Consider the following 57,671-nt stretch of genomic DNA (forward strand, 5'->3'; position numbering starts at 1 on the left):
ATGATGGCGGCCAGCTGSYCGCSRTCATGCGGCGCGACAYGGCGGCCGACGATCCCGTCGCCGTGCAGGGCGACATCAGCCTCGCCCTGTCCGATCTTGCGGACGCGGCCCTGGAAACGGCCCTGTCCATCGCCTACCGCACGGTACCCGGCGCCGAGGCGGTACGCTTCGCCGTGATCGCCATGGGCAAGCTCGGCGACCGCGAACTCAACTACGTTTCGGACGTGGACCTCATCTATGTGGCCGAGCCGGCCGACGGGGACGAGGGCGAGCTCGTGACGCGCACGGGCACCAAAATCGCCACCACCATGCAGCGGGCGTGCCAGAGCGCCGTCATGGGCGTGGCCGAACCGGTCCTGTGGCAGATCGACGGGGCGCTGCGCCCCGAAGGCAAGGACGGCGTGCTCGTGCGCCGGCTCGAATCGCACCGCGCCTACTACGAACAGTGGGCGGAAAACTGGGAGTTCCAGGCCCAGCTCAAGGCGCGCGCCGCCGCCGGGGACGAAGCGCTTGGCGCCGAATACATCGCCATGACGCGTCCGCTGGTATGGCAAAGCGCCAAACGTCCCAATTTCGTCCACGACTGCCAGGCGATGCGCGAACGTGTCGAACGCCTGATCGCCCCGGCTTTGCAGGACCGGGAAATCAAACTCGGCAAGGGCGGTTTGCGCGACATCGAGTTCACCGTCCAAATGCTCCAGCTCGTCCACGGACGCACCGACCCCACGCTGCGCGTCGCCTCCACGCGCGACGCGCTCAAAGCGCTCAGCGACGGCGGCTACATTTCCCGCGCCGACGCGGCCACGCTTGTGGCCGACTACGGGTTCGAACGCGTGCTCGAACACCGTCAGCAAATGTGGGAGCTCAAACGCACGCACCTGTTCGCGGACCTCGGGGCCGCCAACACGGGAGGATTGTCCAAGCCGCGCGACCTTACGGGAGTCCGCCTCGACGACAACGAGGAGCTGGGCCGGCTCGCCAGGACGTTCCGCCAGTATCCGGAAGCGCTCGTGGAACGCTACGACACGACGCGCCAGCGCGTACGCAGGCTGCACAACGAAATCTACTACCGGCCGATGCTGCCGATCAGCGCCGCCGACGACGCGCCCGGACTGTCCCCCCAGGCGTTGGAGGACCGCTACGAGTCGATCGGCTTCTCCGACGCGCAAGCCGCCATCCGCCACGTGCAGGCGTTGACGGCGGGCGTGACACGCGCCGCGAAAATCAACCGCATCCTCCTGCCCGCCGTGCTGCGCTGGCTCGGGGAGGGCCAGAACCCCGACATGGGACTGTTGTACTGGCGCAAGCTCGCCGACCATTTCGGCAGAATGCACGAATACCTGGGCTTTTTGCGCGATTCGCCGTCCGCCGCCAAACGCCTGTGCCACGTATTGTCCAACTCCAGGTCGCTGGGCGACGCGCTCGACAAGTCGCTCGAATCGGTCACGTGGCTCGGCCACGACGAGCTGCTGCGCCCGAGGGGGCCACAGAGCCTTGGCACGCAGACGGCGGCGATCATCCACCGCTACGAGGATTCGGCGCGCGAATGCGCCCAGGCGTTGCGCGCGCTGAAACGCCACGAGACCGAACGCATCGGCCTGGGGTGGATGAACGGCGTGGTTTCCGACACGGGGCTCATGCGCGGCCTTACCGACATGTTCGACGCGGTCATCGACGCGGCGTTGCGCTGGTCGGTACGCGCCCAGTGCGCCCAGGACGGCCTGGACGTCTCGGCGGCCCCGGCCGGCGTGTGCGTGATCGCGATGGGCCGCTACGGGGGACGGGAAGTGAACTTCTGCTCCGACGCGGACGTGATGCTCATCTACGCCGCCACGGGCGGGGACGAGGAGCGTGCGGCCGCGTTCGCGCGCGCCGTGGCCGACCGGCTGCGCCAACTGCTGCAAGGCCCGCTGACGATGGAACCGAAACTCGACCTCGACATGGATTTGCGCCCCGAAGGCAAACACGGTCCGGTCGTCCGCTCCCTCGAATCGTGCGCGCAATATTACGCGCACTGGGCGGCGACCTGGGAATACCAGGCGCTGCTTCGCGCCCGGTATGCGGCGGGCGACGAGACGCTGGCCCGCGACTTTTTGGAACATGTGGCCGACCCGCTGCGCTACCCGGCGTCCGGATTGGACGGCGCGCAAGCCATGGAGATCCGCCGGCTCAAGGCGCGCATGGAATCCGAACGCCTGCCGCGCGGCGTGGCCCGCGACCGGCATGTCAAACTGGGCCACGGGGGACTGTCGGACGTGGAGTGGACCGTCCAGCTCCTGCAATTGCGCCACGCCGCGCGGATCGACACGCTGCGCGTGTGCGGGACGCTGGAAGCCTTGGACGCGCTCGAATCCGCCGGCTTCGTCGACGGCCACGACGCGGGCGTGCTGCGCGACGCGTGGCGCATGGCCACGCGCACGAGGAACGGCAACTTCCTGTGGACGGGGCGCGCCAACCAGGCGGACGTGCTGCCGCGCGACTGGTTCGCGTTGAGCGGCATCGGCATGTACGCGGGCTACGGGGCGAACCACGGCCAACAGTTTGAAAACGACCTGCTCGCGCTCATGCGCCGGTGCAGGGACGTGACCGAACGCCTGTTTTACCGCGACTAGCATTTCCACTATGTGGGGCGGGCGGCGAGCGCCCGCGGGATTGCGCATATAGTGGGACGCAGCCGCGTTTCGCGGGAACCGTGCTGATGGTCCACGAAAGGTGAACTGTTGACTATGCGAAGTTCCGGGACAAGTCCGCTTGCCGGGTCGAATGTGATCACGCTGGACACGTTGTCCGTATCCGATATTGAATGGCTGCTCGACCGCGCGCGCTACATGGGGGAGCACCGGGCGGCCGTGTACGGCGCGTGCCGGGGGGCGCGTGCTGGCCACCCTGTTTTACGAGCCGAGCACGCGCACGAGGCTGAGTTTCGAGACGGGCATGATCCGCTTGGGCGGCAACGCCGTCGGGTTCGCGGGCACCGGCCAGTCGTCCGTGTCGAAGGGCGAGTCGATCGCCGACACGGTGCGCACGGTGGCGGCCTACGCGGACGTGATCGCCATCAGGCACCCCAAGGAGGGGGCGGCGCTTGTGGCGGCGCGCGCCGCCGAACGTGCCGGCGTGCCCGTGATCAACGCGGGCGACGGCGGCCACATGCATCCCACGCAGACGCTCGCCGACCTGGCCACGATCCGCCAACGCTGCGGCAGGCTCACGGATTTGACGGTCGGACTGTGCGGGGACCTGATGTTCGGGCGCACCGTCCATTCGCTGATCGAAACGCTGTGCCGGTGGGGCAACATCCATTTCGTGCTCGTCAGCCCTCCCGAACTGCGCGTCCCCCAATACGTGCTCGACCGCATCGACAAGGCTTCAGGCTGCTCGTACGAGCAGGTGCGCGACCTCGCCGGCGTGATCGGCTCCCTCGACGTGCTGTACATGACGCGCGTGCAAAAGGAACGTTTCTTCAGCGAGGACGAGTACGTGAGGCTCAGGGACACGTACGTGCTCGACCGGGCCCGCCTGGCGGCCGCCCGCCCCGACATGGCGGTCCTGCACCCGCTGCCGCGCGTCAACGAGATCGCCACCGACGTGGACGCGGACCCGCGCGCCGCCTATTTCGACCAGGTCGCCAACGGCATGCTCGTGCGCATGGCGCTCATGGCCGCCGTGCTCGACGACCCGCTGCCCGGCTACGGGGACGAAAAACGCCAAACGCCGGCGGGGGAACAGTAGAAAGAGTGGAAAGCCCGGGAGGGGATTCATGGAAGTCAGCAGCATCCGCAACGGCGTGATCATCGACCACGTGCCCGCGGGCACGGCGCTTGAAGTGCTCGCCTACCTCGACATCGACCCCGCGTCCACACGGCTCGCGCTCGTCATGAACGCGCCCAGCACGCGCTACGGGACCAAAGACATCATCAAAATGGAAGGCGACGTGCCCGTCGACCTGGAGGCGCTGGCCATCGTGGCTCCGCGCGCCACCGTCGCGATCGTGGAAAACGGGGTGATCACGGGCAAGCACGCGCCCACGCTGCCCGACCGTGTCGTCAACGTGATCCGGTGCGTGAACCCGCGGTGCGTGACAGGCTCCGAACGGGGACTCGACCACGTGTTCTACCGCGTGCCCGGACGCCACGCGTTCCGCTGCGAATACTGCGACGAGGAGGCGCTGCGGTGAGCGTGGTCACACTCAAAGGCCTGCGCGCGTGGGACAGCGGGCACACCGTCAACCTGGAAGCCGAATACGAGGGGGAGGCGCGCGACATCGACTGCACGGGCATGACGCTCGCCCCCGGATTCCAGGACCCCCACGTCCACTGGCGCGACCCGGGGGACCCGGACGCGGAAACCATGCTCACGGGAGCGCGTGCCGCGGCCGCCGGCGGCTACACGAACACGCTCGTCATGCCCAACACCACGCCCGCCATGGACGGCGCCACCATAATGGAAGACGGCAGGGGAGCCGTCGAATACGCGCGCGACTGGGAACGCGACCACCACACGTCGCTTCCCGTGCACTACCAGTTGTGCGCGGCCGCCACCATCGGACGGGCCGGAACGCGCCTGGCCGACATCCTCGCGTGGAAAGGCGACCGGACGCGCCACCCCGACCATCCCGTGACGGCCATCAGCGACGACGGCGCCACCATCCCCGGGCCGCTCCTGTACGAGGCGGCCGCCTTGGCCAAAGAGGCGGGGCTCGTCGTCATCGACCACGCCGAACACCACGAGCAGGGCGTCATGAACGAAGGGCAGACCAGCCGAAGCCTGAACCTTCCGGGCATCCCCGGCGACACGGAAAGCCGCATCGTCGAACGAGACATCCTCGCCGCACGCGACACGGGCGCCCACATCCACCTGCAACACGTCAGCTGCGCCACCTCCATAAGCCTCGTACGCCAAGCCAAACGCGACGGGATACCCGTCACCTGCGAAACGGCGCCCCACTACATCGCGCTCACCGACCGGGACGTGGCCCGCTACGGGACGCGCGCAAAAATGAACCCGCCGCTGCGCGCGCCGGGAGACCGGGACGCGATATGGGAGGCGCTCGCCGACGGCACCATCGACATGGTCGCCACCGACCACGCGCCGCACACGCTCGCCGCCAAAACGCAAGGCATGCTCACGGCCCCCAACGGCGTGACCGGACTGGAAAGCGCGTACGCGGTATGCCACACCACACTCGTCGACCGGGGAATCATCGGCGAACGGCGCCTCATCGGCCTCATGGCCATAGCCCCGGGAATCCTCCTGGGACGCCCCGCCACCGACATCGGGGCGTTGGCCGGCACGTCGGGCACCATACGGGCCCGGGCCGCACGCGGCGCCGACCTCGTAATCCTCGACACACAAGAGGCTTGGACGATACGGGCGGACCGTTTCGCGTCCAAAGCGCGCAACACGCCGTTCGACGGGTGGAAAGTGACGGGCCGGGCGCTCGCCACCGTGCTCGCGGGGCGCCTGACGCGCATCCCCGAGATGGCGGCGCGCTAGACGCGACATTCGGCAAGGCAGGGGCGCGCCAACGCGCGACACGGAAGGAAGGACCAGCATGGACAGGCTTATCGACGCGATCAGCGAGACACACAACCCGAGCGTGGTGGGCATCGACCCCACCCCGCAGCTTATCCCGCAGGCGGTCACCGCCAGCATGGTCGAAGACGCGTACGGGTCGATGCGCCAAAGCGGCGACTACACCGACCTCGTGCCCCAGGCGATGGCGATGAGCTACTTCCTGTTCGGCCAGGCCATCATCGACGCGGTCGCCGGCATCGTGCCCGCCGTCAAACCCCAGATCGCCATGTACGAGGCGCTCGGCGCCATAGGCGTATCCGCCTACAACCAGACCTGCCGGTACGCGCAGGAACAAGGCCTGTACGTGATCGGCGACATCAAACGCGCCGACATCGGCACCAGCGCCGCCCACTACGCCCACCATTTAAGCGGCATCAGCGCCACACTGCCCATACCCGAGGCGCCCGCCCACACCGACCCGTGGCACGAGGACGCCGTCACCGTCAACCCGTACCTGGGGGCTGACGCCGTCAAACCGTTCCTCGACGCCGCCGAACCCCACGACAAAGACGTGTTCTGCCTCGTGCACACCTCCAACCCGTCCGCCACACAAATCCAGGACCTGCAACTGGTCAACGGGCAACACGTGTACGAACACGTCGGCATGCTCGTCGACCAGCAGAACCGCAACACGACCGGCCTGCACGGGTACGGCAGGCTCGGCGCCGTAGTAGGCGCCACCTACCCGGCGCAAGGACGAGCGTTGCGCGCCCGCATGCCCCACACGTTCTTCCTCATCCCCGGATACGGCGCGCAAGGCGGCACCGCCACCGACATCGCCGCCATGGCCGACGAGCACGGGTCCGGCATCATCGTCAACTCGTCGCGCGCCATCATCGGAGCATGGAAAAGACGCGACCACACCACCATGCGCAACCCCGACGAAGCGCTCGCCGTCGTCATGGCATGCGCACGCGACGCCGCCATCGACATGCGCGACAACCTGCGCGCAGCCCTGACCTGACCGGCCGCCACCCAAACACTGTCCAAACCCCGTCCAACCCAGCCACCCACGCAAGAAAGGCCACGCATGCCCCGCGAATGGACCACCGCAACCCGCAACCCACACGCCACACCCGCACGCCAACCCGGCAGAAGAACCGTCCCCGTCATCCGCGTCCAGGCGCTCGCCGACACGATCATCGAACTGACCCTGCAAGACGCGCACACCGCCCGCACCGCACGCCCCGGCCAATTCGTCATGCTCTACACGCACGACCAAAGCCGCCTCATGCCACGACCCTTCGGCGTAGCCGGCACCAACGGCGACACGTTCACCATCATCTTCGCCATCGTCGGCGAAGGCACCCGCCAATTCTCCACCCTCCGGGAAGGAGACACCATAGACATGCTCGGACCCTTGGGAGGCCAAGCGTTCAACCTCGACCAGCCCGGCGACTACCTGCTCGTCGGAGGAGGCCTTGGCATCCCGCCCCTCCTATACGCCGCCCAACGCCTAGCCGCCAAACCCGACACGCGCACCACCGCCATCCTCGGCTACCGCGACACCCGATACGCCGACACACGCATGCAAACCCACACGCCCCACACCCACAGCATCACCAACGCCCAAGGCGACGTGCTCACCCTCCTCAACACCCTTGAGCCCAACCCCAACCCAGACCAACCCCTCACCATCCTCACCTGCGGACCCAAACCCATGATGCAAGCCGTCCACCAATGGGCCCAAACCCACAACGCCAACTGCCAAACCTGCATGGAACAACGCATGGGATGCGGCTACGGCGCCTGCGTCGCCTGCACCATACCCACCATCCACGGCAACACCAAAACCTGCACCGAAGGCCCCGTATTCCCCAGCACCACCATCATCTGGTAACCACCACACCACACCAACCCAGCCAAGGACACCCATGACCACCTACACACACTCCACCATCGTCGCCGGCATCCCGTGGAAAAACCCCGTAGCCACCGCATCCGGCACCTTCCTCGCCGAAGCCAGCACCCAATACTACGACGTCAGCGAACTCGGAGCAGTCACCACCAAAGGCGTCAGCCCCATCCCATGGGAAGGCAACCCCAGCCCACGCACCGCCGAAAGCCCCTCCGGCACCGTCAACTCCGTAGGACTCCAAAACCCCGGCATCGACCACTACCTCGCCAACGACCTACCCCAACTCAAACAACTCGGCGCCACCGTCATCACCAACGTCGCAGGCCACACCCCAGACGACTACATCCAAGTCGTCAAAAAACTCGACAACTCCCCAGCAGACATGCTCGAAATCAACGTCAGCTGCCCCAACGTCAACGCAGGAGGCCTCAGCATCGGCACCGACCCCACAACCCTATACAACCTCATCACCGACCTCAGAAAAACCAACCAACAAACCAACTCATCGTCAAACTCACCCCCAACCGTCACCGACATCACCACCATCGCCAAAGCAGCCACCGACGCAGGAGCCGACGCACTCAGCCTCATCAACACCCTCATCGGCATGCGCATCAACACCACCACCGGCCAACCCATCCTCGCCAACACCACCGGAGGACTCAGCGGACCCGCCATCCTCCCCATAGGTCTCGCCAACGTATGGAAAGTACGCACCGCACTCCCACACACACCCATCATCGGCATCGGCGGCATCCACAACGCCCACACCGCACTCGAATACCTCTACGCAGGAGCCAACGCCATCGAAATCGGAGCCACCGCACTCCTCAACCCACAAGCACCACACACCATCGCACAAGAACTCGAAACCCTCCTCGACCAACGGCCGGCGCTCGCAGCCAAGCTCGCGGCGGGGGAGACGTGGCGATAGCACGATCCGTACACCGCGAAAAGCGAAGAAGAAAGAGAAAAGAAAGGGAATCATCATGAATGAGCCGTATGACGACCTCGAGGGACGCTTCACCAGGTTCCTGCTCGACGCGGGCGCCTTGAAATTCGGTGAATTCACGTTGAAGTCGGGCCGTGTGTCCCCGTATTACATCAACGCGGCGAGTTTCGACACGGGGCGGCTCGTGGGGGAGCTCGGCAAATTCTACGCGGCGAAAATCATGTGGGAGATTGAGGCCGGCCGGTTCTCGGACCGCATCGACACCGTGTTCGGCCCGGCGTACAAGGGCATTCCGCTCGCCGTGTCCACGGCCATGGCGTTGCATGAGTACGGCATTGAAGCCGGGTACACTTTCGACCGCAAGGAGCGCAAGGACCATGGAGACGGCGGCCTTATGGTGGGCATGCCGTTGGAAGACGGCATGAACGTGGTTATTGTGGACGACGTGATGACCGCCGGCACCGCCATTCAGGAAACCGTCCCGAAGCTCAAGCGGGAAGCGGGCGTACACATCACGGGCATGGTGGTGAGCGTGGACCGTATGGAAACCACCGCGCACAGCAACCGATCCGCCGTCATGGAGACGGAATCCATGTACGGATTCCCCGTAAGCTCCATTGTCAACGTGCTCGACCTGTTCGCGGAGGCGCGCAAGCTCACCAAACCCGACGGGTCGCCGTATGTCAGCGACGCCCTTGACGACTTGGCGGAACAATATTTGGAAAAATATGGAGCGTGACGTGATTACTGACGTGGTATTCGATTTTTGCGGCGTGCTGATCGACTGGCAGTGGGGGGAGGCCATGAAACGGCATGCTCCCGACTGGTTCCTGGAACATCTGGACGATCCTGACGATCCGTACGGATTCTTCCGTTACGAAGACCGTATGGATGCGGGAGAGCTGCTCGCGGACATCATGCCGGACATCGTGGCTGAACAGGGACAGGAGATCGCCGACCTGTTCGACTATTACATCGCCCATTACGACGACGCGCTGCCGAACCTGATTCCCGGCGTGGAATCGCTTCTTAGGGATTTGCGGGACGCCGGTGTGCGCATATGGGGTTTGACCAACTGGTCGAGCGAAACGTTCCACTATGCGTTCGAGCTGTACCCGCAGTTGGAAGAGCTGCTGTCCGGTACAGTGGTGTCCGGCATCGAGAAATTGCACAAGCCCGAGGGCGCCATTTACGAGCACGCGCAGCGGCGCTTCCACCTGGTTCCGGAGCAGACCATGTTCTTCGACGACACGGCGCGCAATGTGCAGGGAGCGCTGGATTGCGGCTGGAATGCATGCCAGTTTACGTCCGCCGACGGCGCGCGCAAGGCGTTGCGGGATCATGGCGTAACCGTGTAATTTTGCTGTAAGTGAAGTGTTTCCCGGGGAAAATAAAAACCAAATGCGACATATCTTAAAAATATGTCGCATTTTTTAGTTTTCGAGATTATCTCCCAGCAGTTCCTGCAGATACGCGATTTCCGCTTGGGCGTGTGCGGCCTGGATGGAGATGGCCGCCTTCTTGTAGGTGTCGCTGACAGCGCTGTTGTCAAGTGGGTCAGCGTCCGTGCAATAGAGTTGGTGCGTGTCGTTCTCAAGCATGTTGAGTCGGCGTTCCAGCACGGCCCTGCGGTCGCGGTCGTTGGGGAGTGTGGACAGGAAGGAGAGGATCACGGTCCACTGCGCCGTGTCCGAGATCATATAGCCGCGCGCGTTGCGCAGCGTGGAGACAAGCAGGTCATAGCCGCTTGGAGTCAGATGGAACGTACGCTTGTTGCGTCCGCTGACAATGCGGTTGCTCTCGCGCAGATACCCTTTGCCGAGCAGGCGCTGCGTCACCGCATGGACGGATCCTTCGCTAAATGCTCTCGTGTTGCCGAGCAGCTGGCGCATACGGTTGCATAGCTGGTATCCGCACATGGGTTCCTCATGTACGAATCCGAGAGTCATAAGTTCTATAACGTTCATGGGTCGCCTCACTAGTCGGGTGGTAGGGAAGGTCCTCATTCCAATTTCAGGACGGGTTATATTGTAGCTAAATACGTGAAATATTTCAATCTGAAAGTAAGTCCACAATAACACCGACGCGAACTTGTGCCAAAATTCTCGCGGAATAATTATTCGACGGACAAACAGTCACCCCACGTGGTTTATTAATTTGGAAAATAGGGCGGCAATAAAATCAAAGGTTTCGATATCGATCAAATTTTTAATATTGAAATATTTCAGTCTGAAGTAAGATAATCATCCAAACTCACGTTCCTCCATCCCTCGCGAAACGACCTAACTCATCCAATACATAACGTCACTACAACTAAAACGGCACTGACATCCTAAGAATTTGTGACAAAAGTCACATATTGATGGGAGAATATAAAAACGGGACGCAACCAGCACCGTCCCGTAATCTGAGGAAATATTGATGATTGTTAGCAGGGTTGCGACGAATCCGGCTTAGTCAGCCCGGACTCTTCACACACTTCATCCCAATTGATGTGGCGCCCCTTGAAATACACGTCGTAATCACGTTCGCCAATGGGACGCAACACGCGTGCCGGATTTCCGACCGCAACCACATTGGCCGGCAAATCCTTGGTCACTACCGCGCCGGCGCCCACTACCGTATTGTCGCCAATAGTGACTCCGGGGAGCACAATGACTCCCGCGCCCAACCAACAATTGTTGCCAATATGGATAGGGGCGTTGAATTGATATTCGCGCATACGCAATTCCGGAAGGATGGGGTGGCCAGCGGTAGCCAGCACCACATTCGGACCGAACATGACATTGTCGTCCACATAAATATGGGTGTCGTCGACCAGCGTGAGATTGGAATTGGCATACACATGGTTCCCGAAATGACAATGCGCGCCAGCCCAGTTCGAATGCAGTGGCGGCTCAATGTAGCATCCTTCGCCAAGATCAGCGAACATGTCGTGCAACATCGACTCCCGCAAGGCGCCCTGGGACGGACGCGTCGCATTGAAATCGTACAGTTTTTCCATGCACGCGGTCTGCTCGACCATAATCGACTCGTCTCCGGGCAAATACAATTCTTCGCTATGCAGTTTGTCGCGCTGCGCCTTCGCCATGTTCACTCCTTTGTGTACGAAACGTGCTACATGTCGAATCGTAACGCGGCTGGATCCGTACGCCAATGGGAACAGGGAGTCTCCAACAAATCTTCAATTATGAAGATCCTTGCCGCAATCTAGCCCGGACAAAACCCAAGTGATACAGTAAAGCGACAGTATTCCAGTAAGAAGGCCTGATGATGAATCCGCTTATTCGCTCGTGGCTCGACCACCGCCATTTGAACGCCGAAACATGGCATGATCTGGAACGGCCGAGCGCGCAACCTTTGCACCATATTGACGAATTGACGGACCTGCTGCACACCTTGCATACGCAACAGCAACGCGTGGTGATTCTTCCGGACTTCGACATGGACGGCATTACGGCGGGAACGCTCGGGTTCGCGGGACTGAGCCTCATGGGATTTACCGTCAGCCTGTATCGTCCCGATCCGAGCGCGGGCTACGGATTCACCGAGCATGACATCGACAAAATTTTCGACGAGTTCCCTGACACGCGCGCCGTTTTGACATGTGATGTCGGCATCACGGCGCACGAAGGCGTGCAACGTATCCATGAGCGTGGTGCGTTGGCCTTGATTACAGACCATCATGTGCAAGAAGAGGAATTGGCGGCTGATTGCATTGTCAATCCGAACCAGCTGGGGGAGACCTACGAGCATCCGAGCATTTGCGGAGCCCATGTATTGTGGCAGGTACTGGACCGTTATGCAGAGCGTTTTGTTCCCGACGCCCGCGACGCGATCCAGATATTGCGCGTATTCGCAGGATTCGGCACCATTTCCGACCAAATGACATTAAGCGGCGAGAACCGTTCCCTCGTGCGGGACGCCATCGTGCTCACCCAGCGCATTTTCATGGATCCCAAGCCATACACCACGGGCAATGCGAATTTCGATTCGGCGCTCTATGGATTGCACACCATACTGCGCGTGCTGCAGGAACATGGCAAATTCAGTGACATCAACGAACTCAATGAACAGTTCATGGGCTTCTATCTGGCGCCCACATTCAATAGCGCCAAGCGCATGAACGGTTCCATGGACGACGTGTTCGGCATATTTTTCAATGCGAACCGTTCATATGAGCTCGCACAAAAATTGTTTGTACTCAACGAACAGCGCAAACGGGCAGTGGGCCAGTATATGAAAGAACTGGAAACCAGCGACCAGCCCTATGCGCCATATGTGTATTTGACCAACGCACCCACGGGAATCCTCGGACTGCTGGCCACCAAACTCATTTCTTCCAGCCATATGCCCACCTTTGTGCTCAACAGGGAAACATTGCAGGGTTCGGGTCGTACGCCGGAATGGTATAAGGCGTTGGACGTCCTTACCCCATTGGGACACCATGTGGCGGGCCACCAGCATGCGTTCGGCGTACATAGCAGTACGGACGACCTGCCCAAGTTTGCCGCCGACATCGCGGCTACGGCGGAGACATTGCAATCCCAGGCGGATACCAAACCCCAAGAAGCGGATATTGTGCTGGCGTTGGGCCCGCAGGCGGCAAACGACGCGGGAACCATTACGCAATGGGACAACGCCACTGTGCTGGAATATTGCGAAAAGATCCGGTCGTACGCGCCATTCGGCGCGGGTTTCCCCGCGCCAACCATCCAACTCAATCTCATGCCTCAAGACATAGCGCAACTGCGATGCGTGGGAGCGCAGCAGCAGCATCTACTGGCCACCACCACCAACGGATTGTCGTTAACGCTGTTCAACCAGGCGGACTACGCCGCGCTTATGCAACACGAACCCGTTACCATCACGGGCACGCTGGAACGCAATGTATGGCGCGGGGAAGTTCGCGCGCAAATGCAAGGAACTATTGCAACGCCTCAAACACCGCGGGAATAGCCTCGACCACATCACCGGCCACAATGGGACGTCCCACGGTTTCCACCACGGGATACTCGTCATGCGCGTGGTACAGCATAGGGCGGTGCCATCCGCGCTGGTCGGATCCCGATGCCAAGGCCGCGGCGCGACCATGCATGTATGCGGCGGAAGCGGCAATCTCGGGCATGCAAGCGGCATCGGCATGCACCTGCTCGCTTTGCTGGGCGAGCAGTGCGCCTAGCAGTCCCGTGAGCACATCGCCCGCGCCGGCCGTGGCCAGGCTTGCCGGGGCACGTCCCGCGGCAAGTACGCGCAACGTACCGCCATCGTTGCCGGCGACCAACGTGACCGCTCCCTTGAGCAGCACCGTCGCACCAGTTTCCTGGGCGGCCAGACGGACACAATGCCACGGGCGCGCGAACACCTCCTCAGGGCTCATGGCATGTCCGAGGCGGGTAAGCAGGCGGGCGAGCTCACCGGCATGGGGCGTAAGCACGACCTGCGCTGTCACATGGTTGGGAAGCAGATCCAAGGCTCCGGCGTCCACCACGATGGGAGGCATGGCCTCGGCCCGGGCGTCCTGGTCCTCGTTGCCGGTGCGGGCATAATGCTGAAGCAATGCGGTAATTGTGCGTTGCTGAATGTCCTCATGCAATTCATTCATATCGGCGTCATCCTGCTCCACGGGAACGCCCGATCCGACGGCCCACGCTTGCACATGGCCTTTGCCCATAACCGCTTCCGGCAACTTGTGCAAAATCAGGTCCTGAGCGCGTTGCGGGCCGACATAGCGAACCATGCCGATATTGGAGCGCGCTGCCGCACAGGTGGAAAGCACCGCCGCGCCCGGATATTCCTGGGAACCCGTAACAAGGCCCAGCACGCCTCGGGAGTATTTGGCGTCCTCCACCCGGCACGGGCGAATCGCTTCGGATGCGAATCCTGCGGTCACCATTTCCACCGCGGGTTCCATTTCCATAAGGTCGAAATCAAAATCGACAATGCAGATCTTGCCGCACGCATAGCAAGCGGGAGGCAGCATGGCGCAAGGCTTCATCGCACCGAACATGATGGTAATGTCCGCAGGGATATACGGCCCAGGCAACGTACCGTCATTGACGCCGATGCCGGAAGGCATATCAACGGCGATAGTGATAGGGGTGTGTGGCACAATCTGGTCGTCGGGAATGGCCAACCCGGAATCGGGCATGCCGCTACGGCCCAATGCGGTCGCCATGGCTTGAGCTATGCCGTGCAAGGATCCTGTTACTCCAATTCCTGTCATGGCGTCCAATACCACTGTGGCGTGGCGTACATATTCAATGGCCGACTGCAAACGTTCGCCGGCCTCGCCCGCGCTGAACCCGCTCGAATATCCGGGAATTTGCGCATACGGATCCAGTACCAGCACCTTTCCGCCCGCCTCGCACAACGCGTCCAAAGCGCCATTATGAAGACGCTTGCCTACCGCGATGGCGGTCACATCGTATCCGCGCGCGGCCAGAAACGCTCCCGCGTACAAGCCGTCGCCACCATTGTCTCCAGCTCCCGCGAGCACCACAATGCGCGTGGACCGCTCATTGTCCCAACCGTTCTCCTGCAAAGTGTGCAGCACAACATTGGCCGTGGCGCTGGCGGCCATGCGCATAAGCGGTACGTCACGTTCCAGCAGCGGCTGCTCCATGGCGCGGACACTGTTGGTTGAATAGGCGCTATACAAAAGCGCCTGAATATGTTCCGAAGCATGTTCCAAAGCCATGAGAAATCCCCTTCATTTCCATACAGATGTTGTATTTACTCTAATCGATTTGCGCCAAAAATACATCAAGGCATCTATGTCAGATGTACCGCGCGCATTTGCAAATTCGTTAGGAGAGAAATACTGCCAATACTCAGGATTCATTCAGAAAAGCCTTTTTATAATCGCCCTGTTGCTGGGATGACGAAGTGACCAAGTCCTGGTAGAAACGATTCATTCTTATGAGGAGGCAAACATGTGCACTAGCGTGCGATTCACCGATGGTGAAGGGGATATGTATTTCGGCCGTAACCTAGACTGGAGCTGCGGATATGGCCAGACCATTCTGGCAACCCCGAAGGGATACAAGCTCGATTTTGAATTCAACGTGGAAGATGGCCAGCGTCCGATTTTCGGCGCGGGCATCATCTCGGACAACAAGCCGCTGTACTTCGACTGCGCCAACGAGTCCGGTCTGGCCGTCGCCGGCCTGAACTTCCCGGGCTACGCCAAGTACGAGGATGACGCCGTGGAAGGCAAGACCAACGTCGCCGCCTACGAGTTCCCGTACTTCATCGTGCGCAACTTCGATACGGTGGACGAGGTGGAGAAGGCTCTCGAATCCGTCGCCATCATCAACAAGCCCGTGAACGACCAATTCCCGGTTTCCATGCTGCACTGGATCATCGGCGACAAGACGCGTTCCATTGTCGTTGAATACATGGCCGACGGCATGCACATCTACCATGATGGTGTCGACGCGCTGACCAACCAGCCGACCTTCGCCTACCACGAGGAAAACCTGCGCAACTACATGGTCAACGTTCCGGAATACCCGGCCGCTGTCAAGTGGGGTCAGGATGAACTGACGCCATGGGGTTCCGGCGTGAGCATGCACGGCATTCCGGGCGACTTCAGCTCCCCGTCGCGTTTCATCCGCGCCGCGTACATCAACACGCACTACCCGCAGCAGAAGGACGAGCAGCACAGCGTCATCCGTCTGTTCCGCACGCTGCAGGCTGCGGCAATGGTGCTGGGTGGTGCCAAGATGGGCAACGACCAGTTCGAGTACACCGTCTACTCGGATTGCTTCTCCGCCAAGACTATGACGTACTACTACAACTCTTATGATGATCCGGCCATCAGGTCCTTCAAGATGAGCGACTTCGATATGGACGGCGACCAGCTGCAGCAGAAGCAGGTTGACTGATTCCTAATGCCGGTTTTGTAGCCTCCGGCATTGCATAAAATGATTGGGCGCGACCATTCTTGCGAGTGGCCGCGCCCAATTCTTATGTTCCATGCCCTTTGTGGTTCTTTCTATGGATCTTTATAGCTTGCTATTTGCTATAACGCCGGTGTTACTCTTCCGCCACCAGATCGAGGTACGAGTTGTTCCACAGATCCTCATCGCCATCCGGCATAAGCAGCACGCGCTCGGGGTTCAGCGCTTCCACTGCGCCCTCGTCGTGGGTGACAAGCACAATGGCGCCCTCGTATTTGGCGATCGCCTTGAGAATTTCCTGACGCGAGGCGGGATCAAGATTGTTCGTGGGCTCGTCGAGCAGCAGCACGTTGGCGCCACTGGTCACCAAAGTGGCCAACGCCAGACGCGTCTTTTCGCCGCCCGAAAGCACATGGGTGGGCTTGAACGCGTCGTCTCCCGAGAACAGGAACGAGCCCAGAATGGAACGGGCTTGCGTATCGTTCAGGCTTGGAGCCACATGGCGCAAGTTGTCCAATACGGTCGCGTCCATGTCGAGCGTGTCATGTTCCTGTGCGAAATAGCCGATTTTGCAGCCATGGCCATATTCCACCACACCCGTATCGGGATCTTCCAGATGCGCCAGCAGACGCAAAGTGGTGGTTTTACCCGCGCCGTTGTAGCCCAGGATCACCACGCGAGATCCCTTGTCGATGGCAAGGTTGACGCCCGCGAACACGAGATTCGATCCGTACATCTTGGAAATGTCCTTGGCCATAATCGGCGTACGGCCGCAGGGGAGCGGTTCGGGGAAACGGATGTCGGCGACTTTTTCCTTCTTTTGTGCCGACGACGTTTCGCTCAGCAACTTTTCGGCGCGGCGCATCATGTTCTGCGCTGCGACGGCCTTCGTGGCCTTGGCGTGCAAACGAATGCCCTGCTGCATAAGGCGTTCCGCCTTCTTCTCCGCGACTTCGCGTTCGCGGCGGCGACGTTCCTCGTCCACCACGAGCTGGTGTACATAGGCCTTGTATCCCATGGAATACATGTCGATCTGTCCACGTTGCGCGTCCAGATGCCACATCTTGTTGACCACTTCGTCCAAAAGTTCCGACGAGTGGGAGATTACGAGGAATCCGCCCTCGTAATGCTTCAAATATCCGCGCAACCATTCGATCGAGTCGGCGTCCAAGTGGTTAGTCGGTTCGTCAAGGATCAGCGTATCGGCGTCGGAGAACAGAATGCGGGCCAGCTCAATGCGTCGCCTTTGGCCGCCGGAAAGCGTACCGAGCGGCTGGCTCATCACTTCCTGGCTCAGCCCCAGGCTCGCCGCCATGGAAGTCGCTTCGGATTGCGCGGCGTAGCCGCCGGCCTTTTCAAAGTCCTGCATGGCACGATCGTAACGGTTCATGGCTTTCGTCATGATATCCGGATCTGGATTGGTCATGTCCTTCTCGGCCTTGCGAATGCGCTGGATAATGGAGGAGATGTCACGCGCGCTCATCATGCGGTCCAACGCGCTTTGCTCCGGATCGGCGGCGTGCGTGTCCTGTGGCAGATAACCGAGTTTGCCGCTTACGCGTACCGTTCCACTGGTGGGCAGCATGTCTCCCGTGATAACGCGCGTCAATGTGGTCTTTCCGGCGCCGTTACGTCCGGAAAGGCCGATTTTGTCTCCCTTGGCCACATGAAAATTCGTCGGATGTAGTAGTGTGCGAGCGCCAATTTGAATTTCCAGTCCTTGCGCGTCTATCGCCATTCGTCACCGTCTTTTCGTTACGAATTGTTTCCCTATTATGCTTGTGCAACGAGTGTTTATCATAGCGGTTGGCCGCAACCGTTGGTGTGGGTTGGCTGGTGAAGCGGTTGTGGTGTGTTGGTGCGGGGGCTTTGGTTATTTGGTGAGGAGTTCCCGCAGGTCGTTGATTTCTTGGGTGCATACTGCGTGGCCCATGCCCGCGTAGGTGAGCAGGGTGAGGTTGCCGGTGGCTTGCAGGGTTTCCATGCAGCGGTTTTGGTCTTCTTCGGGGATGTGGTTTTCTTCGTCTCCGTAGCAGAGGATGTAGCGTGTGTTGCTGGCGGTTGCGGGCGCGTATTCTTCTTTGAAGGCGGGGGAGAGCATGACGGCCGTGTCGAATAGGTCGGGGAATTGTTGGGTGAGCCGGTAGCACAGGTAGGCGCCTTGGAGAAGCCCATGAGGGTGAGTTTGCGGTGTTCGAATAGTGGCGAACGCAGGAGTTGTTGGAGGGCGTCGCCGACTTTGGCGCAGGCTTGGCGGCGTTGATCGCCGTTGTGGCTGTGCGCGTACCAGGTGTATCCGCCGATGTAGGGACGTTGGTAGGGCTTGGAAGCTGAGGTAGCTGGGTTGGGTTTCGTTGTGTTGGTAGATGGCGGTGAGGATGCGTTCCATGGAGGTTTCGTTGTTGCCGTATCCGTGGAACATGAGGTAGGTGCGCGGGTCGTCGGTGGTGGTGTTGAGTCGTATGGTGGCGTTGAGTTGCATGGTGTTCCTTGTGGGCGGGTTGGGTGGGTTTAGAGGTGTTCGGTGTAGGCGGGGTTGGTGGTCATGCCGTTGGCGCCGAGGCGTTCTTTGCACATGTCGATGATTTGTTGTGGTGTTTTGGACGCGTATGCGGGGCTGGTGGATGGTAGGGGGACGATGTCGACGTGGATGTGTTCGCGTTCGAAGATGGGCGCCTGGTATTTGTGGAAGATTTGGTTGGATTTGGCGCCGGTGGGGCAGATGATGCTGATGTTGGAGTGTTTGACCATGCCGGTGAGGTCGGATGGGACGATGTTGCGGATGCTGGAGTCGCTGGCTCCTTGGATGTCGCATGATTCGATGGGGTCCCAGATGGCGATGTGGTGGCGTAGCGCGAACGCTTTTCTGGTTTCTTTGGTGGTTCCGGTGGTGTCTGTGGGGTCGTCGGGGTTGGCGTAGAGGGCTTGGAGGAGCGGCCAGAACCGGTTTTGTGGGTGCATGTAGAAGAAGCCAGCCTCACGTGATTTGGGGCTGGCCATGGTTCCGAGGAAAAGTATTTGCGATTCGCTGTTGTATAGGGGTCCGAATCCGTGTTCTACGTGTTGCCATGTGGTGTTTCGTGTTGTTGCCATATGTGCATGGTAGGTCACTTTTCCTGTGGTGTGAATGCCGGTTGTCTATCGGGTGATTTTCTTGCCGGTTGTGGTGGTGTCGAGTTTGCTCAGGTGCCCGTTGACCCGGTTCCAGGGGATGTAGGTGATCAGGGCGCCGATGGTGGCGACCACGATGATGAGCACTCCCGTGAATTTGGAGACGTCCATGATGTGGAAGGCGATGCCGATGATGGTCCATAGCGCGACGATGCCGAAGATCCAGTCGTGAAATTTGAAGCGCATGAACGCTCCGACGGCGAGGATTACCACGGTAAGCGCCACGGTGCACACGCCTTGCGCGGTATTGTTGATGTCGCCGCTTTTGGCGAACGCGAGGCAGATGACGCGCACGAACACGATGATGGTTTCCAGGAGCATCCATGTGCCGAACAGCGTGAACGGCGCCCACCCCCAGATGCTCGTGTCTTTTTTGTGCGTGTGGTAGCCGAGCAGGTAGATGAGGATGGTGTCCATGAATGCGGCCAGGATCGCAAGCCAATACTGGTTGAATCCCCATGCTAGCAGCCATCCGACTTGTATGACGGCCGCCACAATGAACAGCAGCGCTTGCAGGGATACGGGCAGCGGCCCGGTTTTCTTGCGCCGTTGTTTGGTGTTGCCCATGCATACGAGCCACAGGGCGAGCAGCGCGTATATGGGGATCCAGATCAGCGACACGTACCGGTCGGGCGTGAACCAGGCGAGCGCCGCGTTCGACATGTCCCGTGTGGACGGGTCGAGCACGCCGAATTCGCGCAGCGCGTTCACTACGATCATTGCGGCGAGCAGGATCCAGCAGATGGCGATTTCGCTATGGAATATGGGGTGCGGTGTTTTCTTGCGCGGCACTTTTACGGTGGTGTCGTCCCCGGTGTGCGGGGCGCCGGACTGTTCGGGCCGCGCACTGTGGGCGGGCTGCGGATCATTCACGCTCATGCCTACTCCTTATATATTATATATAGGTGGGAAGTTCGTTTCAAACTCATGCGTACAGTGCTTATTATTCCCCACGCGCGAGCCTGCGGAACCGGGTATTGCCGAATGGGGAAACGAGCGTGTTCTTTCGAACAAACGTTCCATTGCGGAATAGAAATGCGTTACAGTGGGTTGGACTATCAGCAGTATCGCGTTACTTACGGTGAAGGAAGCAGCAATTGGCACAACGTGGTTCGTCACGCAACGGGAACGTGGTCATCGAACGGGTGATGACCAGCGACGCGTTTTTACGCAAGGAAATCGACAAGGCGCCGCTCGAGGAGAGGGACGGCGGCCTGGTCACGAATCTCGACCGTCTTCCCAACGATTTGAAAATCACCGTCCAGGGAGCCAGGGAACACAATCTGAAAAACGTGGACGTGGTGTTCCCGCGCAACCGCATGGTCGTGTGCACGGGCCTGTCCGGTTCGGGCAAATCGTCCATGGCGTTCGACACGCTGTTTGCGGAAGGCCAACGCCGTTACGTGGAATCGTTGTCCGCGTACGCGCGCCAGTTCCTGGGCCGCATGGACAAGCCCGACGTCGACTTTATCGAAGGCTTGAGCCCCGCCGTGTCCATCGACCAGAAAACCACGAACCGCAATCCGCGTTCCACCGTGGGCACGATCACGGAAATCTACGATTACCTGCGCCTGCTGTTCGCGCGCACGGGCATTCCGCACTGTCCGGTATGCGGCGCGCTGGTCAGCGCCCAAACGCCCCAGCACATGGTCGACACGCTGCTCGCCCAACCGGAGGGCACGCGCTTCCAGATTCTCGCGCCCGTGGTGCGCGGACGCAAAGGCGAGTTCGCCGACCTCGTCGACCTGCTGCGCGGCGACGGGTACGCGCGCGCCATCATCGACGGCGTCATGACGCGCCTTTCCGACCCGATCAAACTCGTCAAGCAGAAGAAGCACACGATTGAAGTGGTCGTCGACCGTCTTGTCATGAAAGACGGCGTGCGCCAGCGTCTGACCGATTCGGTGGAAACGGCGTTGCGTCTCGCCCAAGGCGTCATGGTGGTCGATTTCGTGGACCACGACGAACACGAGCCCGACCGGCGCATGCCGTTCTCCGAACACCGCGCATGTCCCAACGGCCATCCGCTGGAACTTGACGAAATCGAACCGCGCACCTTCTCGTTCAACGCCCCGTACGGCGCGTGCCCCGCATGCACGGGCATCGGCTACACGATGGAAATCGACCCGGAACTCGTGGTGCCCGACCCGGACAAGACGTTGCGCGAAGGCGCCATCGAACCATGGCACACGAACAAGACGGCGACCGAATACTACACGCGCGCACTCGAAGGTCTGGCCGACCAGCTCCATTTCAGCCTCGACACCCCTTGGAAGGACCTTCCCGAAGACGTGCGCCACGCCATCATGTACGGGCACGATTTCGAAGTGACCGTCTCCTACCGCAACCGTTGGGGACGGCAGGTCGAATACCACACCGGGTTCGAAGGCGTGATCCGCACGCTGCAACGCCGCCACGAGGAAACCGAATCGGACCAGCGCAAGGAATACTACGAGTCCTATATGCGCGAAGTGCCCTGCTCCGTATGCCACGGCAAAAGGCTGCGCCCCGAAGTGCTGGCCGTCACCGTGGACGACAAGTCCATCGCCGACGTGTGCGACATGCCGGCCCGCGACAGCCTCGCATGGATCAACAACCTGGAGCTGGAAGGCTCGGCGGCCGCCATCGCCGCGGAAGTCGTCAAGGAAATCCGGGCCAGGCTCGGATTCCTCAACGACGTGGGCCTCAACTACCTGACCCTGTCGCGCGCCGCGAAAACCCTGTCGGGCGGCGAAGCCCAGCGCATCCGCCTGGCCACCCAAATCGGCTCGGGCCTCGTGGGCGTCATGTACGTGCTCGACGAACCGTCCATCGGGCTGCACCAGCGCGACAACGCGCGCCTGATCGACACGCTCCACCATTTGCGCGACCTCGGCAACACGCTGGTCGTGGTGGAACACGACGAAGACACGATCCGCAACGCCGACTGGGTGATCGACATCGGTCCGGGAGCCGGCGCGGGCGGCGGCGAAGTCGTGTACTCGGGGCCAGCCAAATACGTGACGCGAGCGCCACGGTCCATCACGGGCGACTATATCGCCGGCCGACGCAAGATCAAAGTGCCGCAAACACGCCGCCCCATAGACGAGGGCAAGGAGCTGACGGTCGTGGGCGCCCGCGAACACAACCTCAAGAACGTGGACGTCTCGTTCCCGCTCGGCGTGTTCACATGCGTGACGGGCGTATCCGGTTCGGGCAAATCCACGCTCGTCAACCAGATCCTCTACCCGGTGCTCGCCGACAGGCTCAACGGCGCGCGCATCGTGCCAGGCAAGCACACGCGCGTCGAGGGCCTCGAACATGTCGACAAAGTCATTCACGTGGACCAGAACCCCATCGGACGCACCCCGCGTTCCAACCCGGCCACGTACACGGGAGTGTGGGACAAGGTCCGCCAGCTGTTCGCCAAAACGCCCGAGGCGCAAGTGCGCGGATACGGTCCGGGACGCTTCTCCTTCAACGTGAAGGGAGGCCGGTGCGAAGCGTGCCACGGCGACGGTACGCTCAAAATCGAAATGAACTTCCTGCCCGACGTGTACGTGGCGTGCGAGGAATGCCATGGCAAACGCTACAACCGGGAAACCCTCGAAGTCACCTACAACGGCAAGAACGTGGCCGACGTGCTGGACATGCCCATCAGCAAAGCCGCCGAGTTCTTCCGCGCCTACCCGTCCATTTCCCGCTACCTGGACACGCTCGTGGAAGTCGGATTGGGCTACATCACGCTCGGCCAGCCCGCGACCACGCTCTCGGGCGGCGAATCCCAGCGCGTCAAGCTCGCCACGGAACTGCAGCGCCGTTCCACGGGCCAAACCGTGTACATTCTCGACGAGCCCACCACGGGCCTGCATTTCGAGGACGTCAACAAGCTGCTGACCGTACTGCAAGGCCTCGTGGACAAAGGCAACACCGTGATCGTGATCGAGCACAACCTCGACGTGGTCAAATCCGCCGACTGGATCATCGACCTGGGTCCCGAAGGCGGCGACGGCGGCGGCACCGTCGTGGCCCAGGGCACGCCGGAACACGTGGCCGAATGCGAGGAGTCCTGGACGGGAACGTTCCTCAAGACGATGCTCGGCGGCAACAAGGAAGCCGGCGCGGAAGGCGGACGCTAAATGGGCACCTTCGAACGGCACAGCGACGAAACATGGCGCAAAACCGCCCGCGCGCTCGAACGCGAACAGGGCGGCGCGCCCGAAGGCGCGGCGCAAGGCGTCAACGCCAACGGCGCGCCGCTGCTGGGGGATTCACGCGACCTGTTCCGCCCCAAAACTTCGGACATTCCCGCCAGCCCCGGCGTCTACAAGTGGAGGGACGGGGAAGGCCGCGTCATCTACGTGGGCAAAGCGAAAAACCTGCGCAACCGCCTGACCAACTATTTCCAGCCGTTGCACCAGTTGCATCCGCGCACCCAGACCATGGTGCTGACCGCGCGCAGCCTGGAATGGACGGTGGTCGGCACCGAACTGGAAGCGCTCACGCTCGAATACACGTGGATCAAGGAGTTCGACCCGCGATTCAACGTGGTGTTCCGCGACGACAAAACCTACCCGTATCTGGCCATGTCGGTGGGTGAAGCCGTGCCGCGCATCTGGATCACGCGCAACCGCAACCGCAAAGACACGCGCTACTACGGCCCGTACGCGAAAGTGTGGAACCTGAAGCAAAGCCTCGACCGGCTGCTCAAAACGTTTCCCGTACGCACATGCACGCCCGGCGTTTTCAAAAAGGCGCAGCTGACGGGACGGCCCTGTCTGCTCGGATATATCGGCAAATGTTGCGCGCCGTGCGTGGGATGGGCCAGCGAACAGGAACACCGCAGGCTGTGCGAACATATGGTGGGAGTCCTCACCGGACGGCTCGGCCCCTCCTACATCGCCGACCTCACACGTCAAATGAAAGAGGCGAGCGCCGACTTGGAGTTCGAGAAGGCGGCTCGGTTGCGTGACGATATCGCGGTGCTGCGCGAGGTGGGCGAACGCAACGCCGTGGTGTTGGAGCAGGGCGTGGACGCCGACGTGTTCGCGATCGCTTCCGACGAGTTGGAGGCGTGCGTGCACGCGTTTTTTGTGCGCGACGGCATGATTCGTGGCGAGCGCAACTGGTCGGTGGAGCGTGGCGAGGCTGTGGACGATGCCGAGCTTATGCATGATTTGCTGGTGCAGGCGTATGGGCGTCTGGTGGACGAGCCGGTGGCCGCGGAGGCGTCTTCGGCGGTGATCCGCGAGCGGCGGGACGCGATGGGTTCGACGCAGCGCATGACGGCGGCGGATAGCGCCGACCGTGCTCGGGCGACGAGGCGGCGCCATGAGCGGCGTGAGTTGACGGGCCGGGCGGATTTGCTGGCGCCGATTTCTCCGGTGCCGCGTGAGGTGCTGGTGGGGGTGGAGCCTTCGCAGGCCGAGGGTTTGCAGTCGTGGCTTTCCCAGTTGCGAGGTTCGCGCGTGACGGTGCGTGTCCCGTCGCGCGGGGAGAAGCGCGACTTGTTGGAGCGTGCCGGCGAGAATGCGGCCCAGGCGTTGCAGCGCATGAAGATGAGCCGTATGAGCGATTTGGGCGCGCGCACTGAGGCGATGAACGAGGTGGCGGATGCGTTGGGGTTGAGCCAGGCGCCGTTGCGTATCGAATGTTATGACATTTCCAACACGGTGGACGGCTCCTATCAGGTGGGTTCCATGGTGGTGTTCGAGGACGCGGTGGCGAAGAAGTCCGAGTACCGCCGGTTCGCGGTGCGCGGCAAGGACGGCTCGGGCGCGGTGGACGATTTGAGCGCGCTGTACGAGGTGCTGACCAGAAGGTTCGGCCACGGTTCCGGAGAACAGGCGGGGAAGGATGACGATTCCCGCGACTCCTCGCTGCGACAGGGGCACCGGTTCGCCTACACGCCCAACTTGGTGGTGGTCGACGGCGGCAAGCCGCAAGTGATGGCCGCGGCGCAGGCGTTGGCGGATTGCGGCGTGCATGATGTGGCGGTATGCGGTCTGGCCAAGCGTTTGGAGGAAGTGTGGGTGCCGGACGACGACTATCCGGTCATTTTGAAACGCAGTTCCGAAGGCCTGTACCTGTTGCAGCGCGTACGTGACGAGTCGCACCGGTTCGCGATCGACTACCATCGCAAGACGCGGCGTAAAGGCATGCTGCGTTCCGCGTTGGATTCGATTCCCGGAATCGGTCCCGCCTACCAGAAGAAACTGTTGGCGCATTTCGGTTCGGTGCGCGCCATCCGCGAAGCCGGCGTCGACCAGTTGAAGGCCGTGCCGGGGCTGGGAGACGTCAAGGCGCAAGCCGTCTACGACGCGTTCCACCATGACGGGCCGGGGCGCGGCGCCCACCAAGACACCAACCAAGATACGGACCACGGGAAGGAGCGGACCGCATGACACACTATTGCGCGGTATTGGGGGATCCCATCGACCATTCATTGTCTCCCGCGCTGCATGAGGCGGCATACCGGCAACTCGGCTTGGACGGGTGGGAATACCGCAAAGTCCGGGTCAACGAGCAGGAACTGAAGCCTTGGCTCGAGTCCCTCACGCCCCAATGGGCGGGATTGAGCCTGACCATGCCGCTCAAACGCACGATTGTCCCGTATGGCACGCTGCGCGACCGGTGGTCGCAAACCTTGGGCGTGGCCAACACCGCGGTGCTGCGCTGGGACGGCGGCCACAAACCGTCCATCGGCTTGTACAATACGGACGTATTCGGCATCGCCCAAGCGTTCGCGCACGCGCATGAAACCGCGCCGAGTACGTGTCGGACGCCCCGTACCGCGTTGATTTTGGGCAACGGGAACACGGCGGCGAGCGCCGTGGCGGCTTGCGCGTCCATGGGCGTCGCATCCGTGACGGTGGCCGCCCGTCATGTGCGCGCCAACGACGCGATGGAACGGATCATGCGCGAGCATGCGGGCACGCTGCGCATGGTGGCGCTTGACAGCGAAGCCGCGTTGGAGGCGTTGGCGGATTCGGATGTGGTGGTCAACACGATTCCCGCCGGGTTCGCGCAACCCGTGGCCGACATGCTCGCCGCGTCGGGCGTGCAGGTGCGCGGCATGCTGCTCGACGTGATCTACGGGGCTGGCTTCTCCTCGCTGAGATCCGTGTACCGGTCGCGCGGCGGCCTGTTCGTCGACGGGCGCGACATGCTGCTCTACCAGGCGTTGGCGCAGGTGCTGCTGATGACGGGCGTGACGGACCCGTTGGAATCGGGAGTGTATAGGTTGCCTAACAATATGGGTACACTGGAACAAGCGATGCGTCACGCAATCTACAGATAAGGGGCATTACCTATATGGCTCAAGTACCAGCTTCGGAAAGTGACAGTCACCAGTCGCGCACCCATGCGGCGCCAGCTTCCCCGGCACAAGGATTTGAAGTACTGCTCATCACGGGCATGAGCGGCGCGGGCCGTTCGCATGCGGCCCACAGCCTCGAGGACATGGGCTGGTATGTGGTGGACAACATGCCGCCGAAGCTGCTGGTGCCGTTGGTGGACATGATGACGGCTTCCCAGTCGTCGGTGCACAAGCTGGCCGCCGTGATCGACGTGCGGTCGCGCTCCTATTTCGCGGACTTGTCGGCGGTGCTCAGCCATTTGGACGATTTGGGCATCAAGACGCGCATCCTGTTCCTGGACGCGTCCGACCAGATCCTGATCACGCGTTTCGAATCGGTGCGGCGCCCGCATCCGTTGCAGCATGGCAACCGTCTGATCGACGGCATCCGCGAGGAACGTGAACTGTTGGACAATGTCAAGGAGCGCGCCGACATCGTTATCGACACGTCCCATTTGAGCATCCACCAGCTGTCCACGAAACTGTATGCGGCGATGATGGGTACGGGGTCGACCACCGTGTCGGTGCACGTGTTCAGTTTCGGTTTCAAATACGGCATTCCGATCGATGCCGATTTTGTCGCGGACGTGCGTTTCCTGCCCAACCCGTTCTGGGTTCCCGAACTGCGGGAGATGACGGGCCGTGACAGCGCCGTGGCCGACTACGTGCTGTCGAGCGACGGGGCGAAGGAGTTCCTCGACGCGTACGAGGAGGCGATCGCCCAAGCCATCCACGGCTATGCGAAAGAGGACAAGCATTATGTGACGATCGCCATAGGTTGCACGGGCGGACAGCACCGTTCCGTGGCCATGAGCGAGGCTCTGGCCGCCAGGCTGCGGGCGAGGGGCTTGTCCGTGACCGTTTCAGCACGTGAACTCGATAGGCGCAAAGATTGATTTTTGCGCGTTGAATTTCTACGATAACAATCATCATCCCCGATGCGTACCGGTGGGTAGATGTCCAAGATGTTCGCTATGACGGATAGTTGGTATTGTTTACAACACGCCGCATAGAGAGCAGATTAGATGAAAGAGCAAAACGGAGTGTGGGAGGTTCTTTGGCACTTCTAGATGATGTCAAAAGGGAGCTATCTCAGATCGACGGCGAGCTGTTGGCAGCCAAGCAAGCTCAGGCAACGGCGATGATTCGCTTCGGCGGTGGTTTGCGTCTTATCCAGCGCCAAATCATGGTTCAGGCCCAATTCGATTCGTACGAGGCCGCATTATGGCTACAGAACACCATCCATACGTTATATGGCCATGACGCCGCGATCACCGAAGTGGACCGTCCGACACCGATGGGCGGTTCCATCACACGCTATGTGGTGCACGTGGAACGCGGCGGAGCGGCCCTCGCATTGCAAACAGGATTGCTCGACCGCCGCAAGCATGTGGTCATGGGCCTGCCCAACGAAGTCACCAGCGGCAACATTTCCCAAGTGAAAGCCGCATGGCGAGGCGCGTTCCTCGCCCACGGCGACCTGTCCGAACCAGGCAAGGCGAGCTACCTGGAAATCGTGTGCCCCACGCAGGACGCCGCAGTCTCCCTGACCACGGCCGCACGCCGCCTCGGCATCAGCGCCAAGCCCCGCCAGGTGCGCAGCTCCGAGCGCGTCACCCTGAAGGACCCGGACGCCATCGAACGCATGCTGTTGCTCATGGGAGCGCCGCAAAGCGCCCGCGAATGGACGGGCAAGCGTTCCGACGGGGAAGCGCGCGGCAAGGCGAACCGCCTGGCGAACTTCGACGACGCCAACATGCGCCGCAGCGCCAAGGCCGCGGCCGAAGCGGGCAAGAAAGTGCGCCACGCTTTCGAGGTCCTGGGCGACGAGATTCCGGAAAACCTGCGCGCCGCCGGACAGCTGCGCCTCGACCATCCGGACGCGAGCCTCGAACAGCTCGGCAGGCTCGCCGACCCGCCAATTACCAAGGACGCCGTCGCGGGACGTATCCGCAGGCTGCTGCAACTTTCGGACAAAACCGAAAAAGCCCGCCAGCAGGCGGGGGCCTGATCCGGCCGGCCATGCGGCTTCGTCAACGGATGAACGTGGCATGGCACTTGTTTTGGCTGTATTATGCTGAATGGCAACCAAGCCATGCGCATTATGCGGTTATGGAAAGGAACATACATGAAGACACTCAAGGATCTGGGAGATCTGAAGGGTAAGCGCGTACTGGTGCGCGCCGATTTCAACGTGCCGCTCGACGGCACCACGATCACGGACGACGGCCGCATCAAGGCCGCCCTGCCGACGATCGAAGCGCTGCGCGACGCGGGCGCCAAGGTCATCGTCATGGCGCATCTGGGCCGCCCGAAGGGCAAGGTCGTTCCGGAACTGTCCCTCGCCCCGGTTGCCAAGCGTCTGGGCGAGCTGCTCGGCGCCGACGTGGTGCTCGCTGAAGACACCTACGGCGAAGACGCCCAGGCCAAGGTCGCCGCAATGAAGGACGGCGACGTGGTCCTGCTGCAGAACGTCCGCTTCAACCCTGAAGAGACCAGCAAGAACGAAGAGGAGCGTGCGGCTTACGCCAAGAAGATCGCCGCCCTCGGCGACGTGTTCGTTTCCGACGGCTTCGGCGTGGTCCACCGCGCCCAGGGCTCCGACTACGACGTGGCCAAGGACCTGCCGACCGCGGCCGGCCTGCTCGTCGAAAAGGAAGTCAAGGCCCTGTCCAAGGCGACCGAAAACCCGGAGCGTCCGCTCACCGTGGTGCTCGGCGGCTCCAAGGTTTCCGACAAGCTCGGCGTGATCGAGAACCTGCTCGACAAGGCCGACCGTCTCGTCATCGGCGGCGGCATGGTGTTCACCTTCCTCAAGGCCGAAGGCTACGAAGTCGGCACCTCGCTGCTCGAAGAGGACCAGATCGACAAGGTCAAGGGCTACATTGAAACCGCGAAGAAGAACGGCGTCGAGCTCGTGCTCCCCGTGGACATCGTGGTCAACAAGGGCTTCCCGGCCGGCGACACCCCGATCGACCCGAAGGTCGTTCCGGCAGACCAGATTCCGTCCGACATGATGGGCCTCGACATCGGCCCGGAGTCCTGCAAGCTCTTCCACGACAAGATCGTGGACTCCAAGACCGTCGTATGGAACGGCCCGATGGGCGTGTTCGAAATCCCGCAGTTCGCGGAAGGCACGCGCGCCGTGGCCCAGGCCCTGGTCGACGCCACGGAGAAGGGCGCCTTCACCATCGTTGGTGGCGGTGACTCCGCATCCGCAGTGCGCAACCTCGGTTTCCCGGAGGACGGTTTCTCCCACATCTCCACCGGCGGCGGCGCTTCCCTCGAATTCCTCGAGGGCAAGGAACTGCCCGGTCTTGCTGTGCTCGAGTAACTGGCACCAGTCAAACAATCATGAAGCGCGCCCCCCGTTGCTCCACGCATCAGGAGGCGCGCTCCTTATATGGCATATTGCGGGAAAGGCGAGTAGCGTATGAACGCACGAATACCCATGGTCGCAGGCAATTGGAAAATGAACTTCGACCATATTGAAGCGACCGCGTTTGTACAAAAATTCGCATGGAACCTGAAAAACGCGCATTTCAACTTCCGCCGCTGCGAAGTGGCGCTGTTCCCGTCCTTCACTTCCTTGCGTAGCGTGCAAGTGCTCGTACAATCGGACAAGTTGAAAATCCATTACGGGGCGCAAGCGATTTCGGTAACTTCCCAAGGCGCGTTCACAGGCGACGTTTCCGCCGACATGCTCGCGGCGTTGGGTTGCTCCTACGTGATCGTGGGACATTCCGAACGACGCAAATACCATCCGGAAGACGACGCCGACATTGTCGACCAGGTGCGCGCCGCCCTTGCCGACGGCATGCAACCGATCCTGTGCGTGGGGGAAAGTTTCGAAGAACGCCGCCAGGGCATTGAACTTGATTTCGCCGTGGGACAGGTGCGCGACGTGACGCGCGACCTTTCCGACGAAGAAGCGTCACGGCTGATTGTCGCCTATGAACCCGTATGGGCGATCGGTACTGGCATGGTCGCCACACCGCAATCCGCCCAAGACGCGGCGCATGCGATTCGCGAAGATTTGAAAGCCACGTTCAACGACCAGGTGGCACAGACCGTCCGCATCCTTTACGGCGGTTCGGTCACGTCCAAAAACGCGGTGGAACTTATCGGCCAAGAAGACGTGGACGGATTCCTGATCGGGGGAGCGGCTTTGCACGTCGACGAATTGACCACAATTTGTAAGCAAGTACTTACTACTACATCTTCACATTAAAAGCCACCATTGTTCAACGGTTTAGGCTATTGTAAAGACGGAACGAAATAAACTTGGAGGTTTTTGTGAGCGCTATTGCAGTAGTGAAACTGATCCTGCAGATTCTACTGGTTGTGTTGAGCCTGCTGCTCACTTTGCTGATTCTTATGCACAAAGGCAAAGGCGGCGGCTTGTCCGACATGTTCGGTGGGGGACTGACGCAGAACGCAGGTTCGTCAGGCGTCGCCGAGAAGAACTTGAACCGTTGGACGGTTGGTCTCGCTCTCGTATGGGTGGCCATCATCATCGCCCTCGGACTGTTCACCAAGTTCAATCTCGCCTGAGTTTGTTCACGATCCATCCGCAATCCCGCGATCCTTATGGACGCGGGATTCTTTATTATTGAGTTCATGACCGTATCGATTCGTACGGATGAAAGGAATTACGCGCGAATGACCACTTCCATTTCCGAGACCCCCTGCATTGTCGCCGACCTTGACGGCACGCTGCTGCACGATGGTGAAACTTTTGAAGACCGGTTTTTGACTGAGCGGTCCATTCACGCCATTGAACTTTTGCATGAACGTGACATTCCGTTCATCATCGCCACGGCCAGGCCGGTCAGCACGGGAATCGACATCGCGCATACGCTTCATCCCGACGCCGTCATCTATCTGAACGGTTCGCTTATCGACTACGATCCCGAACATTCCACCCCGCAATCGTTGTCCCAAAACGATTCTCCTGAACGGGAGAACGTGACGAGCATCGGATTCCCGTCCTCGCGCGCCAGCGAGATTTGCCGAACCATCATCGCACAGATCCCATCCATCCATATCGGCATTGTCATGGACGACGTACGCTACACGAATTTCGACCTCTCCCAAATTTGGACCACCCAAACTTGGCAATATACGGATTTCACCGACATTCCGGAAGGCACCGTCGACAAGATCATCATTTTCCCCACGCAAGATCAGGTACACAAATTGCATACGCTTATCCCGGAAGATCTCGCCGTCAACATTTCCGAAGGCATCATGTGGATGGTCATGAATCCGCTCGCCAACAAAGAGCATGCGCTGGAACTGATTTGCGAACGCTGGGGGAGAAGTCCCAAGGACCTTGTCAGTTTCGGCGACGATCTCATCGACATCGGCATGCTCAACATGAGCGGTACGGGAATCGCGGTGGCGAACGCCCATCCTTCCGTATTGCAGGCCGCCGACCAGGTATGTCCCTCCAACAATGACGACGGGGTGGCGCAGTGGATTGAACAGTACCTCGACTCGCGCCAATAGTCCGCATCATCCGCGAATCTTATTCCGCTCCATCATCTTTTCAACGGAGCCCCACCGTTTGCGCACGCTCGTTCCTGCGCAACGGTGTTTTTGTATGCGCAGGAGAATCGTTCCTACAGAAGTTCAAAATAGGAGCGAAACGGGAGGAAATGGCGGATCTCCGATTACAGGATCCTCTTTGAATACAGTTCGATTTTCCAGAATTCATATATGATCACAAGTTCAATATAAATATTGTGACGTACCGAAAAAGTATAATATTGAACAATATTAAATAATATTTCTTCTTTAATTATTTTATTATTAATAATAAAATAATTTTTAAAACTGTTTATATTTTATTTAAGTTCAATTAAAAATTGTTTTATTTGTGAACGACATGTCAAGATAGGAACACCGGTTGCAAAGTTCAAATATGGGGTGTAGCGTTGACGATCAAACCACCACGGAAAGGGTTTTCATATGACTGTGCAATTCAGTGAACGTCTCAATGAAGCGATGGCCCTGCGGGGAATGCGGCAGGTAGACATTGTCCATGCGGCGCAACAGCAAGGCATCAAAGTGGGGAAAAGCCATGTCAGCCAATATGTAAGTGGCAAGACGACCCCGAGGCGTGACATTCTTCAATTCCTCGCGCAAACGTTGGGCGTAAGCGAAGCATGGCTGCGCGGAGAAGACGTGGCCATGGAACTGGATCCGAAGCCGGAGATTGAACCGGTACTGGATCCGCGGGAAGAATCAGCCATGCAATCCGTGAATCTTTCGAAAAGAAATTCGATGCAAATGAGGGAGAACGAAGAAGTTGAACTCATCGCAGAAAGTTCAAACACGAATAATACGACTCGAATTGAACCCTATGATATTGAACTCACACGTAAGTTCAATACGACTGAACTACATAAAGTTCAATTGAACTCTTTAGATATTGAACTAGATGAAGTTCAAAACAGTGCCCCGCGAACAGGACGGCGCAATTTCACCAAATCGCACAAGCTCGACAACGTGCTGTACGACGTGCGTGGTCCTGTGGTACAGCAAGCGGAGCGCATGGAAGATGAAGGCACCCACGTGCTCAAATTGAACTTGGGCAATCCCGCACCGTTCGGGTTCCGTACTCCCGATGAAGTCGTATACGACATGGCGCACGCGTTGCCGCACACGGAAGGCTATTCGGATTCCAAAGGTTTGTACTCCGCGCGCAAGGCGATCATGCAGTATGCGCAGCTCAAACACATTCCCAACGTTTCGATCGATGGCATCTATACGGGCAACGGCGTCAGCGAGCTCATCAATTTGAGCATGTCCGCACTGCTTGACAATGGCGACGAAGTGCTGGTGCCTTCTCCCGACTATCCGTTGTGGACGGCATGCGTTACTTTGGCCGGCGGCACCGCCGTGCATTATGTGTGCGACGAGCAGTCCGAATGGTATCCGGACATCGACGACATCCGCCGCAAGATCACCGACCGCACCAAGGCGATTGTGCTGATCAATCCGAACAATCCGACGGGCGCGGTGTATCCGAGGGAAGTGCTCGAGCAGATCGTGCAAGTCGCCCGCGAACACCAGCTCATCATTTTCTCCGACGAAATTTACGACCGCCTCGTCATGGACGGCTACGAGCATGTGTCCATCGCCTCGCTCGCGCCCGACCTGTTCTGTGTCACGTTCTCGGGATTGTCGAAATCCCACATGATCGCGGGATACCGTATCGGATGGATGATCCTGAGCGGCAACAAGCGTTTGGCGAGCGACTACATCGAGGGATTGAACATGCTCACCAACATGCGCATCTGTTCCAACGTTCCCGCACAATCGATCGTACAAACCGCGCTCGGCGGACACCAGAGCGTCAACGATTACATTGTTCCTGGCGGACGCATTTATGAACAGCGCGAATACATTTACGAAGCGCTCAATTCGATTCCCGGAATCACGGCCGTCAAACCGAAAGCCGCGTTCTACATTTTCCCGAAAATCGACACGAAGAAGTTCAACATTACCGACGACGTCCAGTTCGCCGTGGATCTGCTCAACAATGAGAAAATCCTGATCGTGCAGGGGAGCGGGTTCAACTGGCAGCAGCCCGACCACTTCCGTGTGGTGTACCTGCCGCGCGTGGAAGTGTTGAAAGACGCGATCGGAAAGATGACGCGTTTCTTCAGCACCTACCGGCAGAACTGAGTGTTGAAGGCACAATACAAAACGACCCCCGCCAAACGGCGGGGTCATTCTTATCTACCGGTCCGCATCAAGATCGATTGATACGGATTGCGCAGAATCTCAGGCGTTCACGCGATCGATTGCAGCCTGGACGTCGGAGATGACGGTATCCCAAGAATCGATGAACTGCTGCACACCGTTGGCCTCGAGGGTATCGGTGACTTCCTTGAAGTCGATGCCCATGTCGGCGAGGTTCTTCATGACGTCGTGAGCCTCATCGAAGGTGCCCATGATGGACGGAGCGCCGTTGCCGTGATCGGCGAAGGCGAGCAGCGTCTTCTCCGGCATGGTGTTCACCACGTTGGCGGCGACGAGTTCGTCGACGTACTTGGTGTCGGAGTAGGCCGGGTTCTTCGTACCGGTGGAAGCCCACAGCGGACGCTGAACCTTGGCACCCTTGGCCTCGAGCTCGGCCCAGCGCGGATCCTCGGCGAACTTCTTCAGGAAGAGTTCGTAAGCGAGGCGAGCGTTGGCAACAGCGGCCTGGCCCATCATGGCCTTGGCCTTCTCGGAGCCGTTGGTTTCCAGCAGCTTGTCCACTGCGGTGTCCACGCGGGACACGAAGAAGGAAGCCACGGAAGCCATCTTGCTCAGGTCGTGGCCGTTGGCGGCAGCCTGGGCCATGCCGTCGATGTAGGCGTCGATGACCTGGGCGTAACGCTCGAGCGAGAAGATCAGCGTCACGTTGACGGAGATGCCCTTGGCGAGCGTGGCGGTGATGGCCGGCAGGCCTTCGAGCGTCGCCGGGATCTTGATCATGGCGTTAGGACGGTTGACCTTTTCCCACAGTTCCACAGCCTGCTTTTCGGTGGCTTCGGTCTCGTGGGCCATGCGCGGATCCACTTCGATGGACACGCGGCCGTTGACGAAATCGGACTCTTCGGCGATGTTCTTGAAGATATCGCAAGCGTTGCGCACGTCGGTGGTGGTGAGCTCGCGGATAGCGGTCTCCACGTCCACCTTGCCCAGTTCCTTGAGCTGTGCGTCGTACGGGCCGACCTGGTGCAGGGCTTTCTGGAAGATGGAAGGGTTGGTGGTCACGCCAACAACGTTGTCGTTGCTGATGAGCTCCTGGAGGCTGCCGGACTCGATACGGGTACGGGACAGATCGTCCAGCCAGATGGAAACGCCGTTCTCAGAAGCACGCTGCGTTGATTCAGTCATTATGTTCTCCTTGATTCCTAATGGATCAATTCACGTTTATTTTTACAGGCCACAATGGACTTATTGGTGTCTTTTTGTTGTAAACTGTTCAGTTTTTGATCACCAATAAGTCCAATGTTGAGTAATTCTGATCGAAAGCGATCAGGTTATGCTCAGCGAGCGGCCTCGATGGAAGCCTTGGCGGCTTCGACAACATGCTCGGTGGTGATGCCCAGGTCGATCATGTTCTGGGCGCCGTCGCCCTGCAGGCCGAACTGCTCGATGGAGACCGGCTTGCCGTAGGTGCCCAGGTACTTGTACCAAGGCATGGCCAGACCGGCTTCGACGGACACGCGGGCCTTGACGGAGGCCGGAAGGATGCCTTCCTTGTACTCTTCGTCCTGCTCCTCGAACCATTCCATGGAAACCATGGAGATGACGCGGGCCTTGATGCCTTCTTCAGCGAGCTGCTTGCCTGCGGCGAGAGCCCACTGGACTTCGGAACCCGAAGCCATGATGATGACATCCGGTTCGCCATCGGTGTCGAGCAGCACGTAAGCGCCCTTGCGCACGCCGTCCTTGGCCTTCTCGGCGGTCTCGGCGAGCGTCGGGACGCCCTGGCGCGTCAGCACCATGGCGGTCGGCAGCGTGTTGTTCTTTTCGAAGAAGTAACGGTAGGCCTCAGCGGTTTCCCACTGGTCGGCCGGACGCACCACTTCGAGCTGCGGGATGCCGCGGAAGGCGGCCAGGTGCTCGATCGGCTGGTGGGTCGGGCCGTCTTCGCCCAGAGCCACGGAATCGTGGGTCCAGACGTACAGGTTCGGGATCTCCATGAGGGCGGCCAGACGGACGGCTGCGCGCATGTAGTCGGCGAACTGGAAGAACGTGCCCGAGAACGGACGCGTGTCGGAGCCCAGCAGGATGCCGTTGGTGATGCAGCCGGCGGCGAACTCGCGCACGCCGAAGTGCAGCTGGCGGCCGTACGGGGAGACGTCAGGCCACTGCGGGGTGGCGTACTCGGCCGGAGCGAAGGACTTGGCGCCCTTGATGTTCGTGTTGTTGGAACCACCCAGATCGGCGGAGCCGCCCCACAGTTCCGGCATTACCGGAGCAATGGCGTTGATGGCTGCGCCGGAAGCCTTACGCGTGGCGACCTTGGCACCAACTTCGAAACCGGCTTCGAGCTCGTCGATGGCGGCGTCAAAGCCCTCAGGCAGCTTGCCGGCCTTGATGCGCTCGTACAGAGCGGCCTTGTCCGGGTTGGCCTGGGCCCAAGCCTGCAGCTTCTCGTCCCATTCCTTGTGGGCTTCCAGACCGCGCTCGGCGACCTTGCGGGCGTGAGCCAGCGCTTCGGCGTCGATGGCGAAGGACTGTGCGGCGTCGAGGCCGAGAGCCTTCTTGAGTCCGGCGACGGCTTCCTCGCCCAGAGCCGAACCGTGGGAGGACGGATCGTTCGTCTTACCCGGGGTCGGCCATGCGATCAGCGTGTCCACCTTGATGAAGTGAGGCTTGTCGGTGACCTGCTGTGCCTTTTCGAGCACGGCGGTCAAGCCTTCGACGTCTTCCTTGTAGGAGCCGTCGGGCTGGATGAAGCTGATTTCGTCGGTGTACCAGCCGTAAGCCTTGTAACGCTCGATGACATCTTCAGCGAAAGCGATCTTGGTCTCGCCTTCGATCTGGATGTGGTTGGCGTCGAAGATCACGAACAGGTTGCCGAGGTTCTGGTTGCCCGCCAGGGAGCTGGCCTCGCCGGACACGCCTTCCTCAACGTCGCCTTCGCCGCAGATGACCCACACGTTGTGGTCGAACGGGGAAGTGCCCTGAGCCGCATCGGGATCAAGCAGGCCGCGCTCGAAACGCTGGCCGTAAGCGAAACCGACGGCGGAAGCGACACCCTGGCCCAGCGGACCCGTGGTCATTTCGATGCCCGGGGTCAGGCCGACTTCGGGGTGGCCCGTCGTGCGCGTGTCAGCGCCGCCACGGAAGTTCTTGAGGTCGTCCAGCGTCAGGCCATAGCCCGAGAAGAACAGCTGCACGTACTGCGTCAGCGAAGCGTGGCCGCCAGAAAGGATGAAGCGGTCGCGGCCGGCCCAGTTGGGGTCGTTCGGATCGTGCTTGATGAAGTGCTGGTACAGCGTGTAGGCGATCGGAGCCAGGGAGATCGGGGAGCCTGGGTGTCCGTGTCCGGCCTTCTGCACGGCGTCAGCAGACAGTGCCTTCGCCATCTTGATGGCGCGCTCGTCCAATTCGGACCAAGTGATATCGGTCATAGGTTTAACTTTCCTTCCAATACTTCGGACGCGCGTCACGGCGCAATTGCCGCCCCGCAAACGTCCTTCACATTGCAGTTTCCCATAGTACCGGCCATAACCGACGATGCCAAGTCGGTTTTGAAAACGAATGACATACGACGTGAAGTTCTGTGCCACTTAGTGAAAACGTTTTACAAAATCGGGGGTATTTCATCCCTTTTTGCGCACGTTTTCATGTTTTCCGTTCGCCACGGCCATAAATTAGCACTCTTACCGCGAGAGTGCTAAAACGGAATAAGACACCTATGAATGATCATATTTTGCCACCCAGCAGGAGGATCGCATGAATCAGTCGCGGCGCATGCTCGTGCTGCGAGCCATTATTGAAGACTATATCCGTTCCCAAGAACCGATCGGCTCAACCTCGCTTATCCGCAACCATGATTTGGGAGTGAGCTCGGCGACCATCCGTGGCGACATGGCGGCGCTGGAAGCGGAAGGATATCTTGTCCAGCCGCACACTTCCGCCGGACGCATCCCCACAGAAAAGGGATACCGGTATTTCGTGGACCGGCTCAACACCATCGCGCCGTTGAGCGCCGCCCAGAAGAACGGCATCCGCAGCTTCCTGGACGGTTCGGCGTCCTTGCAAGACACGCTGCAACGTGCGGCGCGGCTGCTCGCGAGCATTACGGGCCAGATCGCGGTGGTCACCTCGCCGTCGCTTAACAAGGCCACGGTGCGCCATGTCGAGTTCGTCGCCATGTCCGCCAATACCATACTTATGATCGTCATTACCGATACGGGAAGATTGGCGCAACGCCTTATCGCCGTCGAGGAGCTTCCCGCTGCCGACCGGCTGCACGAGTTCGCCGTGATGATCAACGCGCAATGCGTATCGCTGACTCTTCAGGCCGCGGCCGCCCAGCTCGCCCGCATGCTGGAATCGATGGGAGACACGGACGAACGGCTCTTCCTGCAATCCGTGGTCCACGCGTTGCGCGCGATAGCCGACGAGGAGCATGCGGGCGACGTGTTCACTTCCGGCGTCTCGAGGTTCACGCAACACAACCTGTCGCAGGAATTGGCGCCGCTGTTCGACGCGCTGGAGGAGCAGGTGGTGCTCATGCGGCTGATGACTTCATTGAACGCGCCGTCCCCGCGCAACGTTTCCGTCGCCATCGGATCCGAGACGCATACGCCGGGACTGATGCACGCTTCGCTGGTCTCCACGGGATACGGCCATAGCGACATGCCGGCATACGATTCGGAACCCGTGGCGTTCATAGGCTCCATCGGCCCCACCCACATGGATTACGTGACCACCATCAGCGCCGTGCAAACGGTGGCACGTTACCTTACCGATTTTCTGGATCCGGATTCCGCACGCCGCGGACCACGCGACGGCCAGCCGGACGATACCGCGTCCGAACACTGACGCGACCACATGACACAATACATTCAGCAGCGTTAAGAGAAAGAAACTGTAATCGTGACTGACTATTACGAAGTATTGGGCGTAGACCGATCTGCCAGTGAGGATGATATTAAAAAGGCGTACCGCCATATGAGCCGCAAGTATCATCCGGATATCGCCGGACCTAAATTTGAGGAAAAGTTCAAGGAAGTCAATAGCGCCTACGAAGTTCTTTCCGACCCTGAAAAGCGCCGCATGTACGATGCCGGCGTGGATCCCAACGATCCTCGCGGCGGCTCCTATGGAACCAATTTCGGCGGCATGGGGGATATGGGCGACATCTTCAGCCAGTTCTTCGGCGGTTTTGGCGCAGGCGCCCAAGGGCCGATCCCGCGCACCCAACCGGGACGCGACTCGCTGGCCGCAGCGGCCATCGACCTGAAAACGGCGGTGTTCGGCGGAACCACCAACGTGTCCGTGGACACCTTCGGCATTTGCCAGCATTGCGGCGGCAGCGGCTCCGAAGACGGCTCGCAGCCCGTCGAATGCCCCACCTGCCACGGGCAAGGCATGGTTCAGAAAGTGGTGCGCACCATGTTGGGCCAGATGATGACCTCGGCGCCATGCGAAACCTGCGAAGGCCACGGCACGATTATCGAACATCCGTGCACCGTGTGCCACGGCCATGGACGTGTCCGCACACATCGCGATGTGGGCGTCTCCGTCCCAGCCGGCATTGACAACAATGCGCGCCTGCGCCTGGCCCATCAGGGCGAAGTCGGCGAATGCGGCGGCCCGGCCGGCGACCTGTATGTCGACATTCACGTGAAGCCCGATTCCGACTACACGCGCGACGGGGACAACCTGCATTGCTGGATCCGCATTCCGATGAGCTGGGCGGTACTCGGCCACAATATCGACATCGAGACGTTCGACGGACAACAGACTCTGGAAATCCCGGCTGGATGCCAGCCCGAACAGACCGTCACGCTCAAGGGCCTCGGCGTGACCAAGCTGCGCGACGGGCAATCGCGCGGCGACCTGATCGCCCACGTGTCCGTAGACATTCCCACGAAGCTTTCCGAACGCGAACACGACCTTATTGAGGAGTACGCCGAATTGCATGACGCCAAGGCGACCTCCGTATCGCAAAGCTCTAAGCCCACGGCTCCGGCCAAGAAGGGCTTCTTTAGCAAACTGAAGGACGCCTTCAACTGATTTTCTCCCGCGCCCGGGTGAAGATCCGCATGAACACATGAAAGAGGGACCGTTCCGTAAGGGAATGGCCCCCCCTTTCATATTCCTAGGCGCTGTCTCCATATGCATCTCTTCAAGATCTTCACGCACCTCATGCAATAAACGGCTTCTTTCCCCATGTTGACATAAGGAAATCGATATGGTGAGGAGATCGCAATGGAACGCCAACCCGCAATACTTCCCGAAATGGAAATATGGGAGCCGGAAGACTATGACCCCGGGCTGACCGTGCAGGCATGGATCGAACTGCTTAACGACAGGGAAGTGTTCGACAAGAAAAGTCTGGAAATCGTGGCCCGCATCAAACATTACGGAGGGCAGGCCACATGCCTCCAATTGGAAAAGTGCTACGGCGAATCCCGCCATTTTTACAACTTCGGTTCCGTACATCTTGCCAAGAAAATCGCCAAAGTTACGGGATGTCCCGTCATGGGAGCGCACATCGGCCGCAGCAAGTGGTGGCCAATTCTCTACATCGGCAGGCCCGCGCGCAAAGATGAGCAAGGAACGTTCACTTGGAGGCTCAGGGACGAACTTTCCGAAGCCCTCGACACCATCGACCTTTCCCGTGTACAACTGTATGCGGCCGCGGCCACGGATGGGGACGAAAAATCGACCATGGCGCCCGTCTCGCAAACACGCCCCGACATGTATACCAAGGAGGATTTTCTTCAAGAGGTCTACATGCCCGAACACCGCTACGAGCAAGTGGTCCGTTTGCTCGAACGCAAAAAGAACATCATTTTGCAGGGAGCTCCCGGCGTGGGCAAAACGTTCGCCGCAAAACGCCTCGCGTACTCCATGATGGGGGAATGTGACGATAGCCGCGTCGCCATGGTCCAATTCCACCAAAATTACTCGTATGAGGATTTCGTCATGGGATACAAGCCGACCGGCGATGGCGGTTTCGAACTGCAGCACGGAATCTTTTACCGCTTTTGCCAACAGGCGAGCGCAGATCCCGAAAGAAACTACTTCTTTATTGTCGACGAGATCAATCGCGGCAACGTCAGCAAGATTTTTGGAGAACTGCTCATGCTGATTGAAGAGGGCTACCGTGGAGTCGCGATGCCGTTGGCCTACGGCGGCGAACAATTCCAGGTTCCCGAAAACCTCTACATTATCGGCATGATGAACACGGCGGACCGCAGTCTGGCAATAATCGATTACGCGCTGCGCCGCCGGTTCGGTTTCGTGTATATGGAACCGGCCTTCGACACCGAAAAGTTCGCAACCTATCAGCGCGGCCTCCATAACACAACCTTCGACCGCTTCATTGCCGCAATCCGGCAGCTCAATGCGGCAATATCCCAAGATGATTCCTTGGGCAAAGGATTTTGCATGGGCCACAGCCATGTGTGCGGACGGCGTGCCGAAACCTGCACGGACGAATGGATGCGGTCCGTTGCAGAATTCGACATCATTCCCACCCTCGACGAATACTGGTTCGACGAACCGGAAAAGGTACGGCACTGGGAGAACGTGTTCAGCGAGGTATTGCGCTGATGCGGGACAAAAGCATCCTTATCAACAACATCTACCACATGCTTTCCTACGCGTTGCCGTCCTTGCGGCCTGCGGGAATGGAAAAGGTGTCCGCACAGCGGTTTGACAACATCCACGACCTGTTCGCCGCCATGCTCGTGCAAGGAATCAGGCGCCAGATCAAGCGCGGCCTGTACCGCGGATATGCGAACCGGCACGAATCTTTGCCCACAGTGCGCGGCAAAATCGATGTGCAAGGCACCATGCGTGACCGTCTGGCGCAACGGCAGCGCGTATCCTGCGAGTTTGACGAGCTTTGCGAAAACAACGTGCTCAATCAAATCATCAAAACGGCGGCAACAATATTGCTGTACCAAAGCGACACGAGCGACACTTATAGACGTGCACTCAAACAAATAATGCCGTTTTTCGACCATGTGAACACGATCGATCCGTCGAATATCAGATGGTCGTCCCTCCCTTTGCACCGCAACAACCATACGTATCGGGCGCTGCTCGGCATTTGCCAATTGCTGTTCGCCGGATTGTTGCCTACCGAACATGCCGGCACATACCGGTTGCAATCGTTTCTTGGCGACCGGCAGATGCATTACATTTATGAGAAATTCCTGTTGGGCTACTACAGGAAAGAACATCCCGAACTTGTTGTGAGCGCGGCGCATATCCCGTGGGCTGTTGACAACGGTTTGACGACAATGCTCCCGGCCATGCGCAGCGACGTCATGCTGGAGAATGCGGCCGGGGACACCGTACTGATTATCGACGCGAAATATTATGCGCGCACCATGTCCGGAAATTATGACGCGCATACCATCCATTCGGCCAACCTGTACCAGATGTTCGCGTATGTCAAGAACAAGGCGGCGTCCATGGAGCCGGGCAACCGTACCGTGTCCGGCATGCTGCTGTATGCGCGGACCGATGAAGAGGCCCAGCCGGACAACAGTTACCTCATGCAAGGCGACATGATCAGCGTGCGCACGCTCGACTTGAACCGGGAATTCCCGCACATCGCCGCGCAGCTCGACGCCATAGTCGCGCAACATTTCGGCAAGGCGGCCGCCTAACTACGGCCACATACTTGCTACTCGCTACTTGTTACTTGCCGCCCGCACAATATGCCGGCTTTAACGGACAGCCTGCGCCCGTATCACAAAACCTGTTCCATACACGTTTTTTGCACGCCCATGCCCATGGCGCGGTAGAAGGCGAGCGCCGCGTCGTTGCCTTCCCATACGTTCAGTGTCACGTTGTGGAAATGGTTGGCGCGGGCAAAGTCGACGCAGTGCCGGTAGAGCCGCGTCGCCACATGCTGTCCGCGCGCGTCGGCGTCCACGCAGATGTCGTCGATATAGAGGGTGGTGATGTCGGTGATGATGTTGTCGCCGTGGTGCCGTTGGATTGCGGTGAACGCGTATCCGAGTATGCGGTCTTGTGATGTGGCAGTCCCGTCGACGTATACGAAAATAGGCTTGTCGGGGTTGGCGATGATGTCGCGCAATTCCTGCCGGGAGTATTTGGTGCTTCCCGTACGGAACAGGTCGGGCCGCAGGTTGTGGTGCACTTCCAGGACTTGGCGTAGCAGTGCGATGATTTGGGGGATGTCGTTTTCCTTGGCGCGTCGGATCATGCGTTCATGATAGCGCGGGGAGGAAAACGACACCGGTAGTGTTTCTACTTCGTTTTGCGGAGGCAGGCGGTCCGGATCATTTGATCAGGGACCAGCACATGGAGCGGTATTGGTGTACGTAGCCGCCACCGAAGAATACGCAGTGTCCGGCGATGGGGTAGAGCTGCCAGATGGTGGTGCGGTTTTCGAATCCGGCTTTGAGCGGATGCGCGGACATGTATCCTTCGAGAATGTCGTGCCAGTAGGTGATGCCGAAAAGTTGGAGCATGGCGAGGTCTTCTTCGCGGTGGCCGCCGTGGGCCGCCGGGTCAATGAGCACGGCTTCGCATGGGCCGCGGTCGTTGGTCCACATGACGTTTCCGCTCCATAGGTCGCCGTGTACGCGGGCGGGCTTGTCGTTCGCGGCTTTGCCGAGCAGTTCGGGCAATGCGTCGATGACTTCGTTGGTCAGGTCCATGTCGCTTTGGCGCAATTCTCCGCGCGCGATGCCCAGTTGCACCATGGGGCGCAGCCGGCCTTCGGCCAGATAGGTCACGGGATCGGTCCATGTTCCTGTGTCCATGGGGACGGGGTCGTCGAGGGGTCCGAAATAGCAGGTTCCCGTATAGCCTTCGGGGGCTTGTCCGTAGTATTGCGCTCCCGCGTCATGCATATGGGCGAGCGCCGCGCCGAATGCGTGGGCGGCTTCCCGGGTGGGCATGGACGGAGTGATGCGTTCGATGTCGAGGTAGTCGTCGCCCCAGTCGAACACGTGCACTACGCGTGGGCCTCCTTGGGATTGCGCTTGGCCGAGCCATTCCAATCCGCGACCTTCGCATTCGAAAAAGCCTTGCGGTGCGTAAAGGCGCTGTTTTCTGTATACGTTCATAAGAAATCCCCTGTCGTGTGGATATGCCGGTATTCCCGGTTCCACTGTAGCGGTGTGTGTCCGTAGCGCAAATGGCCGAGTGAACAATAGGCGCGGCGGGATGTAGGGTTGATTACGAATTTCTACTCATCCATTATTCGCAAGAGGGATTATGAATTTTTTTCAGGCCATATTCCTGGGTATTGTGCAGGCGTTGACCGAATATCTTCCCGTTTCTTCCAGCGCCCATATCCGTATTGTCGGCGATCTGATGCTGGGCAGCGATCCTGGTGCAGCGTTCACGGCCATCATCCAGTTGGGTACGGAGTTGGCGGTCATTTTGTATTTCCGTCGCGATATCTGCAATATTTTGCGCGGCTGGTTCAGTTGCCTGTTCGGCCATGAGGGCAAGGATTGGCGTCACCGGCTGGGGGAGTCCAACAAGGACGCGCGCATGGGTTGGTACATTATCGTCGGCACGATTCCGATTCTTATTGCCGGCGTATTGTTCCAGGACGCCATTGAAACCACGTTGCGCAATTTGTGGGTGACGGTGACGGTGCTGTTCCTGTTCGGCGTGCTGCTGTGGATTGTGGACGACAAGTCGCGCCAGATCAAATCATTGGACGATCTTACGGCGAAGGATTCCGTCCTGTTCGGCATGGGCCAGATGCTTGCGCTGATTCCGGGCGTTTCCCGTTCCGGCGGCACCATCACGTTCGGCCGTGCGATGGGGTATACGCGTGAAGCGGCGGTGCGTGTCAGCTTCCTCATGGCCATTCCGGCGGTGTTCGGATCGGGCATTCTTGAAGCGGTCAAGGCCGTGCACAATGCCAACACGGAAGCCATGTTCCCCGGATGGGGCGCGACTATCGCCGCGACGGTGGTGGCTTTCTTCGTCGGCTATGTGGTGATTATCGGATTCTTGAAGTTCGTGTCCACGTTCTCCTACAAGGCGTTCGCCATCTATCGCATCGTAATTGCGATTATTGTGGCGATTCTGCTGCTCACGGGCGTGCTTTCCCCGATGGAAGGCATTGTGGTGGGACAAAACGCGTAACACGCGTAACGGTTCCCTCAATAAACGCGGCCCGGTTTGCCTTGTGATGGCGAGCCGGGCCGTTTTCATGGTTGTACAGCCTTATTATTTCGTTTCCGAGAAGTCATGGGGGAGTCCGCGCAGAAACTCTTCCGCATCGGACACCAGCTGTTCGACGGCGGGCGACCCCTGTTTGGTGATATGGCGCGCCTGCTCGCGCATGTCGTATTCGCGTTCGAGCTGTTCAACATATTTGGTCAGATCGGGGGTGTTGCGCAAAATGATGTCCGCGTGGGAACGCCACTGCTCGGCACGGTTTTCCAGATGCTCCGTCATAAGATTCACGGGCATGGACCGGGACAGCGCCTGCAACAGTTGCGCGGTGCCCAGCGCGCAATCGTTGTTGCCCAAATATTTGGGGACCGATACCCATAACGAGGTGGTGGCGTACCCTTCCTCTTCGGCCGAGGCGTCAAGTACCTGGGGAATGCCGATAGGGCCGTTGTGCTCGTATTCCTCGTCGACGGGCTCGCCGTTGACCATGATATCCATGGGCAGCGGGCGCGTGTGTGGGCAATCCGCGAACATCGACCCCAACGTGTACACGTGGCTGACTTCGTATTCGCGGGCGATCCGCAGGCTTTCCTGACAGTATTCGATCCACCCGTAATTGGGTTCCGGACCCATTTCGGCGAGAATATGGAACGTGTCGCTCACGGCGATGTCGTAGAACGTGGTTTGCGGCCAAAGAATACGTCGGTATCCCTGGATATTGCACTGGATCGGACGGGAAACCTGATAGTCGTAATAGCCGTCACGATTGATATGAGCCACCTCCGTGGAAGGGTAGCGGGAAACCAGTTGATGGATAACATCCGTGGCGCAATGGCACGCGTCGTTCCATCCATCAAAGGCACACACCATAGCCACACGGTGTTTGGAGGCTTGATCATACATGCTTAGTACTTTAACGTCTTATGCGTTTGCAAACACCATAATACATCTTAAAGAGAACAGACATTCACAATTTGTTCGACACGCCGGCATTTGCAAATATGAACGATGCGGTTATAGTAGTGACTCGTGCTCAAGCAGTGATGAACTGGTTGAAACGCTTGCGGACATAGCTTAGTTGGTAAAGCGCGACCTTGCCAAGGTCGAGACCGCGGGTCCGAGTCCCGTTGTCCGCTCTAGATTCCTCGGGAGTCTAATGGTGGGTTAGCCAAGCGGTTAGGCAGCGGCCTGCAAAGCCGTATAGACGAGTTCGACTCTCGTACCCACCTCGCCGATGAATCGGCACAACCGGGCGGTTGGCGCAGAGGTAGCGCACTTCCCTGACACGGAAGGGGTCACAAGTTCGAATCTTGTATCGCCCACGGAACTGGTCCGCTGAACCGGTTGCATAAATGAAGATCGGGTGATTGGCGCAGCGGCTAGCGCACTTCCTTCACACGGAAGGGGTCATAGGTTCGATTCCTATATCACCCACGAATCAACTCCTGTTGATTATGCGGACATAGCTTAGTTGGTAAAGCGCGACCTTGCCAAGGTCGAGACCGCGGGTCCGAGTCCCGTTGTCCGCTCTCTTTTTTGCGTTTCCGCATTTGCATTTTTCTTCCTATATTTTTATTTTGTCTTTTCGTGCGTTCGTATGATGTTTCGCGTGTCATGCCACCGAGCCTTGGGGGAGGCCGGATGGGGCGCGAAACGCACCGTCCGTCTTGTCTCAACATGACCTTATGTTAGCTACGTTAGTTACGTCCAAGCCTGCACCTTGTAACGCGGGCTCCGATAGCAAAGGACATCGTATGGCTGAACAGACCATCTCTATTAATCTCAATGGTGAAGCGAAGGAGGTGGCGGCAGACATCACGGGCGTCCAGCTCTTCGCAGATGACAAGAACATCATCGCGGTGCGATTGAACGGCGAACCGCGCGACCTGTATACGCCACTTCAAGACGGCGACACCATCGAGCCGATCGCGCTTGATTCCGAAGACGGCATCCGCATCATGCGCCACTCCGCCACGCACGTCATGGCCCAAGCGGTCCAGGAAATCTTCCCGGACGCCAAGCTCGGCGTCGGCCCGGTCATTGAAAACGGCTTCTACTACGACTTCGATGTGCAGAACCCGTTTACCCCGGAGGATCTGAAAGCCATCGAAAAGCGCATGCAGCGCATCATCAAGTCTTCCCAGTCCTTCCGCCGCCGCGTGGTAACGCAGTCCGAAGCCCAGCTCGAAGAAGCCGAGCAGCCTTACAAGCTCGAGCTCATCGACGACAAGGAAGCGGCCATCGACGACGGCATCGGAGAAGATGTCGCGCACCGCGAGCTGACCATGTACGACAACGTGGATCGCGAAGGCAACGTGGTGTGGACGGACCTGTGCCGTGGACCGCACCTGCCGAACACGCGCTACATCAAGGCGTTCAAGCTGGAGCGCGCCGCCGCCGCGTATTGGAAGGGTTCCGAGGCGAACCCGATGCTGCAGCGCATTTACGGCGTGGCATTCCCGACTAAGGACGAGCTCAAGGCCTACCAGGTGCGTCTGGAAGAAGCCGCGAAGCGCGACCACCGCAAGCTCGGCCAGGAAATGGACCTGTTCTCCTTCCCGGACGAAATCGGACCGGGCCTGGCGGTATTCCACCCCAAGGGCGCCGCGGTCATCAACGCCATGGAAGATTACTCGCGTGAAATGCACCGCAAGCACCATTACAGCTTCGTGCAGACCCCGCACATCACCAAGGGCGGCCTGTACGAGACGTCCGGCCACTTGCAGTGGTACAAGGACGGCATGTATCCTCCGATGCACTTGGATGAAGAGCGCGATGAGGACGGCAACATCACGAAGCAGGGCTTCGACTACTACCTCAAGCCGATGAACTGCCCGATGCACAACTTGATCTTCAAGTCCCGCCAGCGTTCCTACCGCGAGCTGCCGCTGCGCCTGTTCGAGTTCGGTACCGTGTACCGCTACGAGAAGTCGGGCGTGGTCCACGGCCTTACGCGAGTGCGCGGTTTGACCCAGGACGATTCCCACATCTACTGCACGCGCGAGCAGATGAAGGGCGAGCTGAAGAACCTGCTGACCTTCGTGCTGAATCTGCTCAAGGACTTCGGCCTCAACGACTTCTATCTGGAGCTCTCCACGAAGGACGAGCACAAGTTCGTGGGCTCCGACGAAATCTGGGAGGAAGCGACCACCACGCTGGCCGAAGTCGCCAAGGATTCCGGTCTCGAACTCGTGGACGATCCGGGCGGCGCCGCTTTCTACGGCCCGAAGATCTCCGTGCAGGCACGTGACGCTCTGGGACGCACGTGGCAGGTGTCCACCATTCAGCTGGACTTCAACCTTCCGGAACGTTTCCAGCTGGAGTATGTGGCGGCCGACGGCACCCACCAGCGTCCGGTGATGATCCACCGCGCGCTGTTCGGTTCCATCGAGCGTTTCTTCGCCATCCTGCTGGAGCACTATGCCGGCGCGTTCCCGGCATGGCTCGCCCCGGTGCAGGTACTGGGCGTGCCCGTCGCCGACGAGTTCGCTCCGCATCTCCAGGAGTTCATCGGCTCGATGGAAGAGGAGACGGTGCGCTGCGAAATCGACCTGTCCGACGACCGTTTCGGCAAGAAGATCCGCAACGCCTCCAAGTCGAAGGTGCCGTTCATTCTCATTGCCGGTGAAGAGGATGTGTCCAACAACGCCGTAAGCTTCCGTTTCCGTGACGGCAGCCAGCTCAACGGCGTGCCGATCGACCAGGCCAAGGCTTGGATCATGGCCGCATTGAAGTCGCGCGTGCAGATCAACAGCGCCGACGATTTCAACGCCGTGGAGCACTGAGCTCCCGGCCGTTGACGGGTTGAACCGTTGACTTTTGGGGATTCGCGAACATTCGCGGATCCCCATTTTTTATACAAAATCAATGATCTTGTTATCGTAAGGTACGTAAAGTTATCCATTATTCGAGGAAAAAGATCATCGCATGCTTGAAAAATTACGTCCCCCGTTTAAACGCTGCATCGAGCCAATCGCCAAGTTGCTGGTGGCCATGGGCCTGTCCGCGAACGCGGTAACGGTTAGTGGCGCCGTCGGCACCACGCTGGTCGGCATTGCCACGGGCATTACCGGATGGCTGTTCTGGGGAGCGGTGGTATTGACCATTCTGGTGCTGTTCGATTCGCTTGACGGATCCGTGGCGGCGTTGACCACGGGCAGCACCAAGTTCGGGGCGTTCCTTGATTCCACTCTCGATCGCATCGCCGATTGGGGAGTGTTGATCGGAGCGGCCATCTACTTCTTCATGAACATTTATCCGCACCATGACGGCCTCATCAATACGCAATCCATGAATATCGTCGCGCTTGTCGGCTTGTGCTGCACGGCATACGCCATGATGACCTCGTTCGTCACGCCATATGCCCGCGCACGCGCCGAATCCATCCAATGCGAAGCCAAGGGCGGCATCGCCACACGTTCCGACCGCCTGACCATCATCCTTATCGGCATGGCGGTCAGCGGCCTGGCCCATAGCCCGCTATGGCTCGCCATCGCCATGGCGCTGCTGTGCGTATTGGGAACCATCACCGTCTTCCAGCGCATCGGCGAAGTGAAGAAGGCGCTGGCTGCGCGTGGCGGTCTCGACCACGCGGACTGACCCGGTACTGTCGGAAGGTTGTTCATGTTCGATTCGTTGCTCAACGCCATAGCACGTCATTCACGCCGTATCCCGCAATGGCTTATCGAGGGACTGTTCGCTGCCGCGGCCAATATCGCATGGCTGGCCCGGGCGGCAGGCGTGCGACAATTGGAACGCAACCTGCGCCATGTCCTCCAGTCCTCACACCCGCAGCGGCCCGTCACCGCGCATGAGCTGCGCGCGATGAGCCGCAAGGGCATGCGCTCGTATTTCCAATATTTCGCAGAGGCGATGACGGTGGACGCCAGAAGCGAAGAGCAATTGCGAGCGCGCGTGCGCGGCGAAGGCGAAGGCGTGCCGATGCTGCAGGAGGCCGCGCGCCACGGTCAGTCGTCTCCCATGGCGCTGGGACATCAGGGCAACTGGGATTACGCGGGGCTATGGGGCAGTTTCGAAGTGGCGCCCGTACTGACCGTCGCGGAGCGTCTGTCCAATGAACAACTGCTGGAAACATTCATCGAGATCCGCAAGAAATTGGGCATCACCGTGCTGCTGACGGGTAGCAAGCATTTGACGGCCCAGCTTGAAGAACGCATGCGTATTGACGCCCCTGTGGTGGCGCCCCTGTTGGCGGACCGTGATTTGGGACGCAATGGCGAGTTTGTGGAAGCGTTCGGTTCCGTCATCCGTGTGGCGCGCGGTCCAGCGACGCTCGCTTATGATTCCGGCCGTCCGCTGTATGTGGTGAACGTGTACCGTGAACGTCTTGACGGGAAACGGCGCGATCAGGCGGCGACCCGTTACGGATACGTGTGCGAGATCGGCGCCCCGATCGACGTGACGCCATTCCTTTCCATGGAACGGGAGGAAGCCATCCACGCCATTTCCCAGGAGTGGGTGCGCATATGGTCCCAAGGTATCGTGCGCCATCCGGAGGATTGGCACATGTTGCAGCCGATTTTTATTGATGACCTCGATTTTTCGCGGCTCAAGAACGTCCCCGAGCATGTGCTGGAAATGGTGGGAAAGTCAAGTCGGTGATTCACAATACATAGTTGTGTCTGTATCTAATTCGAAACGTCATACTACGACTTTGGGGAAATCTGTATCATCACGTTCCAAAACGATGCGGATTGGTATCATTTGCCCGTATTCTTTTGAAACTCCGGGTGGAGTGCAAAACCATGTGCGCGATTTCGCCCATGAACTTATCGCCCGCGGCTATGAGGTGTCGGTGTACGCTCCGGGACGGCGTACCACCGACATGCCATTGTGGGTGCATACCAACGATTCGTCTTTTGCGGTTCCGTACAATGGTTCATGGGCCCATCTGAGCTTCTTCCTGACCGCCGGCATGCGCGTGCGCAGATGGGTGAGGCAAGGCCATTTCGACATTTTGCATATTCACGAGCCCGAAATTCCGTCATTGTCTCACAAGCCGTTGCGCATGCGTCGCGCGCCGCGGATGGTCGCCACATTCCATGCGAGCGTTGAACCATATCCGAAACTGTTGCGCATGTTCGGGCGCATGATCACGCGCCAACTGCAACCGGTCGCGCAGGCGATTTTCGTTTCTCCTGCCGCGAAGCGTACCGCGGACCACTTTGTGCCGCTATCTACGCCGAGCCATGTCATTCCTAACGGTATCGACTACGATTTCTTCGCCAAGGCCGAGCCGCGCACGTCTTGGCGGGGAACGGCCCAAGCGCCGACCATCGGTTTTCTGGGACGCATGGCGGAAGAGCGCAAAGGCTTCCGCATTTTTGCGAAAGCGGCGTCATATGTGTTGCAGCGGTATCCGCAGGCCAGGTTCCTGTGCGCCGGCGACGGCCAGGATGCAGCGTACGCCATGCTGCGCGACATCGACCCGTCAGGACAACTGCAACGCCATTTCGAGTTTCTCGGACGCATCGACGACGACAGCAAAGCTTCGTTCTACCGTTCGCTGGACATCTATGTGGCGCCACAAACGGGAGGGGAGAGCTTCGGCATTGTGCTCGCGGAGGCCATGGCCGCCTCGTGCGCGGTGGTGGCGTCGGATCTCGAAGCGTTCGTGGATGTGACGCACAACGGCGCCGAAGCGGCGCTTTTCCAGAACGGTGACGCGCACGATTGCGCCGAGACCATTGTGGAATTGCTGGAAGACGAAGAGCGGCGGAACGCTCTGGCGCAAGCCGGCAGCGACCGCGCCCGCGATTTCGACTGGTCGGCCGTGGTTGATCAGGTGCTTGCCGTATATAATGAGGCGTTGTCTTAGAACTGCAATAGAATCATTGCGTTTATTAGTATCGATTAGCGTAGGAGCATTATGTCAGGTCATTCCAAGTGGGCGACCACGAAGCACAAGAAGGCTGCCATCGACGCAAAGCGCGGCAAGCTGTTCGCGAAGCTCATCAAGAACATTGAAATCGCCGCTCGTCAGGGCGGTGGCGATCCGGACGGCAACCCTGCACTCTACGACGCCATTTATAAGGCCAAGAAGGCTTCCATGCCGGCCGACAATATCAAGCGCGCCGTCAAGCGTGGTTCCGGTGAAGAAGCTGGTGGCGCCAACTACGAGAGCATCGTCTACGAAGGCTACGCTCCCGCCGGTGTGGGCATCATCATCGAATGCCTTACGGACAACCGCAACCGTGCCGCCGCTGAAGTGCGTTCCACGCTGACCAAGGGCAACGGCTCTCTGGCCACCACGGGCGCCGTAAGCTTCAACTTCGAGCGCAAGGGCGTCATCGAGGTTCCGGCCGAAGGCGTGGATTTTGACGACCTGTTCGAGAAGGCCGCCGAAGCTGGTGCGGAAGACGTGCAGGATCACGGCGAGACCTTCGCCGTGGTGACGGATCCTTCCGACCTCATCGCCGTGCGCAAGGCTCTGCAGGATGCCGGTGTGGATTACGATTCCGCCGACCTGACCATGCTGCCGAAGAACGAAGTCGAGCTGACGCTTGAGGATGCCCAGAAGGTGTCCCGCCTGATCGACAACCTCGACGACCTGGACGATGTCCAGAACATCTACAGCAACTGGACCGCTTCCGATGAAGTCATGGCCCAGTTGGAAGAAGAGTAATCCCTTTGATTATTCTTGGCGTTGACCCCGGCCTTACGCGTTGTGGTGTCGGCGTGATAGAAGCCGGCGCTCATAGCCGGCTTTCTTTTATTCACGTGGATGTCGTACGTTCGGAACCTGAACAGCCGCAGGATTTGCGATTGTTGACCGTGTACAACGGTTTGGCCGCCAAAATGGACGAATTCATTCCCGATGTGGTGTCCATCGAGCGCGTGTTTGCACAAGACAACCGCAATACCGTGTTGGGTACCGCGCAAGCGGCGGGCATGGCGATGCTCGCCGCCGCGCAGCGCGGCATTCCCGTCGCCGTGCACACGCCTTCCGAATCCAAGACCGCGATCACGGGAAACGGCAAGGCGCAAAAGATCCAAGTGGAACGCATGGTCGCCCGCATTTTGAATCTCAACACTTTGCCCAAACCCGCGGACGCCGCCGACGCGCTTGCCATCGCGATATGCCACGCATTGCGCCCCGCCGGCGCCATCCAAGGTGGCGAGCGTGAGCAGCATCTGACTGCGGCCCAACGCCAGTGGGCCATGGCCGCCCAAAAGGCGGGCAAAAGCAGCAGAGTCCGCAGAGCCATGTAAAATACGAACATATGTTCGATTTTTATTGCTAGGGGCCGCCATGATCGCATTACTTACGGGCGAGGTCGTAGCGGTTGATAGTACCGCCATCATCTTGGACGTCAATGGCGTGGGATACGAGATACGCATGCCATTGGCCGACCTCGCGGAAATTCATATTGACCAGCATCGTACGGTGTATACCGTCATGAGCGTCAGCCAGGACGCCATTGCGCTACAAGGCTTCCTTTCCATGGAGGCCAAGCGTATTTTCACGCAGCTCGTGAAGGTGAGCGGCATCGGCCCCAAGGTGGCTTTGTCGCTGCTGTCGACATTGAATCCGGGCCAGATCGCCCAGGCGATTTCAGACAATGACGCGTCCGCTTTGGCCAAGGCGCCGGGTCTGGGCAAAAAAGGCGCGCAAAAGATCATTGTGGAATTGCAAGGCTCCATCACGGCGCCCACGCCCGAACTGGCCTCGGACACTCCAGCGCGTATGGCGGCTGAAGATACGGGCAGGCTTCAGGTTATTGAAGGCCTTATTTCTCTCGGATGGCATCAGCAGGACGCCGTGGCGGCGGTAGACGGCGCCATCGAGGATCTCCACTGCGCAACACCGTTGCCACACAGCGAAGTCCCCATGGTGCTGCGCCAAGCCCTTAAATCTTTGGACTCGGGAAGGTGACGCATGGAGCAGATGGAATATTTTGACGCCGACAACAGCAACGCGCGTGAGGAATCGTTGCGCATGGTTTCCACGGCGCCCATGGACAACGAGCCCGTAAGCGACGAGGAACTGCGTCCGCACATTCTTGACGGTTTTATCGGCCAGCCGCGCCTTAAGGCGCAATTGCAGCTTTTCTTGGATGCGGCGAAAAAACGCGAGGTGCCGCCGGACCACATTCTGCTTGCAGGTCCTCCGGGATTGGGCAAGACCACATTGGCCATGATTGTCGCCAACGAACTGGAAGTCCCCATCCGCGTGACGTCCGGCCCCGCAATCCAGCATGCCGGCGATCTCGCTTCCATCCTCAGCTCGCTGGACGCCGGGGAAGTGCTGTTCATTGACGAAATCCACCGTCTTCCGCGAGCCGCGGAGGAACTTCTTTATATTGCCATGGAGGATTTCCGTGTGGACGTGATGGTCGGCAAGGGACCTGGAGCGTCTTCCATTCCGCTCACCTTGCCTCGTTTCACCGTGATCGGCGCCACGACGCGCGAAGGCATGCTGCCGTCTCCGCTGCGCGCCCGCTTCGGATTTACCGCGCACCTCGATTTTTATCCGATCGAGGAATTGGAGAAGCTCATCACGAGGTCCGCCAGGGTGCTGGGTCTGGAACTTGCGCAGGGGTCGGCCATACAGATGGCGTCCCGCTCGCGCGGTACGCCGCGCATTGCCAACAGGTTGTTGCGCCGTGTGCGAGACTGGGCCCTCGTCCACGATTTGGAAATCGTGGAACCGCAAGACGTCCAAGACGCATTGGCGCTCTACCAGATCGACACGGAGGGCCTGGACAGGCTCGATATCGCCGTGCTCAATGCGATCGTGAACAATTTCCAGGGCGGCCCCGTCGGCCTGAACAATCTCGCCGCCATGGTGGGCGAAGAGCAGGAGACCATCGAAACGGTATGCGAACCGTATCTGGTACGCGAAGGATTCCTCATGAGGACTCCGCGCGGGCGCATGGCCACGCGCAAGGCATGGGAACATCTCGGCATGCAACCGCCTGAAGATGCTAGTAATTCCGATGTCAGTAAGCTAATCTAAAGTTGTCTGTCCGTGGGCATGAATCGTGCCCACGGCAGTTGTGACATATACGACATGCAAGGAGCCCATTGTGGATTATATTTTTCTGATCATTCTACTGGTGTTCATGGTCGGCATGCTGTTTTTCCAGTCGCGCAAGGCAAAGAAGCAAAACCAAGAACTTCAAGACTTTAGGAAGAACCTGCAGCCGGGCACTGAAATCATTACCATCGGTGGCGTGATCGGCAAGGTCGTGGATGTCGACGAGGAATATGAAGAGATCGTCATCGATTCTGAAGGTTCCCAGATGCGTTTCGCATTCAAGGCGGTCAGCCGTCAATACGTGCGCCCCGCGTATGTACATGACGACGAGGTCGACGAGGAAGGCAATCCGCTTCCGCAAGAACCCAAGCAGATCGAAGATGCCGAGGTGACCACCGAGGTGCAGGAAGATGTTGTGGCCGAGGAACCGGCCGCTGCGGCACAAGCCGAAGCTTCTGAAACCGAGAAGGACACCAAGCCGGTAGCAGACGAGCGCGCATAAGCGTTGTTGTCTACACGCTTGTTCATATCCAATACCAGTGATGAAGTAAAGGACAACTATGGCACAGTCAGACATCACGTTGGCTGACATACAAAAAGTCGGCCAAGAGGATGCGCAGTACCTCGTCTCGTTGATTCGTTCCATTCCGAATTATCCGAAAGACGGCATTCTTTTTCGCGATTTCATGCCCGTTTTCGCCGATGCGAAAGCCTTGAGCATCCTTATGGACGCCTTGGAAAAGGCGCTTCCGGTTCCGGTCGACCAGATCGATGCGATCGCCGGCCTTGAGGCTCGCGGATTCCTGTTTGGTCCCGCTATGGCTGCGCGTTTGGGGAAGGGATTCATTGCCGTACGCAAGGCCGGCAAGCTCCCGCCGCCGGTAAAATCGGCGAGCTATTCGCTCGAATACGGCGAGGCCACCATTGAAATCGAGTCCAATGCCGTCCACGAAGGCGAACGCATTCTCATCGTCGACGATTTGATCGCCACAGGAGGATCCGCTTCCGCCGCCCGCGATTTGGTCAAAGCGTGCGGAGGAACCGTCGCTGGCTTTAGTTTTGTTATGGAATTAGACGGACTGAACGGCGTGGCTTCGCTGGGCGATTATCCTACGAGTTCGTTGCTGACCATGCCGGCCTAGTTGTAAATCGACTCCTGGTCGTTGTCTGACGCCACTTGGAAGGAATCTTATGGATCTATATGAATACCAAGCGCGTGAGTTGCTCAAAGAACAAGGCATTCCTGTTCCGGAAGCGATATACGCGCAAAATTCCCATGAAGTTGCTGAGGGCAGCGACCAGATAGGCTATCCTGTGGTCGTCAAGGCGCAGGTAAAGATCGGCCACCGCGGGCAGGCCGGAGGAGTTAAGCTCGCACACACTCGCGATGACGCGATTCTCGCCTCGGAAGACATTCTTCCCATGACCATTCACGGCCACTCGGTAAGTGGCGTGCTGGTAGCCGAGGCTAAAAACATTCTTCATGAATATTATGTGTCCATTTCCGTGGACCGCTCGTCCAGGGATTTCGACGTGTTGGCCACGGCCAATGGCGGTACGGAAGTGGAAGAAATCGCCAAGGAGCATCCGGAATCGGTGAAGCGCCTGCATATTAGCGCGTTGGACGATTTCGATATTGAAGCAGCCCGGGAAATGGCCGCGGCCATCGGTTTCTACCATGCCGATGTGGAACAGGCCGCGCAGATCCTGTTGCGCATGTGGCGCTGTTTTAAGGACAATGACGCAACCTTGGTGGAAATCAATCCTTTGGCCAAGATTGGCGATCCCGATGACGAGTCGTCCAAATCGCTATGCGCATTGGACGCGAAGATTTCACTGGACGACAACGCAAAATTCCGCCATGACGGTTGGAAGCGTTTCGACGACAGCACGGGAAGCGACTCGTTGGAGCATCAGGCCCAAGAGTTTGGCCTGCATTATGTCCATCTCGACGGCGAAGTGGGCGTGATCGGCAACGGCGCGGGGTTGGTCATGAG

At 59.5% G+C, this 57,671-nt stretch carries 49 protein-coding genes, 5 tRNA genes and 1 pseudogene (1 of these 55 running past the window's edge); 42 read left to right on the plus strand and 13 right to left on the minus strand.

Features of this window, described 5'->3' with window-relative positions; all coding sequences use genetic code 11:
• The 9 genes and pseudogenes from BMAGN_RS05815 to BMAGN_RS05855 all read left to right on the plus strand — a co-directional run.
• Positions 1 to 2,612: bifunctional [glutamine synthetase] adenylyltransferase/[glutamine synthetase]-adenylyl-L-tyrosine phosphorylase (locus tag BMAGN_RS05815; protein WP_034250413.1), on the plus strand; the 2,612-nt coding region annotated here is incomplete at its 5' end.
• A 114-nt stretch (positions 2,613 to 2,726) separates the two neighbouring features.
• A pseudogene (pyrB, locus tag BMAGN_RS05820) lies at positions 2,727 to 3,729 on the plus strand (aspartate carbamoyltransferase).
• Positions 3,730 to 3,757: 28 nt separating this feature from the next.
• Positions 3,758 to 4,174, plus strand: a complete 417-nt coding sequence (locus tag BMAGN_RS05825; RefSeq protein WP_022859404.1) for an aspartate carbamoyltransferase regulatory subunit — start codon at positions 3,758 to 3,760, stop codon at positions 4,172 to 4,174.
• A 2-nt stretch (positions 4,175 to 4,176) separates the two neighbouring features.
• Positions 4,177 to 5,493: a dihydroorotase gene (locus BMAGN_RS05830; RefSeq protein WP_026501922.1), complete on the plus strand. Its 1,317-nt coding sequence runs from the start codon at positions 4,177 to 4,179 to the stop codon at positions 5,491 to 5,493.
• A gap of 58 nt (positions 5,494 to 5,551) precedes the next feature.
• Positions 5,552 to 6,538 carry an orotidine-5'-phosphate decarboxylase gene (gene pyrF, locus BMAGN_RS05835; protein WP_022859406.1) on the plus strand — a complete coding sequence of 329 codons (987 nt, stop codon included), beginning with the start codon at positions 5,552 to 5,554 and terminating at the stop codon, positions 6,536 to 6,538.
• A gap of 267 nt (positions 6,539 to 6,805) precedes the next feature.
• Positions 6,806 to 7,414 (plus strand): iron-sulfur cluster-binding protein, encoded by a 609-nt coding sequence (locus tag BMAGN_RS05840; protein WP_238548767.1) that lies wholly within the window; start codon positions 6,806 to 6,808, stop codon positions 7,412 to 7,414.
• A gap of 34 nt (positions 7,415 to 7,448) precedes the next feature.
• On the plus strand, positions 7,449 to 8,366 hold the full coding sequence (locus tag BMAGN_RS05845; protein ID WP_034250416.1) for a dihydroorotate dehydrogenase: 918 nt from the start codon (positions 7,449 to 7,451) through the stop codon (positions 8,364 to 8,366).
• 55 nt (positions 8,367 to 8,421) lie between these two features.
• Positions 8,422 to 9,123 carry an orotate phosphoribosyltransferase gene (gene pyrE / locus BMAGN_RS05850; protein ID WP_022859409.1) on the plus strand — a complete coding sequence of 234 codons (702 nt, stop codon included), beginning with the start codon at positions 8,422 to 8,424 and terminating at the stop codon, positions 9,121 to 9,123.
• Positions 9,113 to 9,742, plus strand: coding sequence for an HAD family hydrolase (locus BMAGN_RS05855; protein ID WP_022859410.1), 630 nt, complete (start codon positions 9,113 to 9,115; stop codon positions 9,740 to 9,742). The genes pyrE and BMAGN_RS05855 overlap by 11 nt, the downstream gene beginning before the upstream one ends.
• 75 nt (positions 9,743 to 9,817) lie before the next feature.
• On the opposite strand, the gene BMAGN_RS05860 is transcribed toward BMAGN_RS05855, so the two are convergent.
• Positions 9,818 to 10,351: a PadR family transcriptional regulator gene (locus BMAGN_RS05860; RefSeq protein WP_026501924.1), complete on the minus strand. Its 534-nt coding sequence runs from the start codon at positions 10,349 to 10,351 to the stop codon at positions 9,818 to 9,820.
• 461 nt (positions 10,352 to 10,812) lie between these two features.
• Complete coding sequence (locus tag BMAGN_RS05865) at positions 10,813 to 11,475, minus strand: sugar O-acetyltransferase (RefSeq protein WP_022859412.1); 663 nt, start codon at positions 11,473 to 11,475, stop codon at positions 10,813 to 10,815.
• Positions 11,476 to 11,654: 179 nt separating this feature from the next.
• Between BMAGN_RS05865 and BMAGN_RS05870 the strand changes: the two genes are divergently transcribed.
• Positions 11,655 to 13,343 (plus strand): DHH family phosphoesterase, encoded by a 1,689-nt coding sequence (locus BMAGN_RS05870; protein ID WP_022859413.1) that lies wholly within the window; start codon positions 11,655 to 11,657, stop codon positions 13,341 to 13,343.
• Here the strand turns inward: BMAGN_RS05870 and BMAGN_RS05875 are convergent.
• On the minus strand, positions 13,312 to 15,084 hold the full coding sequence (locus BMAGN_RS05875; RefSeq protein ID WP_022859414.1) for a bifunctional ADP-dependent NAD(P)H-hydrate dehydratase/NAD(P)H-hydrate epimerase: 1,773 nt from the start codon (positions 15,082 to 15,084) through the stop codon (positions 13,312 to 13,314). The genes BMAGN_RS05870 and BMAGN_RS05875 overlap by 32 nt on opposite strands.
• 235 nt (positions 15,085 to 15,319) lie before the next feature.
• On the opposite strand from BMAGN_RS05875, the gene bsh reads away from it, so the two are divergent.
• Entirely contained in the window at positions 15,320 to 16,273 is a 954-nt protein-coding gene (gene bsh / locus BMAGN_RS05880; protein ID WP_022859415.1) for a choloylglycine hydrolase, read from the plus strand.
• Between the two features lie 151 nt (positions 16,274 to 16,424).
• On the opposite strand, the gene BMAGN_RS05885 is transcribed toward bsh, so the two are convergent.
• From BMAGN_RS05885 to BMAGN_RS05900, 4 genes are all read right to left on the minus strand, one after another.
• Positions 16,425 to 18,026, minus strand: a complete 1,602-nt coding sequence (locus BMAGN_RS05885) for an ABC-F family ATP-binding cassette domain-containing protein (RefSeq protein WP_022859416.1) — start codon at positions 18,024 to 18,026, stop codon at positions 16,425 to 16,427.
• A gap of 135 nt (positions 18,027 to 18,161) precedes the next feature.
• Complete coding sequence (locus BMAGN_RS05890; protein ID WP_051892934.1) at positions 18,162 to 18,770, minus strand: alpha/beta hydrolase; 609 nt, start codon at positions 18,768 to 18,770, stop codon at positions 18,162 to 18,164.
• 29 nt (positions 18,771 to 18,799) lie between these two features.
• Entirely contained in the window at positions 18,800 to 19,381 is a 582-nt protein-coding gene (locus BMAGN_RS05895; protein WP_022859417.1) for a DNA-deoxyinosine glycosylase, read from the minus strand.
• Between the two features lie 45 nt (positions 19,382 to 19,426).
• The gene (locus tag BMAGN_RS05900; RefSeq protein WP_022859418.1) at positions 19,427 to 20,338 is read right to left on the minus strand and encodes a hypothetical protein; all 912 of its coding nucleotides are present in this window, start codon (positions 20,336 to 20,338) and stop codon (positions 19,427 to 19,429) included.
• A gap of 269 nt (positions 20,339 to 20,607) precedes the next feature.
• Here BMAGN_RS05900 and uvrA point away from each other — a divergent pair, with 269 nt between their 5' ends.
• The 9 genes from uvrA (at position 20,608) to BMAGN_RS05945 (ending at position 32,306) form a co-directional block, all read left to right on the plus strand.
• A complete protein-coding gene (gene uvrA, locus BMAGN_RS05905) occupies positions 20,608 to 23,577 on the plus strand; it encodes an excinuclease ABC subunit UvrA (protein ID WP_051126610.1) in 2,970 nt (989 codons plus the stop codon).
• On the plus strand, positions 23,578 to 25,842 hold the full coding sequence (gene uvrC / locus BMAGN_RS05910) for an excinuclease ABC subunit UvrC (protein ID WP_022859420.1): 2,265 nt from the start codon (positions 23,578 to 23,580) through the stop codon (positions 25,840 to 25,842). It begins immediately after the preceding gene.
• On the plus strand, positions 25,839 to 26,738 hold the full coding sequence (locus tag BMAGN_RS05915) for a shikimate dehydrogenase family protein (protein ID WP_022859421.1): 900 nt from the start codon (positions 25,839 to 25,841) through the stop codon (positions 26,736 to 26,738). The genes uvrC and BMAGN_RS05915 overlap by 4 nt, the downstream gene beginning before the upstream one ends.
• Before the next feature lie 14 nt (positions 26,739 to 26,752).
• Positions 26,753 to 27,691 carry an RNase adapter RapZ gene (rapZ, locus tag BMAGN_RS05920; RefSeq protein ID WP_022859422.1) on the plus strand — a complete coding sequence of 313 codons (939 nt, stop codon included), beginning with the start codon at positions 26,753 to 26,755 and terminating at the stop codon, positions 27,689 to 27,691.
• Between the two features lie 161 nt (positions 27,692 to 27,852).
• On the plus strand, positions 27,853 to 28,806 hold the full coding sequence (gene whiA / locus BMAGN_RS05925) for a DNA-binding protein WhiA (RefSeq protein ID WP_022859423.1): 954 nt from the start codon (positions 27,853 to 27,855) through the stop codon (positions 28,804 to 28,806).
• Between the two features lie 117 nt (positions 28,807 to 28,923).
• Positions 28,924 to 30,129: a phosphoglycerate kinase gene (locus BMAGN_RS05930; RefSeq protein WP_022859424.1), complete on the plus strand. Its 1,206-nt coding sequence runs from the start codon at positions 28,924 to 28,926 to the stop codon at positions 30,127 to 30,129.
• Positions 30,130 to 30,228: 99 nt separating this feature from the next.
• The gene (tpiA, locus tag BMAGN_RS05935; protein ID WP_026501927.1) at positions 30,229 to 31,026 is read left to right on the plus strand and encodes a triose-phosphate isomerase; all 798 of its coding nucleotides are present in this window, start codon (positions 30,229 to 30,231) and stop codon (positions 31,024 to 31,026) included.
• A gap of 74 nt (positions 31,027 to 31,100) precedes the next feature.
• Positions 31,101 to 31,349 (plus strand): preprotein translocase subunit SecG, encoded by a 249-nt coding sequence (secG, locus tag BMAGN_RS05940; protein ID WP_026501928.1) that lies wholly within the window; start codon positions 31,101 to 31,103, stop codon positions 31,347 to 31,349.
• 108 nt (positions 31,350 to 31,457) lie between these two features.
• Positions 31,458 to 32,306, plus strand: coding sequence for an HAD family hydrolase (locus BMAGN_RS05945; protein WP_022859427.1), 849 nt, complete (start codon positions 31,458 to 31,460; stop codon positions 32,304 to 32,306).
• A gap of 435 nt (positions 32,307 to 32,741) precedes the next feature.
• On the opposite strand, the gene BMAGN_RS08545 is transcribed toward BMAGN_RS05945, so the two are convergent.
• Positions 32,742 to 32,933: a hypothetical protein gene (locus BMAGN_RS08545; protein ID WP_238548772.1), complete on the minus strand. Its 192-nt coding sequence runs from the start codon at positions 32,931 to 32,933 to the stop codon at positions 32,742 to 32,744.
• Between BMAGN_RS08545 and BMAGN_RS05950 the strand changes: the two genes are divergently transcribed.
• The gene (locus tag BMAGN_RS05950; protein ID WP_420796437.1) at positions 32,868 to 34,490 is read left to right on the plus strand and encodes an aminotransferase class I/II-fold pyridoxal phosphate-dependent enzyme; all 1,623 of its coding nucleotides are present in this window, start codon (positions 32,868 to 32,870) and stop codon (positions 34,488 to 34,490) included. The two genes, BMAGN_RS08545 and BMAGN_RS05950, sit on opposite strands and share 66 nt — an antisense overlap.
• 99 nt (positions 34,491 to 34,589) lie before the next feature.
• Here BMAGN_RS05950 and tal read toward each other — a convergent pair whose 3' ends face one another.
• Positions 34,590 to 35,693, minus strand: a complete 1,104-nt coding sequence (gene tal / locus BMAGN_RS05955) for a transaldolase (protein ID WP_022859428.1) — start codon at positions 35,691 to 35,693, stop codon at positions 34,590 to 34,592.
• Positions 35,694 to 35,845: 152 nt separating this feature from the next.
• Positions 35,846 to 37,942, minus strand: a complete 2,097-nt coding sequence (gene tkt / locus BMAGN_RS05960; RefSeq protein ID WP_022859429.1) for a transketolase — start codon at positions 37,940 to 37,942, stop codon at positions 35,846 to 35,848.
• Positions 37,943 to 38,267: 325 nt separating this feature from the next.
• On the opposite strand from tkt, the gene hrcA reads away from it, so the two are divergent.
• The 4 genes from hrcA to mcrC all read left to right on the plus strand — a co-directional run bounded on the left by hrcA (position 38,268) and on the right by mcrC (position 43,171).
• Complete coding sequence (gene hrcA / locus BMAGN_RS05965; protein WP_022859430.1) at positions 38,268 to 39,362, plus strand: heat-inducible transcriptional repressor HrcA; 1,095 nt, start codon at positions 38,268 to 38,270, stop codon at positions 39,360 to 39,362.
• 54 nt (positions 39,363 to 39,416) lie between these two features.
• Complete coding sequence (gene dnaJ, locus BMAGN_RS05970; RefSeq protein WP_026501929.1) at positions 39,417 to 40,559, plus strand: molecular chaperone DnaJ; 1,143 nt, start codon at positions 39,417 to 39,419, stop codon at positions 40,557 to 40,559.
• Between the two features lie 195 nt (positions 40,560 to 40,754).
• A complete protein-coding gene (locus BMAGN_RS05975) occupies positions 40,755 to 42,104 on the plus strand; it encodes an AAA family ATPase (protein ID WP_022859432.1) in 1,350 nt (449 codons plus the stop codon).
• Positions 42,104 to 43,171: a 5-methylcytosine-specific restriction endonuclease system specificity protein McrC gene (gene mcrC / locus BMAGN_RS05980; protein ID WP_238548769.1), complete on the plus strand. Its 1,068-nt coding sequence runs from the start codon at positions 42,104 to 42,106 to the stop codon at positions 43,169 to 43,171. The genes BMAGN_RS05975 and mcrC overlap by 1 nt, the downstream gene beginning before the upstream one ends.
• Positions 43,172 to 43,254: 83 nt before the next feature.
• Here mcrC and BMAGN_RS05985 read toward each other — a convergent pair whose 3' ends face one another.
• Together BMAGN_RS05985 and BMAGN_RS05990 are read right to left on the minus strand one after the other, a co-directional pair.
• Positions 43,255 to 43,734, minus strand: coding sequence for a GNAT family N-acetyltransferase (locus BMAGN_RS05985; protein WP_026501931.1), 480 nt, complete (start codon positions 43,732 to 43,734; stop codon positions 43,255 to 43,257).
• A 76-nt stretch (positions 43,735 to 43,810) separates the two neighbouring features.
• On the minus strand, positions 43,811 to 44,602 hold the full coding sequence (locus tag BMAGN_RS05990) for a fructosamine kinase family protein (RefSeq protein ID WP_022859435.1): 792 nt from the start codon (positions 44,600 to 44,602) through the stop codon (positions 43,811 to 43,813).
• Between the two features lie 151 nt (positions 44,603 to 44,753).
• Here BMAGN_RS05990 and BMAGN_RS05995 point away from each other — a divergent pair, with 151 nt between their 5' ends.
• Positions 44,754 to 45,641: an undecaprenyl-diphosphate phosphatase gene (locus tag BMAGN_RS05995; protein WP_022859436.1), complete on the plus strand. Its 888-nt coding sequence runs from the start codon at positions 44,754 to 44,756 to the stop codon at positions 45,639 to 45,641.
• An 84-nt stretch (positions 45,642 to 45,725) separates the two neighbouring features.
• Here BMAGN_RS05995 and BMAGN_RS06000 read toward each other — a convergent pair whose 3' ends face one another.
• The gene (locus BMAGN_RS06000) at positions 45,726 to 46,544 is read right to left on the minus strand and encodes a PAC2 family protein (protein ID WP_081640848.1); all 819 of its coding nucleotides are present in this window, start codon (positions 46,542 to 46,544) and stop codon (positions 45,726 to 45,728) included.
• Positions 46,545 to 46,737: 193 nt separating this feature from the next.
• Here BMAGN_RS06000 and BMAGN_RS06005 point away from each other — a divergent pair.
• The 16 genes from BMAGN_RS06005 to sucC all read left to right on the plus strand — a co-directional run.
• Positions 46,738 to 46,810 (plus strand) — tRNA-Gly (locus tag BMAGN_RS06005).
• A gap of 22 nt (positions 46,811 to 46,832) precedes the next feature.
• Positions 46,833 to 46,903 (plus strand) — tRNA-Cys (locus BMAGN_RS06010).
• A gap of 21 nt (positions 46,904 to 46,924) precedes the next feature.
• Positions 46,925 to 46,996, plus strand: a tRNA-Val gene (locus BMAGN_RS06015).
• 39 nt (positions 46,997 to 47,035) lie between these two features.
• A tRNA-Val gene (locus BMAGN_RS06020) sits at positions 47,036 to 47,108 on the plus strand.
• A gap of 22 nt (positions 47,109 to 47,130) precedes the next feature.
• Positions 47,131 to 47,203: transfer RNA gene (locus BMAGN_RS06025), tRNA-Gly, on the plus strand.
• Positions 47,204 to 47,428: 225 nt separating this feature from the next.
• Positions 47,429 to 49,459: a threonine--tRNA ligase gene (gene thrS / locus BMAGN_RS06030; RefSeq protein ID WP_034250422.1), complete on the plus strand. Its 2,031-nt coding sequence runs from the start codon at positions 47,429 to 47,431 to the stop codon at positions 49,457 to 49,459.
• A gap of 142 nt (positions 49,460 to 49,601) precedes the next feature.
• Complete coding sequence (locus tag BMAGN_RS06035) at positions 49,602 to 50,273, plus strand: CDP-alcohol phosphatidyltransferase family protein (protein ID WP_022859439.1); 672 nt, start codon at positions 49,602 to 49,604, stop codon at positions 50,271 to 50,273.
• A 24-nt stretch (positions 50,274 to 50,297) separates the two neighbouring features.
• Entirely contained in the window at positions 50,298 to 51,296 is a 999-nt protein-coding gene (locus BMAGN_RS06040; RefSeq protein ID WP_022859440.1) for a phosphatidylinositol mannoside acyltransferase, read from the plus strand.
• Between the two features lie 85 nt (positions 51,297 to 51,381).
• Positions 51,382 to 52,512 carry a glycosyltransferase family 4 protein gene (locus BMAGN_RS06045; protein WP_152593230.1) on the plus strand — a complete coding sequence of 377 codons (1,131 nt, stop codon included), beginning with the start codon at positions 51,382 to 51,384 and terminating at the stop codon, positions 52,510 to 52,512.
• 51 nt (positions 52,513 to 52,563) lie between these two features.
• Entirely contained in the window at positions 52,564 to 53,319 is a 756-nt protein-coding gene (locus tag BMAGN_RS06050; RefSeq protein ID WP_022859442.1) for a YebC/PmpR family DNA-binding transcriptional regulator, read from the plus strand.
• A gap of 5 nt (positions 53,320 to 53,324) precedes the next feature.
• Entirely contained in the window at positions 53,325 to 53,906 is a 582-nt protein-coding gene (gene ruvC, locus BMAGN_RS06055) for a crossover junction endodeoxyribonuclease RuvC (protein WP_022859443.1), read from the plus strand.
• Positions 53,907 to 53,946: 40 nt separating this feature from the next.
• On the plus strand, positions 53,947 to 54,570 hold the full coding sequence (gene ruvA / locus BMAGN_RS06060) for a Holliday junction branch migration protein RuvA (RefSeq protein ID WP_022859444.1): 624 nt from the start codon (positions 53,947 to 53,949) through the stop codon (positions 54,568 to 54,570).
• 12 nt (positions 54,571 to 54,582) lie between these two features.
• Entirely contained in the window at positions 54,583 to 55,653 is a 1,071-nt protein-coding gene (gene ruvB / locus BMAGN_RS06065) for a Holliday junction branch migration DNA helicase RuvB (protein WP_022859445.1), read from the plus strand.
• Between the two features lie 70 nt (positions 55,654 to 55,723).
• The gene (gene yajC, locus BMAGN_RS06070) at positions 55,724 to 56,176 is read left to right on the plus strand and encodes a preprotein translocase subunit YajC (protein ID WP_022859446.1); all 453 of its coding nucleotides are present in this window, start codon (positions 55,724 to 55,726) and stop codon (positions 56,174 to 56,176) included.
• A gap of 58 nt (positions 56,177 to 56,234) precedes the next feature.
• Entirely contained in the window at positions 56,235 to 56,816 is a 582-nt protein-coding gene (locus tag BMAGN_RS06075; RefSeq protein WP_022859447.1) for an adenine phosphoribosyltransferase, read from the plus strand.
• Between the two features lie 49 nt (positions 56,817 to 56,865).
• On the plus strand, positions 56,866 to 57,671 hold the 5' portion of the coding sequence (sucC, locus tag BMAGN_RS06080) for an ADP-forming succinate--CoA ligase subunit beta (RefSeq protein ID WP_022859448.1). 391 nt of this gene lie beyond the right edge of the window; the window shows 806 of its 1,197 coding nt (coding positions 1-806); it begins with the start codon at positions 56,866 to 56,868; its stop codon lies beyond the right edge, outside the window.

This window comes from Bifidobacterium magnum, assembly GCF_000741255.1.
GTDB classification, from domain to species: Bacteria; Actinomycetota; Actinomycetes; order Actinomycetales; family Bifidobacteriaceae; genus Bifidobacterium; species Bifidobacterium magnum.

What these genes read in the sequence shown, in the direction of transcription:
- BMAGN_RS05855 (WP_022859410.1), top strand. Translation starts at nt 9,113, where the DNA reads ATGGAGCGTGACGTGATTACTGACGTGGTATTCGATTTTTGCGGCGTG.
- BMAGN_RS05825 (WP_022859404.1), top strand. Translation starts at nt 3,758, where the DNA reads ATGGAAGTCAGCAGCATCCGCAACGGCGTGATCATCGACCACGTGCCC.
- tkt (WP_022859429.1), bottom strand. Translation starts at nt 37,942, where the DNA reads ATGACCGATATCACTTGGTCCGAATTGGACGAGCGCGCCATCAAGATG.
- BMAGN_RS05990 (WP_022859435.1), bottom strand. Translation starts at nt 44,602, where the DNA reads ATGAACGTATACAGAAAACAGCGCCTTTACGCACCGCAAGGCTTTTTC.
- uvrA (WP_051126610.1), top strand. Translation starts at nt 20,608, where the DNA reads ATGACCAGCGACGCGTTTTTACGCAAGGAAATCGACAAGGCGCCGCTC.
- BMAGN_RS05875 (WP_022859414.1), bottom strand. Translation starts at nt 15,084, where the DNA reads ATGGCTTTGGAACATGCTTCGGAACATATTCAGGCGCTTTTGTATAGC.
- mcrC (WP_238548769.1), top strand. Translation starts at nt 42,104, where the DNA reads ATGCGGGACAAAAGCATCCTTATCAACAACATCTACCACATGCTTTCC.
- BMAGN_RS05840 (WP_238548767.1), top strand. Translation starts at nt 6,806, where the DNA reads ATGCCACGACCCTTCGGCGTAGCCGGCACCAACGGCGACACGTTCACC.
- BMAGN_RS05945 (WP_022859427.1), top strand. Translation starts at nt 31,458, where the DNA reads ATGACCACTTCCATTTCCGAGACCCCCTGCATTGTCGCCGACCTTGAC.
- BMAGN_RS06040 (WP_022859440.1), top strand. Translation starts at nt 50,298, where the DNA reads ATGTTCGATTCGTTGCTCAACGCCATAGCACGTCATTCACGCCGTATC.
- BMAGN_RS05870 (WP_022859413.1), top strand. Translation starts at nt 11,655, where the DNA reads ATGATGAATCCGCTTATTCGCTCGTGGCTCGACCACCGCCATTTGAAC.
- BMAGN_RS05915 (WP_022859421.1), top strand. Translation starts at nt 25,839, where the DNA reads ATGACACACTATTGCGCGGTATTGGGGGATCCCATCGACCATTCATTG.
- BMAGN_RS05975 (WP_022859432.1), top strand. Translation starts at nt 40,755, where the DNA reads ATGGAACGCCAACCCGCAATACTTCCCGAAATGGAAATATGGGAGCCG.
- BMAGN_RS05845 (WP_034250416.1), top strand. Translation starts at nt 7,449, where the DNA reads ATGACCACCTACACACACTCCACCATCGTCGCCGGCATCCCGTGGAAA.
- ruvB (WP_022859445.1), top strand. Translation starts at nt 54,583, where the DNA reads ATGGAATATTTTGACGCCGACAACAGCAACGCGCGTGAGGAATCGTTG.
- BMAGN_RS05985 (WP_026501931.1), bottom strand. Translation starts at nt 43,734, where the DNA reads ATGATCCGACGCGCCAAGGAAAACGACATCCCCCAAATCATCGCACTG.
- pyrE (WP_022859409.1), top strand. Translation starts at nt 8,422, where the DNA reads ATGAATGAGCCGTATGACGACCTCGAGGGACGCTTCACCAGGTTCCTG.
- BMAGN_RS06075 (WP_022859447.1), top strand. Translation starts at nt 56,235, where the DNA reads ATGGCACAGTCAGACATCACGTTGGCTGACATACAAAAAGTCGGCCAA.
- pyrF (WP_022859406.1), top strand. Translation starts at nt 5,552, where the DNA reads ATGGACAGGCTTATCGACGCGATCAGCGAGACACACAACCCGAGCGTG.
- BMAGN_RS05930 (WP_022859424.1), top strand. Translation starts at nt 28,924, where the DNA reads ATGAAGACACTCAAGGATCTGGGAGATCTGAAGGGTAAGCGCGTACTG.
- BMAGN_RS05885 (WP_022859416.1), bottom strand. Translation starts at nt 18,026, where the DNA reads ATGGCGATAGACGCGCAAGGACTGGAAATTCAAATTGGCGCTCGCACA.
- BMAGN_RS05995 (WP_022859436.1), top strand. Translation starts at nt 44,754, where the DNA reads ATGAATTTTTTTCAGGCCATATTCCTGGGTATTGTGCAGGCGTTGACC.
- BMAGN_RS06035 (WP_022859439.1), top strand. Translation starts at nt 49,602, where the DNA reads ATGCTTGAAAAATTACGTCCCCCGTTTAAACGCTGCATCGAGCCAATC.
- ruvA (WP_022859444.1), top strand. Translation starts at nt 53,947, where the DNA reads ATGATCGCATTACTTACGGGCGAGGTCGTAGCGGTTGATAGTACCGCC.
- uvrC (WP_022859420.1), top strand. Translation starts at nt 23,578, where the DNA reads ATGGGCACCTTCGAACGGCACAGCGACGAAACATGGCGCAAAACCGCC.
- BMAGN_RS06000 (WP_081640848.1), bottom strand. Translation starts at nt 46,544, where the DNA reads ATGGTGTGTGCCTTTGATGGATGGAACGACGCGTGCCATTGCGCCACG.
- BMAGN_RS06045 (WP_152593230.1), top strand. Translation starts at nt 51,382, where the DNA reads ATGCGGATTGGTATCATTTGCCCGTATTCTTTTGAAACTCCGGGTGGA.
- hrcA (WP_022859430.1), top strand. Translation starts at nt 38,268, where the DNA reads ATGAATCAGTCGCGGCGCATGCTCGTGCTGCGAGCCATTATTGAAGAC.
- BMAGN_RS05895 (WP_022859417.1), bottom strand. Translation starts at nt 19,381, where the DNA reads ATGGCAACAACACGAAACACCACATGGCAACACGTAGAACACGGATTC.
- BMAGN_RS05890 (WP_051892934.1), bottom strand. Translation starts at nt 18,770, where the DNA reads ATGCAACTCAACGCCACCATACGACTCAACACCACCACCGACGACCCG.
- BMAGN_RS05860 (WP_026501924.1), bottom strand. Translation starts at nt 10,351, where the DNA reads ATGAACGTTATAGAACTTATGACTCTCGGATTCGTACATGAGGAACCC.
- BMAGN_RS05865 (WP_022859412.1), bottom strand. Translation starts at nt 11,475, where the DNA reads ATGGCGAAGGCGCAGCGCGACAAACTGCATAGCGAAGAATTGTATTTG.
- tal (WP_022859428.1), bottom strand. Translation starts at nt 35,693, where the DNA reads ATGACTGAATCAACGCAGCGTGCTTCTGAGAACGGCGTTTCCATCTGG.
- BMAGN_RS06050 (WP_022859442.1), top strand. Translation starts at nt 52,564, where the DNA reads ATGTCAGGTCATTCCAAGTGGGCGACCACGAAGCACAAGAAGGCTGCC.
- tpiA (WP_026501927.1), top strand. Translation starts at nt 30,229, where the DNA reads ATGAACGCACGAATACCCATGGTCGCAGGCAATTGGAAAATGAACTTC.
- thrS (WP_034250422.1), top strand. Translation starts at nt 47,429, where the DNA reads ATGGCTGAACAGACCATCTCTATTAATCTCAATGGTGAAGCGAAGGAG.
- BMAGN_RS05900 (WP_022859418.1), bottom strand. Translation starts at nt 20,338, where the DNA reads ATGAGCGTGAATGATCCGCAGCCCGCCCACAGTGCGCGGCCCGAACAG.
- rapZ (WP_022859422.1), top strand. Translation starts at nt 26,753, where the DNA reads ATGGCTCAAGTACCAGCTTCGGAAAGTGACAGTCACCAGTCGCGCACC.
- bsh (WP_022859415.1), top strand. Translation starts at nt 15,320, where the DNA reads ATGTGCACTAGCGTGCGATTCACCGATGGTGAAGGGGATATGTATTTC.